Source organism: Calothrix sp. NIES-2100, from assembly GCF_963875285.1.
In the GTDB taxonomy this organism is placed as follows: Bacteria; Cyanobacteriota; Cyanobacteriia; order Cyanobacteriales; family Nostocaceae; genus Aulosira.
In genome coordinates this window covers 823,436-881,106 of the sequence record NZ_CAWNLA010000001.1, presented here as the reverse complement: position 1 = coordinate 881,106, position 57,671 = coordinate 823,436, and the positions used below count along the sequence as shown (strand labels likewise).

General features: G+C 41.1%; 47 protein-coding genes, 1 pseudogene and 2 CRISPR repeat arrays (2 of these 50 running past the window's edge). Of the genes and pseudogenes, 30 read left to right on the top strand and 18 right to left on the bottom strand.

All coding sequences use genetic code 11. From position 1 onward, the window contains the following. From AACU32_RS03530 to rpsT, 4 genes and pseudogenes are all read right to left on the bottom strand, one after another. Positions 1–1,119, bottom strand: a pseudogene (locus AACU32_RS03530) (DNA-directed RNA polymerase subunit beta''); it reaches 4,833 nt to the left of the window's first position. 120 nt (positions 1,120–1,239) lie between these two features. Then, positions 1,240–4,539 (bottom strand): DNA-directed RNA polymerase subunit beta, encoded by a 3,300-nt coding sequence (gene rpoB / locus AACU32_RS03525; RefSeq protein ID WP_096597917.1) that lies wholly within the window; start codon positions 4,537–4,539, stop codon positions 1,240–1,242. 881 nt (positions 4,540–5,420) lie between these two features. Next, positions 5,421–6,206: a TatD family hydrolase gene (locus AACU32_RS03520; protein ID WP_096597915.1), complete on the bottom strand. Its 786-nt coding sequence runs from the start codon at positions 6,204–6,206 to the stop codon at positions 5,421–5,423. 70 nt (positions 6,207–6,276) lie between these two features. Continuing rightward, complete coding sequence (rpsT, locus tag AACU32_RS03515) at positions 6,277–6,573, bottom strand: 30S ribosomal protein S20 (protein ID WP_339377467.1); 297 nt, start codon at positions 6,571–6,573, stop codon at positions 6,277–6,279. Between the two features lie 331 nt (positions 6,574–6,904). On the opposite strand from rpsT, the gene hisD reads away from it, so the two are divergent. Both hisD and AACU32_RS03505 read left to right on the top strand, forming a co-directional pair. Then, positions 6,905–8,206: a histidinol dehydrogenase gene (gene hisD, locus AACU32_RS03510; protein WP_096597911.1), complete on the top strand. Its 1,302-nt coding sequence runs from the start codon at positions 6,905–6,907 to the stop codon at positions 8,204–8,206. A gap of 591 nt (positions 8,207–8,797) precedes the next feature. Then, positions 8,798–9,229 carry a universal stress protein gene (locus AACU32_RS03505; protein WP_096597909.1) on the top strand — a complete coding sequence of 144 codons (432 nt, stop codon included), beginning with the start codon at positions 8,798–8,800 and terminating at the stop codon, positions 9,227–9,229. A gap of 88 nt (positions 9,230–9,317) precedes the next feature. On the opposite strand, the gene AACU32_RS03500 is transcribed toward AACU32_RS03505, so the two are convergent. From AACU32_RS03500 to AACU32_RS03485, 4 genes are all read right to left on the bottom strand, one after another. Continuing rightward, positions 9,318–11,147, bottom strand: coding sequence for an ABC transporter transmembrane domain-containing protein (locus AACU32_RS03500; protein WP_096597907.1), 1,830 nt, complete (start codon positions 11,145–11,147; stop codon positions 9,318–9,320). Next, on the bottom strand, positions 11,101–11,814 hold the full coding sequence (locus AACU32_RS03495) for a T3SS effector HopA1 family protein (protein ID WP_096597905.1): 714 nt from the start codon (positions 11,812–11,814) through the stop codon (positions 11,101–11,103). The genes AACU32_RS03500 and AACU32_RS03495 overlap by 47 nt, the downstream gene beginning before the upstream one ends. Before the next feature lie 40 nt (positions 11,815–11,854). After that, entirely contained in the window at positions 11,855–12,994 is a 1,140-nt protein-coding gene (locus AACU32_RS03490) for a phosphotransferase (protein ID WP_096607838.1), read from the bottom strand. A gap of 292 nt (positions 12,995–13,286) precedes the next feature. Continuing rightward, complete coding sequence (locus AACU32_RS03485) at positions 13,287–13,418, bottom strand: hypothetical protein (protein ID WP_339377466.1); 132 nt, start codon at positions 13,416–13,418, stop codon at positions 13,287–13,289. Between the two features lie 1,021 nt (positions 13,419–14,439). Here AACU32_RS03485 and AACU32_RS03480 point away from each other — a divergent pair. Further along, entirely contained in the window at positions 14,440–15,774 is a 1,335-nt protein-coding gene (locus AACU32_RS03480; protein WP_096597903.1) for an HlyD family secretion protein, read from the top strand. A 71-nt stretch (positions 15,775–15,845) separates the two neighbouring features. Here the strand turns inward: AACU32_RS03480 and AACU32_RS03475 are convergent, their stop codons facing one another. Continuing rightward, positions 15,846–16,226, bottom strand: a complete 381-nt coding sequence (locus AACU32_RS03475; RefSeq protein ID WP_096597901.1) for a hypothetical protein — start codon at positions 16,224–16,226, stop codon at positions 15,846–15,848. A gap of 386 nt (positions 16,227–16,612) precedes the next feature. Between AACU32_RS03475 and hslO the strand changes: the two genes are divergently transcribed. The 3 genes from hslO (at position 16,613) to cysC (ending at position 20,875) form a co-directional block, all read left to right on the top strand. Further along, complete coding sequence (gene hslO / locus AACU32_RS03470; protein ID WP_096597899.1) at positions 16,613–17,518, top strand: Hsp33 family molecular chaperone HslO; 906 nt, start codon at positions 16,613–16,615, stop codon at positions 17,516–17,518. A 153-nt stretch (positions 17,519–17,671) separates the two neighbouring features. Further along, complete coding sequence (locus tag AACU32_RS03465; RefSeq protein WP_096597897.1) at positions 17,672–19,738, top strand: chromosome segregation ATPase; 2,067 nt, start codon at positions 17,672–17,674, stop codon at positions 19,736–19,738. Between the two features lie 600 nt (positions 19,739–20,338). Further along, complete coding sequence (gene cysC / locus AACU32_RS03460; protein ID WP_096597895.1) at positions 20,339–20,875, top strand: adenylyl-sulfate kinase; 537 nt, start codon at positions 20,339–20,341, stop codon at positions 20,873–20,875. A 101-nt stretch (positions 20,876–20,976) separates the two neighbouring features. Here cysC and crtD read toward each other — a convergent pair whose 3' ends face one another. After that, on the bottom strand, positions 20,977–22,488 hold the full coding sequence (crtD, locus tag AACU32_RS03455) for a C-3',4' desaturase CrtD (RefSeq protein WP_096597893.1): 1,512 nt from the start codon (positions 22,486–22,488) through the stop codon (positions 20,977–20,979). Positions 22,489–22,798: 310 nt separating this feature from the next. Between crtD and AACU32_RS03450 the strand changes: the two genes are divergently transcribed. Both AACU32_RS03450 and AACU32_RS03445 read left to right on the top strand, forming a co-directional pair. Then, the gene (locus AACU32_RS03450) at positions 22,799–23,035 is read left to right on the top strand and encodes a hypothetical protein (protein ID WP_339377465.1); all 237 of its coding nucleotides are present in this window, start codon (positions 22,799–22,801) and stop codon (positions 23,033–23,035) included. Between the two features lie 99 nt (positions 23,036–23,134). Next, positions 23,135–26,011 (top strand): pentapeptide repeat-containing protein, encoded by a 2,877-nt coding sequence (locus tag AACU32_RS03445; protein ID WP_096597889.1) that lies wholly within the window; start codon positions 23,135–23,137, stop codon positions 26,009–26,011. Here AACU32_RS03445 and AACU32_RS03440 read toward each other — a convergent pair. Beyond that, positions 26,008–26,430: a hypothetical protein gene (locus tag AACU32_RS03440; protein WP_096597887.1), complete on the bottom strand. Its 423-nt coding sequence runs from the start codon at positions 26,428–26,430 to the stop codon at positions 26,008–26,010. The genes AACU32_RS03445 and AACU32_RS03440 overlap by 4 nt on opposite strands. Before the next feature lie 225 nt (positions 26,431–26,655). On the opposite strand from AACU32_RS03440, the gene AACU32_RS03435 reads away from it, so the two are divergent. The 4 genes from AACU32_RS03435 (at position 26,656) to vapC (ending at position 29,554) form a co-directional block, all read left to right on the top strand. Next, positions 26,656–27,936, top strand: coding sequence for a M16 family metallopeptidase (locus tag AACU32_RS03435; protein ID WP_096597885.1), 1,281 nt, complete (start codon positions 26,656–26,658; stop codon positions 27,934–27,936). An 86-nt stretch (positions 27,937–28,022) separates the two neighbouring features. Continuing rightward, complete coding sequence (locus AACU32_RS03430) at positions 28,023–28,892, top strand: fructosamine kinase family protein (protein ID WP_096607837.1); 870 nt, start codon at positions 28,023–28,025, stop codon at positions 28,890–28,892. A gap of 6 nt (positions 28,893–28,898) precedes the next feature. Beyond that, complete coding sequence (locus tag AACU32_RS03425) at positions 28,899–29,153, top strand: hypothetical protein (protein ID WP_096597883.1); 255 nt, start codon at positions 28,899–28,901, stop codon at positions 29,151–29,153. After that, positions 29,150–29,554, top strand: a complete 405-nt coding sequence (gene vapC / locus AACU32_RS03420; RefSeq protein WP_096597881.1) for a type II toxin-antitoxin system tRNA(fMet)-specific endonuclease VapC — start codon at positions 29,150–29,152, stop codon at positions 29,552–29,554. The genes AACU32_RS03425 and vapC overlap by 4 nt, the downstream gene beginning before the upstream one ends. Positions 29,555–29,770: 216 nt before the next feature. Here vapC and AACU32_RS03415 read toward each other — a convergent pair whose 3' ends face one another. Continuing rightward, positions 29,771–30,637, bottom strand: a complete 867-nt coding sequence (locus tag AACU32_RS03415) for a helix-turn-helix transcriptional regulator (protein ID WP_096597879.1) — start codon at positions 30,635–30,637, stop codon at positions 29,771–29,773. Between the two features lie 96 nt (positions 30,638–30,733). Here AACU32_RS03415 and cas3 point away from each other — a divergent pair, with 96 nt between their 5' ends. The 14 genes from cas3 to AACU32_RS03345 all read left to right on the top strand — a co-directional run bounded on the left by cas3 (position 30,734) and on the right by AACU32_RS03345 (position 48,854). Then, positions 30,734–32,941 (top strand): type I-D CRISPR-associated helicase Cas3', encoded by a 2,208-nt coding sequence (gene cas3 / locus AACU32_RS03410; RefSeq protein ID WP_096597877.1) that lies wholly within the window; start codon positions 30,734–30,736, stop codon positions 32,939–32,941. A 460-nt stretch (positions 32,942–33,401) separates the two neighbouring features. Next, entirely contained in the window at positions 33,402–33,593 is a 192-nt protein-coding gene (locus AACU32_RS03405; protein ID WP_096597875.1) for a hypothetical protein, read from the top strand. A 134-nt stretch (positions 33,594–33,727) separates the two neighbouring features. Further along, positions 33,728–34,174 carry a type VII toxin-antitoxin system MntA family adenylyltransferase antitoxin gene (gene mntA, locus AACU32_RS03400; protein WP_096597873.1) on the top strand — a complete coding sequence of 149 codons (447 nt, stop codon included), beginning with the start codon at positions 33,728–33,730 and terminating at the stop codon, positions 34,172–34,174. Beyond that, a complete protein-coding gene (gene hepT / locus AACU32_RS03395; RefSeq protein WP_096597871.1) occupies positions 34,171–34,614 on the top strand; it encodes a type VII toxin-antitoxin system HepT family RNase toxin in 444 nt (147 codons plus the stop codon). Before mntA ends, hepT begins: the two co-directional genes overlap by 4 nt. Then, complete coding sequence (gene cas10d, locus AACU32_RS03390; protein WP_096597869.1) at positions 34,607–38,080, top strand: type I-D CRISPR-associated protein Cas10d/Csc3; 3,474 nt, start codon at positions 34,607–34,609, stop codon at positions 38,078–38,080. The genes hepT and cas10d overlap by 8 nt, the downstream gene beginning before the upstream one ends. Before the next feature lie 87 nt (positions 38,081–38,167). Continuing rightward, on the top strand, positions 38,168–39,190 hold the full coding sequence (cas7d, locus tag AACU32_RS03385; RefSeq protein WP_096597867.1) for a type I-D CRISPR-associated protein Cas7/Csc2: 1,023 nt from the start codon (positions 38,168–38,170) through the stop codon (positions 39,188–39,190). Positions 39,191–39,195: 5 nt separating this feature from the next. Further along, positions 39,196–39,903 carry a type I-D CRISPR-associated protein Cas5/Csc1 gene (gene cas5d, locus AACU32_RS03380; RefSeq protein WP_096597865.1) on the top strand — a complete coding sequence of 236 codons (708 nt, stop codon included), beginning with the start codon at positions 39,196–39,198 and terminating at the stop codon, positions 39,901–39,903. A gap of 104 nt (positions 39,904–40,007) precedes the next feature. Next, positions 40,008–40,619 carry a 2OG-Fe(II) oxygenase gene (locus AACU32_RS03375; protein WP_096597863.1) on the top strand — a complete coding sequence of 204 codons (612 nt, stop codon included), beginning with the start codon at positions 40,008–40,010 and terminating at the stop codon, positions 40,617–40,619. Between the two features lie 39 nt (positions 40,620–40,658). Beyond that, positions 40,659–41,498 carry a CRISPR-associated endoribonuclease Cas6 gene (gene cas6 / locus AACU32_RS03370; protein WP_096597861.1) on the top strand — a complete coding sequence of 280 codons (840 nt, stop codon included), beginning with the start codon at positions 40,659–40,661 and terminating at the stop codon, positions 41,496–41,498. Positions 41,499–41,583: 85 nt separating this feature from the next. Beyond that, positions 41,584–42,177, top strand: a complete 594-nt coding sequence (gene cas4, locus AACU32_RS03365) for a CRISPR-associated protein Cas4 (RefSeq protein ID WP_096597859.1) — start codon at positions 41,584–41,586, stop codon at positions 42,175–42,177. Positions 42,178–42,629: 452 nt separating this feature from the next. Further along, a complete protein-coding gene (gene cas1d, locus AACU32_RS03360; protein ID WP_096597857.1) occupies positions 42,630–43,634 on the top strand; it encodes a type I-D CRISPR-associated endonuclease Cas1d in 1,005 nt (334 codons plus the stop codon). 42 nt (positions 43,635–43,676) lie between these two features. Next, on the top strand, positions 43,677–43,949 hold the full coding sequence (cas2, locus tag AACU32_RS03355; RefSeq protein WP_096597855.1) for a CRISPR-associated endonuclease Cas2: 273 nt from the start codon (positions 43,677–43,679) through the stop codon (positions 43,947–43,949). 255 nt (positions 43,950–44,204) lie between these two features. After that, a CRISPR array of direct repeats spans positions 44,205–45,266; the repeat unit is 37 nt; unit sequence ATTGCAATTAACAATAATCCCTATCAGGGATTGAAAC. 557 nt (positions 45,267–45,823) lie between these two features. Continuing rightward, positions 45,824–47,335: a reverse transcriptase domain-containing protein gene (locus AACU32_RS03350; RefSeq protein WP_096597853.1), complete on the top strand. Its 1,512-nt coding sequence runs from the start codon at positions 45,824–45,826 to the stop codon at positions 47,333–47,335. A 126-nt stretch (positions 47,336–47,461) separates the two neighbouring features. Further along, positions 47,462–47,784: a CRISPR direct-repeat array (repeat unit 37 nt; unit sequence ATTGCAATTAACAATAATCCCTATCAGGGATTGAAAC). 701 nt (positions 47,785–48,485) lie between these two features. Next, a complete protein-coding gene (locus AACU32_RS03345) occupies positions 48,486–48,854 on the top strand; it encodes a Dethiobiotin synthetase (protein ID WP_096597851.1) in 369 nt (122 codons plus the stop codon). A 154-nt stretch (positions 48,855–49,008) separates the two neighbouring features. Here AACU32_RS03345 and AACU32_RS03340 read toward each other — a convergent pair whose 3' ends face one another. The 4 genes from AACU32_RS03340 to AACU32_RS03325 all read right to left on the bottom strand — a co-directional run bounded on the left by AACU32_RS03340 (position 49,009) and on the right by AACU32_RS03325 (position 52,322). Beyond that, positions 49,009–49,620, bottom strand: coding sequence for a hypothetical protein (locus AACU32_RS03340; protein WP_096597849.1), 612 nt, complete (start codon positions 49,618–49,620; stop codon positions 49,009–49,011). Positions 49,621–49,839: 219 nt separating this feature from the next. Then, a complete protein-coding gene (locus AACU32_RS03335) occupies positions 49,840–50,868 on the bottom strand; it encodes a zinc-dependent alcohol dehydrogenase (protein WP_096597847.1) in 1,029 nt (342 codons plus the stop codon). 143 nt (positions 50,869–51,011) lie between these two features. Then, positions 51,012–51,197, bottom strand: a complete 186-nt coding sequence (locus tag AACU32_RS03330; RefSeq protein WP_096597845.1) for a hypothetical protein — start codon at positions 51,195–51,197, stop codon at positions 51,012–51,014. A gap of 57 nt (positions 51,198–51,254) precedes the next feature. After that, positions 51,255–52,322 (bottom strand): glycosyltransferase family 4 protein, encoded by a 1,068-nt coding sequence (locus AACU32_RS03325; protein ID WP_096597843.1) that lies wholly within the window; start codon positions 52,320–52,322, stop codon positions 51,255–51,257. Positions 52,323–52,771: 449 nt separating this feature from the next. Between AACU32_RS03325 and xth the strand changes: the two genes are divergently transcribed. After that, the gene (gene xth / locus AACU32_RS03320) at positions 52,772–53,554 is read left to right on the top strand and encodes an exodeoxyribonuclease III (protein ID WP_096597841.1); all 783 of its coding nucleotides are present in this window, start codon (positions 52,772–52,774) and stop codon (positions 53,552–53,554) included. Positions 53,555–53,641: 87 nt separating this feature from the next. Here xth and AACU32_RS03315 read toward each other — a convergent pair whose 3' ends face one another. After that, positions 53,642–53,923 carry a hypothetical protein gene (locus tag AACU32_RS03315; RefSeq protein WP_096597839.1) on the bottom strand — a complete coding sequence of 94 codons (282 nt, stop codon included), beginning with the start codon at positions 53,921–53,923 and terminating at the stop codon, positions 53,642–53,644. Positions 53,924–54,312: 389 nt separating this feature from the next. On the opposite strand from AACU32_RS03315, the gene AACU32_RS03310 reads away from it, so the two are divergent. The 3 genes from AACU32_RS03310 to AACU32_RS03300 all read left to right on the top strand — a co-directional run bounded on the left by AACU32_RS03310 (position 54,313) and on the right by AACU32_RS03300 (position 57,323). After that, positions 54,313–55,188, top strand: a complete 876-nt coding sequence (locus AACU32_RS03310) for an SDR family oxidoreductase (protein WP_096597837.1) — start codon at positions 54,313–54,315, stop codon at positions 55,186–55,188. A gap of 99 nt (positions 55,189–55,287) precedes the next feature. Then, entirely contained in the window at positions 55,288–56,784 is a 1,497-nt protein-coding gene (locus tag AACU32_RS03305) for an HlyD family efflux transporter periplasmic adaptor subunit (protein WP_096597835.1), read from the top strand. Positions 56,785–57,002: 218 nt separating this feature from the next. Further along, entirely contained in the window at positions 57,003–57,323 is a 321-nt protein-coding gene (locus tag AACU32_RS03300; RefSeq protein ID WP_096597833.1) for a DUF433 domain-containing protein, read from the top strand. Positions 57,324–57,488: 165 nt separating this feature from the next. Here the strand turns inward: AACU32_RS03300 and AACU32_RS03295 are convergent, their stop codons facing one another. Then, positions 57,489–57,671: the end of a BPSL0067 family protein gene (locus AACU32_RS03295; protein ID WP_096597831.1), read on the bottom strand. Its footprint extends 2,844 nt past the window's final position; 183 of the gene's 3,027 nt are visible here — the last part of the coding sequence; the start codon falls outside the window, past its right edge; it ends in the stop codon at positions 57,489–57,491.

Sequence of the window (57,671 nt, the reverse complement as noted above, 5' to 3'; positions counted from 1 at the left end):
GCACTGGTGGATATTTAATTTTGGCCCCACCACAATTACAGAACGACCAGAGTAGTCAACTCGTTTACCTAACAAGTTTTGCCGGAAGCGTCCTTGCTTACCTTCAATAATGTCGGATAAAGATTTCAAAGGACGGTTATTGGCCCCGACTACGGTGCGTCCCCGCCGTCCGTTGTCAATCAAAGCGTCTACTGCTTCTTGCAACATCCGCTTTTCGTTGCGCACAATAATTTCTGGTGCCAAAATTTCTTGTAGGCGTGCCAGACGATTATTGCGGTTAATTACCCGCCGATACAAATCATTCAAATCGCTGGTGGCAAATCGACCACCATCGAGCTGCACCATTGGGCGTAAGTCTGGGGGAATCACAGGAATAACTGCCATTACCATCCACTCTGGTTTGGAACCGGTGGCGATGAAGTTGTCAATCACCCGTAGGCGTTTAATTAACTTTGCCCGCTTTTGTCCTTTGGCAGTGCCAATTTCTTCGCGCAGGCTTTCGGCTTCTTGTTCTAAATTAATATCAGCGAGCAAGTGCAACAGTGCTTCAGCACCAATACCTACTTCTACGCCCTGTAACTGGGAATCTTCACTATAAATTTGGTCTTCAATTTCCAGCCATTGGTCTTCACTGAGTAGCTGTTTGTAGGTTAAGGTTTCGGCATTGCCTGGGCTAAGAACAACATAAGAGTTGAAATAGACGATTTGTTCTACATCTCGCAAGGGCATATCTAGCAGAATGGAAATATAGCTAGGAATCCCTTTGAGATACCAGACGTGAGCTACGGGGGCGGCCAGCTTGATATATCCCATGCGGTGCCGCCGCACCCTTGACTCAGTGACTTCCACACCACAGCGTTCGCAAACTATACCTCTGTGGCGCACTCTTTTATATTTGCCGCAATGACATTCCCAATCTTTTGCTGGGCCAAAGATGCGTTCGCAGAATAAGCCGTCCATCTCCGGCTTGAGAGTGCGGTAGTTAATTGTCTCTGGCTTGGTGACTTCACCGACAACTTGACCATTAGGCAAGGTGCGTTCGCCCCATTGCCGAATGCGTTCTGGTGATGCCAAGCCGATTTTTACGTAGTCAAACTGATTGGTTTGGGCGTTTCTCATACAAAAAGATGAAGTATGAAGGATAAATTATTCAATTTAAGATTAAACATTGCGGATGGAATCTTGAGGATGAGGGCTGAAGGTTTATTTCATCCTTCAGCCTTTATCTTTCATCCTTTCTTATTCGTCGTCTTCCAGTGATTCACGGGAAAGAGATTCATAAGTGGGTCTAGGTGGTGTGCGACGGGCTGATTGGTCTGCCATTAAATCGACTTCCACATCTAAGGAACTGCCATCTGCTTGAGTTTCAACTTTGTGGACGGCAATATCTAAGCCTAAGGATTGCAGTTCTCGCATCAACACCTTAAAGGATTCTGGCGTTCCTGGTCTAGGAATTGCTTTACCTTTCACAATGGCGTTGAGGGCTTCATTCCGTCCTTGCATATCGTCAGATTTTACTGTCAGTAATTCCTGCAAGGTGTAAGCTGCACCAAAGGCTTCCAATGCCCATACTTCCATTTCCCCGAAGCGCTGACCACCTTGTTGCGCTTTACCACCCAAGGGTTGCTGGGTAACCAAGGAGTAGGGGCCTGTTGACCGGGCGTGAATTTTGTCATCCACCAAATGCACCAGTTTCAACATGTAAGCCACACCCACAGTTACAGGACGGTCAAAGGGTTCACCTGTGCGTCCGTCAAATACCATGATTTTGCCGGGGTCATCGGGGTTGTATAACCAATTCTTGCCGGTTTCATCGCGTGATTCTTGCAATTTGCCATGCACAATCCGGCGAGATGACTCTTCCCCATACATTTCGTCAAACGGAGTAATCTTAAACCGCACGCCCAAGTTATGACCTGCCCATCCCAATAAACACTCAAATACCTGTCCCACATTCATCCGGCTGGGTACACCCAAGGGGTTGAGAACGATATCTACTGGTGAACCATCTGGTAAGTAGGGCATATCTTCCAGGGGCAAGATCCGGGAAATAATTCCTTTGTTACCGTGCCGTCCCGCCATTTTGTCGCCGACTTGGATTTTCCGTTTTTGGGCTACATACACCCGGACTACCATATTGGCTCCTGGTGGTAGCTCATCCCCTTGCTCCCGGGTAAATAAACGCACGTCCACGACGCGCCCTTTTTCACCGTTGGGAACCCGCAGGGAGTTATCCCGCACATCCCGCGCTTTTTCACCGAAAATCGCCCGCAGTAGTTTTTCTTCTGGGGGTTGGTCAGATTCACCTTTGGGTGTAACTTTTCCTACTAAGATATCCCCGGCTTCTACCCAAGCGCCAATGCGGATGATTCCCTGTTCATCTAGTTGACGCAAAGCATCTTCCCCGACGTTGGGAATTTCTCGCGTAATTTCTTCAGGGCCCAGCTTCGTCTGACGTGCCTCAATTTCATATTTCTCAATGTGAATTGAGGTGTAAACATCATCCTGGACTAATCTTTCGGAAATTAAAATCGCGTCTTCGTAGTTGTAGCCTTCCCAAGGCATATAGGCGACAACGATATTTTGTCCCAGCGCCAATTCTCCACCTTCTGTGGAGGAGCCATCAGCTAATACCTGACCAGCAACAACACGCTCACCCATACGCACCAAGGGTTTCTGGTTGAGACAGGTGTCTTGGTTGGAGCGCTGATACTTGGAAACGGTGTACTTAAGTTCTGAATTTGAGTTCTTAACTCGGACACGGATTTCTGTGGCATCAACATAAACCACATCGCCATCGGTACGGGATACAATCACCATCCCGGAGTCCCTTGCACCTTGGGCTTCTAAGCCTGTGCCCACTAAGGGACGCTCTGGTTTGAGTAAGGGTACTGCTTGCCGTTGCATGTTGGAACCCATAAGTGCCCGGTTAGCGTCGTCATGCTCCAAGAAGGGAATCATACTCGTAGCTACCGATACAATTTGTACGGGTGATACTGCTACGTAGTCCACTTGCTCTGGGGTGGTGGTGGAGAATTCCTGACGATAGCGTACTGGTACTTGGGGACCAATGATCATCCCATTTTCATCAACAGGGATATCACCAGGAGCGACGCGCAAATCGTCTTCTTCATCAGCGGTCATGTAAACTGGCTGTAGGTCAAACCTCACCTTGGCATTTTCCACCGGTCTAAAGGGTGTTTCTAAAAAGCCGTATTGGTTTACTCGCGCATGGGTTGCTAAGGAGCCAATCAATCCCGCGTTGGGGCCTTCTGGGGTTTCAATGGGGCAAATCCGTCCGTAGTGGCTGGGGTGGATATCCCGAACAGCAAACCCAGCTCGTTCTCTGGTTAAACCACCAGGGCCTAGGGCAGAGAGGCGGCGTTTGTGGGTCAGTTCTGCTAGGGGATTGGTTTGATCCATGAACTGACTTAGTTGGCTGGAGCCAAAGAATTCTTTTATTGCGGCTACCAGTGGTTTGGGGTTGACAAGAGAAGCTGGGGTGAGAACTTCAGCATCGGACACGGTCATCCGTTCCCGGATGATTCTCTCTAGGCGGTTCAAACCTACTCGCACTTGGTTTTGCAGCAATTCACCGACACTGCGTACGCGACGATTTCCTAAGTGGTCGATGTCGTCAATGTTACCTATGTCATATTCCAGGTTAATCAGGTAATCTACTGCTGCTAAGATATCTCCAGCAGTCAAGACGCGCATGGTGTCAGGGACGGAAAGCCGTAATTTTTTGTTGAGCTTATAGCGTCCGACACGCCCTAAATCATAACGTTTGGGGTCGAAGAATCGCGAATCTAATAGCTGTTGTCCACCTAATACTGTGGGTGGTTCACCTGGACGCAATTTGCGATATAACTCCATCAGGGCTTCTTCTTCGGAAAATTGCCCTTCTTTTTCGATGGTTTTTTGGAAGTACTCTGGGTGGCGTAAAGCATCAAAGATTTCGTTATCTGATAAACCTAGAGCTTTTAAAAGTACTTGGGCTGAGAGTTTGCGGGTTTTATCAATCCGTACCCACACCAAATCGTTACGGTCTGTTTCAAATTTCAGCCACGCTCCTCGGTTGGGGATGAGACTGGCAGAGTAGGTACGCCGACCGTTTTTATCAATTTCCGATTTGTAATAAACTCCGGGCGATCGCACAATTTGGTTGACGATTACCCGCTCGGCTCCGTTAATAATAAAGGTGCCGCGATCAGTCATCAATGGCAAATCGCCAATAAATACTTCTTGTTCTTTGATATCCCCTGTTTCTTTGTTGAGTAGCCGTGTGGGGACATACATTTGGACAGCGTAGGTACTATCCCGCCTTTTGGCTTCTTCGACACTGTACTTTGGTTCTTTGAGTTTGTAGTTTTGACCTAAAAAGTGCAGTTCTAGTTTGCCAGTGTAGTCTGTGATCGGACTAAAGGAGTTCAGTTCTTCTATTAGCCCTTCTTCTAAAAACCAACGGAAGCTTGAACGCTGGATTTCAATCAAGTCGGGCAATAGAAAGGCGGGTTCCATATATGTTTCTTTTGTCATGCCTCTACCTTTGTCAACCTGGTTAAACTTACCATTGGACACTGCTTTTTGACGGTTCCCACCGCTAGCCAGTGTCCGTAGCTGTTTGGGAACTTCTCCTTATCTCCACCTGCTATGTGCAGATGCGGGCAAACGCAGAAATTAAAGCTGTAAAGTGCTATTTTAACAAGGGGGTAAATATTATAAATGAAGTGACAATTATTACTAATAACCAGCTACTAGCTTGATTGATTAACACTAGATGCTTGAGATAGTCTGGAATTATGTTTGCTTTTGTCACTTCCCCTCCCAAAAGCGCGTTTATTAGCCTCCACAGCTTTATACTGTTGTGTCTTCAACACCCCTCTGTATTTATACTCATGGTGATATCTTCAAAGGAAACAAATTAGCGGCTGCTAAGCGACTTTGATTTAGTATGGCTTTATCTTTTTGGGTTATACTCACAAGGCAATTACGTTTAACAGTTTTCTATAGGTTAAATACGGAAATGGCAGCTTTCTGAGTTAGTCTAGCTCAACTTAAGTTTTTCCGGATTGGCGCTCGCTCGCTTGCATCCGCTTGTAGAGATAGGAGGATAGTCAACCCCTGCACAGAAGGAGCGCAGACAATCATCGGGTGGCTGCTTTCCGCGTCAGAATTGTCAAGTTGGTAACAGCCTAAAATCAAGCTGAGAAGTTCTAATGTCCTTCCTTTACCATTATGGCGCAAGCGAAATGTTTTGGAGGAAATGATTTTAGCATATTTTTGTCCTCCTGGGGTTTTATTTTTTTACACAGCACATTCATTTATACCATTTCACTTTCATGGTGATACAAATAGGCAGCAGAAGTCGGAAAATTATTTGTATCTTTCATTGAGTGAAATGGTATTACAGGTAACCTTTACAGTAGGATACCAAATAATTCGCAAGCATTTTGGGTAGTTTGATTGGCGATCGCCTCTAATGTTTCCCCACGCAGTTGGGCTATGCTCTCTGCTACATAGCGGACGTAGGCTGGTTCGTTCCTTCCTTTTCCTCGTTTGGGGACGGGAGCGAGAAAAGGACAGTCTGTTTCAATTAGCAAACGATCACTCGGCACCATTGCGGCGGTAGATTGGATCTGCTTGGCGTTTTTGAAGGTAACTGTCCCGCTAAAGCTAATGTAGAAGCCTAAGTCAATAAACCATTGAGCTTCTTCTGGTGTTCCACCCCAACAATGCATCACACCCCGGACTCTTTCTCCTTTTTGTTCCCGCCATTTTTGCAACACTTCTTTTACCTGCGGTGCGGCATCACGGCAGTGGATAATTACGGGTAAGTTGAGTTCACAAGCTATTGCTAGTTGGGCCTCAAATACCATGCGCTGTTGCTCATAGTTGTCTGCTTTGTGCAAATCCAGCCCCATTTCCCCCATCGCTACTACTTTCGTGTCAGAACTAGCCAATTTTAAGATTTCATCGGCTGTCTGATGGTTCCATTGTTTAGCATCTAAGGGATGTAAACCAACGGCAAAGCTGAGTTCAGGGAACTCATGTGCTATGGCTTGGATACTGGAAAATTCTGATGGTTCGACACAGGAATGGATCAAATGAACTACTCCTGCTTCTTGCCATCGCGATCGCACTGCTGCTAAGTCCGGCTGGAAAACATCAAAGTTTATGTGAACGTGGGTGTCAATTAGCTGCATCTTGGTTTAAGAGTCATTAGTCATTAGTCATTAGTCATTAGTAGCAGACTAATGACTGAATGATTTTGGACTACTGTGCTGTTTGTGTCAGTGGTTTGAGTTTATGAGCCAATCTTGACTTTTTCCTTGCCCCATTATTGGGATGAAGGATTCCTCGCTTTACAGCTTTATCAATTTTGCTGTATGCCTCAGATAGTCGAGCTTGTACCTCTTGATTTAATTCTGGGGTGGGGTTAGCTGCATAGACATTTACAGCATTAAGGTACTTCTTCATCAGCGTTTTGACAGCTGATTTATATGCTTTATTACGCAGTCGGTTGCGTTCTCCGATTTCGGCGCGTTTGAGAGCAGACTTTGTATTCGCCACAGTCAGTTCCAAAAAGACTATTAATATGTACACACACTACTAGATTTACTAATATAGCATCCATATTGCCAATGTTAAGATTTCCGAAAAAAATATTGCTGGGTATTGGTCAGTTGTCAGTTGTCAGTTGTCAGTTGTCAATAGTCTCCTCTGCTCCCCTGCTCTCCCCTGATCAGCAGATAACTAGGAACCTGATGAGAACGCTGGAAGTATCAAAAAAATCCAGGTTAAGCTAGAGAAGGGAATTAGAGTCAGCTCGATAACTTTTTTGGTCAAGAGCAAAACTGATTCTCAGGCGGGAATATTCTAATTTTGGCATTGTCCTTACTCCATGCTGCGAATTATTACTCAGCAGGCAGACGTCAGAGCAGAACTACAACGGATCTGCGATCGCACTCATGATGAACTTGTACTTCACAAAGAAGCAACGGTGCGAGAAGTGTTGCAAGCTGTGAAGCGCCAAGGCAACAAGGCTGTATTGCATTACACAGCTGAATTTGACAACCAAACTCTCAAGACAGAGGAACTGCGTGTTACAGGCTCAGAACTGGATGCGGCTTATCAACAGGTTTCCCAGGAGTTGATCGCGGCCATTCGGTTAGCTGGCAAACAAATTGAAGCCTTTCACCGACAGCGAGTCCCTAAAAGCTGGGTAGAATTTGGTGCTGATGAGGTAGTGCTGGGTAAACGCTACACTCCCGTAGATCGTGCTGGTTTGTATGTACCTGGTGGTCGCGGCGCTTATCCTAGTACAGTACTGATGAATGCGATTCCGGCAAAGGTAGCTGGTGTACCGAGAGTGGTGATTGTCACACCACCTGGGGCGCTTAAAGTAATTCATCCGGCTGTGCTGGTAGCCGCCCAAGAAGCCGGGGTACAGGAAATTTATCGCGTTGGGGGCGCACAGGCGATCGCGGCTTTAGCCTACGGTACAGAAACAATTCCCAAAGTCAATGTCATTGTAGGCCCTGGTAATATTTATGTCACCTTGGCCAAAAAACTGGTCTACGGTAATGTAGGCATTGATTGTTTGGCAGTGGCGAGCGAAGTGCTAATTATTGCTGATGAAACCGCAAATCCCGTACATGTAGCCGCTGATATGCTGGCACGAGCCGAACACGATCCAATGGCGGCGGCGATTTTGTTAACTACGGATGCGGCTTTAGCAAAAAACGTACAAGTGGCGGTGGAAAGACAACTAGTCGATCATCCAAGACGAATAGACACAGAAAAGGCGATCGCTCACTATGGCTTGATTGTGATTGTAGAATCCCTAAAAGCCGCAGCTGAACTTGCCAATGAATTTGCCCCCCAACACCTAGAATTAGAAATCGTCGATCCTTGGGCACTACTACCAGAAATTCGCCATGCTGGGGCAATTTTCTTAGGTGACTCCACACCAGAAGCAGTCGGACACTATTTAGCAGGACCGAACCAAACTTTGCCCACTTCTGGTGCGGCTCGTTATACTTCAGGATTGAGTGTAGAAACTTTTCTCAAACACTCAAATATTATCCAATACTCGCAAACTGCACTGCAAAAAGTGGCTGGTACAATTGACATTCTAGCCTCAGTGGAGGGTCTACCTTCCCATGCTGATTCGGTAAGACGGCGAATTCAGCGTGAAGAGTGATTGGAAATGCTGAATTTTTGCTTATACTTTTGCTAAAAGTTACCTATTAGCTTGAAAATAAAAATATTTGGGTAATTAGGTATTATTTGACACTCCTCGACCTAAAGGTACGAGGATTCTTGGTTCAACGAGTCCACTTAGATTAGATTTCTTGCGTTATCTAACCCAGAGGTGGTTCTCTCCTCAAGCGTTAAGTTTCGGTATGCCCTACCGTACTTGCATTGCTGAGGCAGTGCTTTCGGTCGCCAGACTTAAAGCAACTGCCGTGCAAAATTTGTTTGAAGTTGAATGCTGGTCGTCTAGTACCTGTGAATCTTTTACCTACTTCCAGGTAATACTAGAACTACGAAGTAGAACCCCCTAGATTCAATTGTCAAGGTTCAGCGTCTACTTGTTAGGTAGCAATCGGGTTTTTTATGTGGTTGATTACCCTACCACAAGTAATATTTTACCAAAAGCCGTCCTATCAGGACGGGGTTTTCAACCCAAATTTTTGATAAACTCAGTCTACATCTGGGTAATCATTGGTCTAGTTACCAATAGCTTAACCAGGTACTATTGAAGGGGTCTACTCTTGAGGAGACGAGAGCGGTGCTAAAAAATATCTTGGTGGCTCTGGATGGTTCGGAAATTGCAGAACGAGTAATTCAGGTTTTAAACGAGTTGGTACTGTCACCAGACAGTAAGGTTATTCTCTGCCATGTGTTTCCGACATCAGAGTTAGAAATGGAACTACCCGCAGATCGGCCTCATTCAGATTCACCAACATTTTCTTATTTTCATATTGAAAAACAGCTGCAATCCTACCAAGAAAGTTTATCGGTTCACAGTGAATTAGAATTAGTTACTGGCGATCCAGCAGACGAAATTATTCGCCTAGCTAATATTTACCAGGCTGATTTGATTGTAATTGGCAGTCGCGGGTTAACGGGGATGAAGCGAATTGTTCAGGGTTCTGTTAGTAGTCAAGTCGTGGAAGAGGCCAATTGTTCGGTGTTGGTGGTGAAGCCAAGTGAGAATTGAGTCATCCTACTAAATCATTCGTGAAAAACAAGATCCCCCAGTTCTTAAATAAGTGGGGGGTCTCAGCCTCCTATTGAATTACGTAGAGTTAAGGATTTAAGAAATCTAAATGCTCACCTGGTAGCGATCGCAATTCTTCTAAAGAACCTTGTATTTTTAACCTACCCTGCTCTAATACCACAATCCAATCAGCACGTTCAATGACTCTGGGACGGTGGCTAATCAGAATCGTGGTTTTGCCTTGACGATGGAAAAATAGCCTACGTAAAACTTTAGCTTCGCTCACAGGATCTAGTCCCGCAGTCGATTCATCTAAAATCAAGATTGGTGGATCGTTGACAATCGCTCTAGCTATAGCTAACCGTTGTCTTTGTCCGCCAGAAATGTTTGCCCCAAATTCACCTAAAATGGTTTGATATTTTTCCGGTAGCTTGCTGATAAAATCATCAGCTTCAGCGATTTGGCAAGCTTCGACAATTTTTTTAAAGGAAACGTTGGGAGAACCTAAGCGAAAATTTTCAACAATTGAACGACTCCAAAAGTGAGGTTCTTGGGGAACAAGCACCACCTGTCTTCGCAGACAATCTAAAGATAAATCTTGCTGGTTATAAACGCCAAAGCGGATATTTCCCGATTGCCTTGTATATAAGCCAGCTATAATTTTGGCCAGAGAACTTTTACCACATCCTGATGCGCCAATCAAAGCAATGATTTTACCACCAGGAAGAGCAACAGAAAAGTTTTCTAGTAATTCTACTCTTCCAGGATAATGAAAGTTTAAGTTGCTGCAAACAATATCTGCATTATCAGGAATTTCTGTCCAGGATTTGTTAGTATCACCTTGAGTTTCCGATGTGGAATTGACAACTTCTTGCAATCTTGATGTTGCTGTTCTGACACGAGTAAAATCGTCTGCAAAGTCAACAAAAAAATCAATTAAAGATCCAACATTATAATTGAGGCTAGTGAATGCTAGCAACTGACCGATGCTTAACTCTTTGCTAATCACCAGGCTACTACCAATATATAGTAAGGTAGCACCACCAATATCTGAAACTAGTCTGGAGAATTGCTTATTAATAATGGCAATTTTTATAGTAGTCAATTCCAGGTTAGCTAATTGACTAAATCGGCGCTGAAATTCTTCCCAAAATTCCGGAGCAGCTGTAGTAGTTTTTAGCGTTAATGCTCCCTTAAATGTTTCTACTAGCACACCTTGATTTTCTGCTTCTAAAACCATGAGTTTACGATTTTTCTGCTGGAGTGTGGGCAGAAAAAGTACTGTAGATAAAGTCATCACTCCAGCGATCACTAGACCTGTGATTGTTAGTTTCCAGCTATAAAATAACATCAAGCCAAAAGAAACACCAGCAATAAAAAACTTGCTGGGAAAACTCACGATCGCATCGGCAATTAATTTATTAATTTGTTGAATATCTCTTAATCGGCTAACAATTTCACCACTGCGGCGAGACTCATAATAAGAAAGTGGGAGGCGGAGAATTTGTTGACCAAATTCTAAAGTTAAAGTTAACTCCAAACGTTGCGCAAAATGAGCTATCAGAATATTTTCTACTAATGTCAGCCCACTTCGGACAATATACATCACTGCCACTGCCAGCACTATACCAAAAAGAAGTTGAAAATCTCCTCTAACTAAAACATCATCTGTGAGAATTTGAATTAAGAAAGGTGAAGCTAACGAAAGCAGACCAATAAATTGGGCACAAAGTACAGCTTCAAAAATCACACCTCGGTAAGGTAGGATTAACCGGAGAAATTTCTCTAGGTGGTTAGTTTTGTCATCAGATTGGACAAAAAAACGCTTGGGATCTGGCTGTAAAAGTAGTAAGATCCAATTAGTCCAGCCTTCAATTAACTCCTGTTGGGAGAGATACTTTAAAAGTGAAGGGAATATTGATTTCGTTTAGTTGCTGTGTCAGACTTTTCATCAATGCGATCACACCTTCGGGGGTAAAATTAAAATAAATATTTACTGCATGAGTTTGATTCACCAAACCTGCATTACTTACTGCTATGTAATACGCATTTTCTATCAGGTTATGAGGCATCATAACGGCAACTTCATCACCAATATTAGCCGAGTGTTCAGCTAATTGTAGATAGCGTTCTGGTTCAATATGCAATGTCAGATCATCTTTTTGCACAGCAAGTAGATGATCGCTTTCTTGCTTCACTACACGCCATCTTGGATCAAAGTAGCCTTTACCAAAATTACTTTCCTGCAAGTATTCGTAAAACTCTCGGTTAACTCCACCAGCATGATTATTCTCTAACTTTTTTCTCTGTAATACACTATCGGTATTGACATTGTTTGCTAGGGTAGCTTTTAATTCGCCATTGTAATAAGTGCCATAGAGAAAATTCCGCAGTTGCAGATTCAAATACCTATTCTGGATTTCAATCGGTAAGTTTTGAAGAGATACTACGATTTCATCAGCAAGTTTTAAAGGTTGGTAATCTGCATGAGTAATAGTAAAGTCAGATTGAATCTGAACCTTGCTAACGATGTCTTCTAAGGCAGCATTGGATATATCATGAGGTCGTAATTCTCGCAATTGCATGATCAATTTTGTAAATTTATATGTTTTTATACTAAGTGGGTTAAAAATTTAATTCAGATGTGCTTTGTCCGAAAATAATCGGGATTGATTGATTGGGATGGCACAATAAAGTATTGGCAACCTGAAGCATACAGATACCTGTATTGCCAAAGCCTTCGTGATAATCTATTTTTATTTGAATTTTTTCAACTAATGCCAAACCAGTAAATTGCATTACCAATTGTAAAAAATTAGGACGTAACTTCAAGATTTCCGGAAAGTGAGTCAAATAAGCTTTTATTAAAGAAAACATACTAGGTTGGATCTGATTCAGGGGAGTACCCGCTAATCGCAAAGCTGTTTGCACATCGATATCTGTACTGATAACTAAACTGCTTAACCAAATATTTAAGTAACTGGCGATAATTGTTCCTAAATCAAATGCTGGATCTCCCCAAGCAAATTTTTCCCAATCAATCAGGCGAACCACAACTTGATTTTGGGATTGCTGCCATTTGTTATGCAATAAAATATTGTTGAGTTTTAAGTCATTGTGGACTAAACAACAACTTTGGTAAGCGGTTTGTAGTTGAGCGATCGCCTGTCTTAGACTATCATGACGCTGATAAAGTTTAAAGAATTTTAAATTCTCCAGAGAAACATGAGCAAAAATTTCTGGACTAATCCTTTCTAAATCACGGAGAAAGTTAGGATGTTTGTCTATCTCTTCATAGTTTTTTGCTAAAAATTCTTTATATTTATGACATTCCCAAGTGCTGCGATGAATCGTGGCTATACTCGTTCCCAAAGATGCTGCGATTTCTTGGGGAAAAATATGCTCGTTGTCGTAAAAATCTTCTAAGTCACAATAATCGTTAAGGTAATTAAAAATAATAATTGAGCGCATCGGATCAAAATGCAGAGCCTCAGATATAATTGCGCGAATGTTACTCATATCCGGAAAATGTTGCAACCACTGATGGATGCGCCATTCTTGTAAGAACTCACCATAAGTTTTACCTTCTTTGTTATGGCGTTCTTGTTTAATTAGCAGATGACAATTATTAGAGAAAACCACTAATAAATTAAAGTTTTTACAACTTTTTGATTTAAACCGGCTAACTTTCAGTTCTTTTAATTCACATAAATTATGCGCAATTAAATGTTCTAAAAAATTGCGATCGCTTAATAAAAATGTCATTTTTATGCTTGATTTGAAAATAAATTTAATAACTGTGTTGCTGGCAATATAAAAAAATAACACAAAATTATTCAAGAAACTTGTTGTAAAAATTGAGTAACTACTGTTCCAGATTTTTACAACAAGTTTTATAAAAAAATAGGTTGGAAGTATTAACTAAGGGCTAAGGTCTCAGTTAATAGGCTATCGCTATTAGTACATCTTGTATGTAAATAAACTACCCATTCCAAATAGATGAAACGCTGACACCGTATAGCTGTTTCAATTTTGAGATGGCTTCGCTATTTTGAATTCACAAGGGTACTAGTTCTATTGATTGCCGTTTACAGAGCTTACTATCTACAATACTTCCGGCTCTTGCTCCGGCTCTTGCTTCTCTTGTGCTTCCGGCTCTTGCTCTTACTTCTACCGTGGCTGCAGCCACCACCACCTGTAATTATAGATTCATCTTCATCTGACAAATCTGTTAAGAAGTTTTCAGAAATTGAAAAGAGTTCATACCCAGATACGTTAACCATTACAAGGCCTCCGTTCATGATGTAAATTTTGGTTTTTATAGAAATTGCTCTGATAATTTATTGAGCAATTTATAAGTCAGCATCAATCAACTGACCCGAGCAAAATCTGAGCATTAAACATAGTAAATGCATCTGATTTTTGAATATTTGAATTGATTGATTTCTGCTAACTTATACGAGTTATACTAAATGCTATTTTTTTCAGCGAAAATCATCCTTGAGATAGATATAAGTATAAATATCTAGAAATATAAGCCATTTTGATAAAGGAAGTTTCTCAGCTTTATCAACCTCCTTGTGTGAGATTTATCAAAGGTTATTACACTCCATAAGTAGATTTAAATTTGTTAATTTTTATAGCGATAATAACCTCTGCAATTAAATGTATGGCAAAGAAATTGATTTTTCTGAGTAGTTATACTTTTAAATATTTGTAAATTGAGCGAGTAATTTTTAGAAAAAAGTTAAATATGTTTTTAAAATGACATATTTACTGTAATTTAAAATACATTTATTCCGCAATATTGCTGAAAATAGAAATTGAGTATGGACATCAGCTTCGATTATCAAAAGAATATTAAGCAAAGAGTAAGAAAAGGGTAAAATTTATCTAAATTTTGATAATGAGGTGGTGAATTGATGTGCAGCTTTCAAGCCATTACATCCAGCAAAGATGAAACAATGTGGTTCAGTTAGAGACTAAAAGTAAAATTCGCTTGTATCTTAAGAAAACTTTATTGAGATATATGAAGAGGAAAACTAGTACGTCACGGCGGAAATAAACAGACCATTTGGAATGGGGAAAAACCTGGCTGTATAAGTATTCTTTCTTTTTACTTTTTACTTTTGCTTTGTTGTACTAGTCTCATCTCCACTAGACTCTAGCCAGATTTTATTAACTTTTATTTAATACAAGTTTTATTGCTCATGCTGAGTGAACATAACCCAGAATTACTGCGTCAAATCCAAATTGACGAACTTGTACCGGCGATTAGCCGTTGGACAAAGTTAGGGGGAGTTGTTTTGATCGGAACTTGTGGTTTGGCTGTTTTGTTAGCAGCGATCATTAAATATCCGATTACTGTGCGATCGCCTGCGACTGTCCGTCCCGCAGGAGAACAGAGAATTATTGAAGCATCAGGTCAAGGAATTGTTAAATCTATCTTAGTAAAAGAGAATCAGACGGTTGCAAAGGGTGAAGCGATCGCGATCATCGATGACTCTCAACTCCTGACTAAAAAAAGTCAAATCCTTGACAGTATTCGGCAGAATCAATTACAAATTTCGCAAATTAATGCGCAGTTGCAGGCGCTACAAACTCAAATAGCTGCTGAGGCTAATTCTATCCAAAGAGAGATTGCTTCGACAAAAGCAGATCTCAGTCGCAATCAAAGAGAATATCAGGACAAACAAAATATCACGCAAGCAGAAGTCGAAGAAGCAAAAGCTACCTTAGAGTTTGCCAAGGAAGAACTCAAGCGGTATAAACAGTTAGGTAATACCGGAGCGATCGCCACACTGCAAATTAAAGAGAAAGAACAAACTTTTAAAGCCGCGATCGCCAAATTGCAACGCGCTAAAACTGGACTCAATCCGAGTATCGCGGCTGTAACAATGGTTCAAGAACGTATGTCCCAAGAAAAAGCCAAGGGTGAGTCTACCCTCGCTGCTTTGAATAAAGAACGAGAAACCTTGATCCAAGGTCAAATAGCGATTCAAAATAAAATCAACCTTGACCAGCAAGAAATTACACAAATTAATCGGGATTTGCGAAAAACTATCATTCGGACTTTAGAAGCAGGAACCGTCTTGAAACTGGACATCAGAAATCCTGGTCAGGTTGTACAACCAGGACAAGCGATCGCCCAAATTTCCCCTAATCAAGCCCCTTTAGTTGTCAAAGCCCGTGTAGATGCTGCTGATATTAGTAAAGTTAAGCTATGCAAAACTGTGCAAGTTGCAGAATGTTCAGAAGGTAAAGTAATCATGCGGATTTCTGCCTATCCTTATCCAGATTATGGCACTATCAATGGCGCTGTTAGAGGTATTACTGCCGATGCCATTACACCTCAAACTAACAGTAACATTGGAGTTTCACCTTATTATGAAGTAACAATCCAACCTGATAGATTTCATCTTACCAAAGCTAATCAATCCTATGCCATTCAACCTGGTATGGAAGTGACAGCCGACATTATTTCTCAACAAGAAACGGTTCTAACATTTATTTTGAGAAAAGCAAGGTTGCTAACAAATTTGTAGGCAATCTGAGCAAGATGATAGTTTCGTAGTCAGGACTTCAGTCGGTTAATTTTCAAGTACTAAACTGCTTACTACTGTTTTGTCAAAAACTGACGCAAACTCAACAAACTCAAAGTTTGTCCTAAATTTAGGGGTAGCATTGATACACCTTCGAGGCGGGACTGTACCCAACCTTCTCCCCAATACCATTCGTGAAATCCATCAATTCCACCACTCAGTAACAAGCGCAGACAATTAACTTTTGCCACGTTTACTTGATGATGAATCGCCACTGGCCCAGTCCAGGTAGTGAATTGGAAACCTGAGTGTAGTTCTTCTGGCATTCCGGGAGCAAAACGTTGCCCTAAAAGCCACTTTTGTAATTGTACTGGACGCAGCAGACTGTCGTGGATGGCATTTGCTGACGCTTCTATTTCTATTCGCAGTTGACTTTTTTGAAAAGTACCTAGCATTTTTTTAAGATGAGAATTAGCCGCAATGAGTTGTTATTTTAGTATGGCAAATTTAGTAGAAAAAATCAGCAAATATTCCCCCATAAGCTGTTTGATATCTCACATATCATCATCAATAATTTATTTTTTAATATAGCATTTCTCAATTATCGGGGGATGTAGATACAGGTTTGAGATAGCTTTCCTATTTGATTTCTGAAACCATCTTAGGGTAGGTATTGCTCATATATTTGGTTTTTCCAGGGCAATACCCAACCTGAATAACTGGCGATAACAGGAGATGGTTAAGTTTAGTTTAGATATACTAAGTTATACTAAATAAGACTTTTATTTGCGAGCCTCTCAGCAGGGGCGTTTTAGTAACATACTATTTGGTAAGGTTTTTCATGGCGGATCAATTAATTCGCGCCACGGCAGCTGAAGGTGGAATTAGAGCAGTAGGTGTAATTACCACACGCCTGACAGAGGAAGCAAGGCAGCGCCACAAGCTATCCTATGTGGCAACAGCAGCCCTCGGACGGACGATGGCTGCAGGTTTATTGATGGCTTCTAGTATGAAGCGAACTGGTTCTAGAGTCAATGTCCGGGTGAAGGGTGATGGACCATTGGGTGGCATATTAGTAGATGCCGGGTTAGATGGAACAGTCAGGGGCTATGTGGGCAACCCATCTGTGGAATTACCACCTAATGCTAAAGGTAAGCTAGATGTTGGCGGTGCTGTGGGTCAGGGCTTCCTTTACGTTGTCCGAGATATCGGTTACGGCTACCCGTATTCTAGTACGGTGGAACTGATTTCTGGGGAAATTGGTGATGATGTGGCTCATTACCTGGTCAGTTCGGAACAAACACCTTCAGCTACGGTTTTAGGTGTATTTGTGGGGGCATCTGGGGTGACGGCGGCTGGTGGCTTGTTGGTGCAGGTGTTGCCGAAAGCCGCTAGAGACGAAGCTTTAGTCGCAACTTTGGAATCACGCGTAGCTAGCTTAGCAGGATTTACGCCCTTGCTGCAAGCAGGTAAGACACTGCCCACAATTTTTACAGATCTGTTGGGAGATATGGGGCTGACAATCTTTCCCGAAAACCAAATGTTGCGTTTTCACTGTGGCTGTTCCTTTGACCGCGTGTTAGGGGCATTAAAAATGTTGGGAGAAGCCGAACTACAAGATATGATCGTTAAAGATGATGGTGCTGAAGCAACTTGCGACTTTTGCGGGCAAATTTACCAGGCCAGCAGCGATCACTTGGCTCAGCTGATTGTCGATTTGCAAACGGAATCTTCAGTTTCAGGATAAGGTATAAAAAAGTACCGATTTTTCCAGCGGTTAATGGTATCTGTGGAGAGAAATCAGGGTAAAAGTAGCTTTTTAATCATGAGAAAGTTACTATGGCAACAATGGAATTATCGATCTAGTACAGATCGCTATTCAATTATTTTGGTGTGAGAGATGACAGAGCGGGATATTACAGACAGTTGGTCCCGAGGCAGAGCCAGAGATCCAGAGGAAATTAAGAGCTTATCCGAAACACAGCAATTCGGAGACCCTAATTTATTTGGTGTTACAGCTACTGGTTCTAACTCTAAGTCAGTGAAGCGAAAAATAGACAAAAATTCTGAAGGCTTACCTGGCAATAAACAGTCAGAAGAAACTGTTTTACCCAATTATATTTTTAGTAAATTGCCCCGCTGGATGCAAAACTGGGTATTTTGGTTAGCATTATTAACCTTAATTCCTGGCGGTATAGGATTCCTGGCAATTTCGATGCTATTAAAGTTGCCAGCAGCCCCTAACTGCCCAAAAATATTCTGGCCGTTGGCTAGTGAGTCGGTGCGGTTACATTGTGCGCAGTTGGCAGCTTCTAAACAAACTGTAACCGACTTACTGCAAGCGATTGGGTTAGTGAAGCAACTGCCAAAAAACCACCCTCTACGGGGAGAAGCAGATCGGTTTCTCGAAAGGTGGTCTAAGGAGATTTTGCAACTAGCCGATCAAAGTTTTCAAACAGGAAACTTAGAAGAGGCGATCGCAACTGCGCGGAAGATACCTGATGATTTGCCTGCTTATCAAAAAGTAGAAGAACAAGTTACTAAATGGCAGTCTATTTGGTCAAAAGCTGAAGGAATTTACCAAGAAGCAGAAGATGAACTACGACAAAGGCATTGGCAATCAGCATTTATGCTGTCGGCCAAATTACTGCGTCTTGATAATAAATTCTGGTCAACGACTAAGTACGATCAATTGAATCGGACAATTGCCACAGCCAGGGAAGATGGAGAGAAGTTAGCAAAAGCTGAAAGTTTAGCTAAAAGTGGTGTTGCCGATCGCATACTCGAAGCCATCAAGATTGCTGGGTCAATTGGGCAAAGTAGTTACGTTTATCAAAAAGCGCAGGAATTCATTCCGATATTTGGACGCAAGATGTTAGATTTGGCACAGGCAAATCTAGATAAACGAGATGCAGATACAGCCTTAGATATAGTCAGACAAATTCCTGAAAATACTGGACTGCAAACAGAAGTTGAAGACTTTATTAGCATAGCTGAGGCGCAAAGAAGTGCTTGGCTAGGAAATATTGAGGGTTTACAGACAGCTATTTCTCAGGCACAACAAATCGAGCCATCAAGGGCTGTGTATAACAAAGCACAACAATTGATTGCCCGATGGCAGTTGGAAATTGAAGATGTTGCCCGCCTAGAAAAAGCGCGAACATTAGCTAGCCAAGGAACAGTCAGCAATTTAACAGCAGCGATCGCCCAAGCCCAGCTAATTCCTAATAGTAACCCCCGCGCCAAGGAAGCTAGGCAAGAGGCGGGACGCTGGCAAGCCCAAGTAGAAACAATTCAAGACCAACCTTTCTTGGATCGTGCCGAACAGATAGCATATCTAGAAGATGTCACCTCATTACAAGCTGCGATCGCCGAAGCCGGTCAAATCCGGAGTGGTCGGGCATTGTATCCAGAAGCACGCAAGAAAATTCGGAATTGGACAGCGAAGATCCAGCGAATTCAAGACCAGCCTTACTTGGATCAGGCACGGGAACTAGCTCAAACTGGTAATCTACCTGCGGCTATTAGCGCAGCTCAAACCATAGCCTCATCAGGAAGGGCACTTTCAGGTGAAGCCCAAGAGGCAATAGACGATTGGCGGACGGAAATCCGTGCTAGAGAAACCTGGCAGAAAGCGAAGGATACAGCCCTAGCCGGTACGCCACAATCTTTAGTAGACGCGATCCAATTAGCCCAACAGGTTCCCAAGCGTAATATCTTACGTATGGATGCGAATGTAGCGATTGACCAATGGAGTCAACAATTGTTAAATATCGCACGCCTACAGGGACAGTCTGATATGTACAAGGGTATTGAAACTGCCAAGTTGGTTCCCAGAGGTAGTGCTGCTTATAGCGCCGCACAAGAGCAAATTAGGACTTGGCGGGAATTTCTCAATCCTGAGCCTGAGCCAGTAGTCCCTCAAACCTTGTCACCGTCGCCAACTAGCACTGTAACCCCAAATTGACGTTTGGGAACTACAACTTACAGCAGATTGTAAGTTGGTGAGGTACAGATAATTGTAAGGGCACGGCAGTGCCCATTGGTGTCAACTTAAGCTCAAACGCTTACCCGATATACGTTTTACCCCACCCCCAACCCCTCCCCTTGGCAAGGGGAGGGGCGGTTTTGCGTCAGCAAAGCCGGGGTGGGGTAACGCTCCTCGTGAGGATAAATGAGCGATCCCATCTGGGCAAGGGTTTCACGTTAAGTTGACACGTATGGGCAGTGCCGTGCCCCTACCGGCGTACCTCATTTACCTGAAATACGCTGTAATTTCTAGAGGAATATAACCATCATTTACTATTTGTCTAGTTCTTAAAAAAAATTCATCAACAAAAACTTTCAGCCGTTCTTGCCAATTGGGAACGGCTTTTAAATGGTTTTTTAAGTAAATTCATTGGAATCCCGATGAAGCAAGAATCCCCTGCATTCTAAGTATGGGGAGTGTCAAATTTTATTATTGTGGGCAAGTTTCCGTCCTCCTTGTCAGAGCTACAGCCTTGACGTTTCTGTGAATACGATAAACTACTACTTATTTTAATTTTAATCAAGTCTTAAATTACACATGAAACAACAAGGCGCAATTCTCTGGTTAACAGGATTAAGTGGCGCGGGGAAAACAACGATTGCTGTGGCTGTAGCCGAAGAATTACAAAAGAGAAATTACCCAACAGAATTGCTAGATGGTGATATCGTGCGCACCCATCTTTCACAAGGGTTAGGCTTTAGCAAACAAGACAGAGATATAAATGTGCGTCGGATTGGCTTTGTGGCTAACTTACTCAGTCGTAATGGCATAATTGCGATCGCATCTGCTATCAGTCCCTATCGTCAAGTGCGAGAGGAATTGAAACAGACAACTCATAATTTTATAGAAATTTATATTGATGCTCCCTTAGCTGTTTGTGAAGCCCGTGATGTGAAAGGGCTTTACGCCAAAGCTAAGGCGGGGGAAATTAAAAATTTTACTGGTATTTCTGATCCTTATGAAGCACCAATAAATCCAGATATTATCTGTCAAACTGATAAATTCACCGTTGAGGAATGTGTTAACCAAGTGCTGCAATATTTAGAACGGCAAGGTTTAATTTTTAATTGTTGACGGTTGACGGTTGACGGTTGACTGGTGAACAGAGGAGTAGGGGAAGGGAGAGGCTCTGACGCAAAGAAATAACAACTAACAACTAACAACTGACAACTGACTCAACTATTTAATATTTGCCGCACCACGGTTAGTGCAGAGTAACTCACGCCGGCTGTTCCTTCTCCTGGGTGGGTGGAGTCGCCGACTAACCAGAGATGGTTGATGGGTGTGCGATTGGCAAAACCAAAGGGGCCGAAGGTGGGGATACGTTGTCCGATACCACCAACAATACCGCGATCGCGTGCTGTGAAATGGGCAAAGGTTCGGGGTGTGGCGGCTTCTTGATGGATGATGGTTTCGGGTTTGAGGTAGAAGTATTGCGCTAAACGGGCGATCGCTTCTTCTGTATACTGCTGTTTTAGTTGGGCATAATTTTCAGTCTGCTCCCACTTCAGTGGATCTACAAAGGAAGAAGCAATAATTGTGGCTTTACCATCCGGGGCGCGACCATCGCCGGGATGGCTGACGGAGACAAATAAGGAATTATTTTCCCCAATTGGCCCATCGGCATTGTATAAAAATTGCAGATGAGGTGGACATTCAGGGGGAATAGCGCTAGCGTCTACGCCTAAATAGACGACAAACGCCCCTGATGCTGGGGGTAATTTTTCTACTCGCTGTGTATAACCGGCTGGCGCTTGTTCGCCCAGTAGCTGCACGAGGTTTTGAACGGTGACATTTGCAACTATATGATCGGCTGTTTGCGTCCAGACTTCGCCGCTTTGCTGATTGCGGATGGTTACTGCTGTAGCTTGGCTATTTTCGACGGTAATTTTTTCGACAGTGTGACGCAGCAATAATTTACCGCCATCTCTTTCTAAGGATTCTACCAGGCGATCGCTTAAGACTTGCATACTACCCTGGAGGTGAAATAATCCTTGGGGTAGTTGGGAGACACTTAACGCGGTGGCTGCATAAAGTAAGGCTGTCTCCTCTGCATTCACTTGGGAATACAGCTTGAGTTGTAAGTCTAAAAAAGTCCGCAAACGGCGATCGCTACCTAATCCACATAGCCGTAAAGCATCGCCCACGGTAAACAAAGTAAAGGGGACAGTAATTAATGTACTTGGGCGTACCGCTTGAGTTAGCTGCCACAAATCCCATAAACTGCGCGGTGGTAGAACCGGATCGCGTCCTTGAAATTCCCAGCTAGCTTGAAATAAAGTTGCCAACAACTGCCAAAATGGTTCGCTACCTGGAAATTGTCGTTGACGTTCTTCTCGCCATTTTTCAGGATCGCGCCAGACGTTGATTGGTGTCGATTCCCCAGGAAGATAAACAGCACAAGCCGGATCGCAGGGGGTTGCTTGTGGTAAATCTATTGCCAATTCTGAGAAAATTCGGTGATGAATCCCCCCAGGTTCTAAGCCAGCGACTTGGGTTGCTCCCACATCAAAGGTAAATCCTTTGCGTTTAAAGGTAGAAGCACAACCCCCAGGAACCAAGGCTTGATCTACGATTAAAACGCTGTAACCTTTATGGGCTAATAATGCACCAGCAGTTAGCCCACCAATTCCCGCACCGACGACGATGACACGGGGCTGATTTTTGTTAAGAGATACACTGGGCATTGATACTTATCTTTATATTTCTTAATATTATTCTTAATTTTAACAAAAACGGGACTGACGCGAAGCCTCAACTCCGCCGTCACCCTAGAAGGGTGCGGCTAATCGCACGAAGCCCACCTTCGTGGGCTAAAGAATTCAGCCCACGAAGGTGGGCTTTGTAACGAGAGCCAGTGGCTTCCAGCCTGCGGGCGATATATCGGGTAAGCGAGAGAATTTGTATCAGCATTGAGGGGTCAAACCCACCATTCGCAAAGAAATTTTTGAGGCTTTAAGGCTAAAACTTGAGGCTTTAAGGCTGAAGCTTGAGGCTTTGAGGCTGACGCTTGAGGTTTTGAAGCTGAAGCTTGAGGTTTTGAGACTGAAACTTGAGGCTTTAAGGCTGACGCTTGAGGTTCTGAGGCTGAAGCTTGAGGTTTTGAGGCTGAAACTTGAGGCTTTAAGGCTGACACTTGAGGTTCTGAAGCTGAAACTTGAGGCTTTAAGGCTGACGCTTGAGGCTTTGAGGCTGAAACTTGAGGCTTTGAGGCTGACGCTTGAGGCTTTTTAGTATAAATCAGACAATTTACTAGTGAATTTGCGTAAAATTACTAGCTAACATGGTTTAAATATCTGAGCTAACCATGTTTACCAACACAATACAACAGCTATGAGCAGCAAACCGGGAATTCTTATCAAGCAGCCTGTTTCCGTTTTCAGCAAGCGTCTTAATGTTAACTTCGGGAGTGGCTTCACAGCACTAAGCAAAGCTGTAGTAAATGGGTTGACTGGTAATGTTAGCAACGTCCCCGAAAATTTGGTAGAGATGGGTGCAGCAGTTGGCTTGGCTAAAGAACCGGGAGAAATAGCTTGGCTGCTAATTTTTCGTTCTTTAATGCAAGCAATGGCTAGTTTAGTAGATGATAATCAGGATTTACTGAAAAAAGTTGATCATGATGAGATTGAGACGATAGTTAAAACCCGTTTAGAAAATTGTCTCCAAAATCTGGAAGATACAGAATTAACAATTGACAGCAACTTTTTTGCTCATCCTGAAAAATTAGCCATTGTTCCAGCCATCAAAGAACCTTTTCGTCAGTGGTTAACAGAGTTTGTTACCACGCCAGCACAAGCAGAAGCAATTAGTAATCGTCTTTCCACAGAGTTTGTATATTCACTTATTGAAGAATGGAAAAAAAATAGCGATAAATATGTAGTTTTACAAAATGAACTAAATACCCCCTTTATTAAAGCAGGTGAAAGAGAACAAGCTTGGCAACGTTACTCTACATGGTTGCAAAAACAAATTAATGAAAGGATGTTTTCCGAAGCCTTTAGTTTGGAACAGGTGTACGTTCCCCTCCGCGCTTACTATGAAAGCAAAATTGAAAGTGAAGATGATGATGATTTTGCCAGTGGGGGAAGACAAAATTATCAACAAGATAAAAAAAATAAGCGGATTGTTGTTGATTTACAAGCAGAACTGCAAACTTGGTTAGACCAAGCTGATAAAAATGATGCTATCCGAGTAATTAGTGGCGGACCAGGAAGTGGTAAATCTTCCTTCTCTAAATTTTTTGCAGCGCAACAGGCAAAGTTAGGCAAAATCTCAATTTTATTTATTCCCCTGCATCTTTTTGATCCAGAAGATGATTTAGTTATTGGTATTGGCAAGTTTATTAATGATCTGCGTGATATTCCTCTTCCACCTAATCCTTTGAATAAAGAAAACAAAGTAGAAAAATTACTAATTATTTTTGATGGTTTAGATGAATTAGCCATGCAAGGCAAAATTGCAGAAGAAGTTGCCCAGAAGTTTGTCAGTGAAGTACAAAGACAAGTCAATGCATTTAATCATGTTCAAACTCGCTTGCAGGTTTTAATTAGTGGGCGAGAATTGGTTATACAAAGAAATCAAAGCGATTTTCGTAAACCCAAGCAAATCCTTCATGTTCTCCCTTATTTTGTAGATAAGGAAGAAAGAAGGCAGAATAATTACATTGATGCTCAAAAATTATTAGAGCAAGACCAAAGGCAAATTTGGTGGGATAAATATGGTAAAGCCAGCGGTCATGGATATGACAGCTTACCCGCAGAATTAGACAAGGGATATTTGCGAGAAATTACATCCCAGCCGTTATTAAATTACTTGGTTGCTTTGAGTTTTGTTCGCGGTGCAGTTAAATTTTCCGAGGACAGCAACCTCAATGAAATTTATGCAGATTTACTCACAGCAGTTTATCAAAGAAGTTGGGGTAATGATAATCCAGTAATTAAGGGGGTTGCAGAAAAAGATTTTGTTCGCATCCTGGAAAGTATTGCTGTGGCTGCTTGGCATGGAGGAGATGTCAGGGTAACGACGGTTTCAGAAATTGAAAAAAATTGTGACGGCAATCTTCTGGAACGAATATTAAATATATTTAAGCAAGATAAAAAAGCTAGCTTAACTCGTCTCTTAACTGCTTTTTATTTCCGGCAACGTGGCTTAAAAGGTCGTGAAGAGACTTTTGAATTTACCCACAAAAGCTTTGGTGAATATTTAACAGCCAAACGCATTGTGCGTGAATTAGCACTCATCCATAAAAAGCTCAAAGCTAACCAAGAAGATCCCGATGACGGATGGAATAAACAAGAATCTTTAAAACGCTGGGCAGAGTTATGCGGTTTAACTGCTATGGATGATTATATTTTTAACTTTATTATCGATGAAATTCGGTTACGGCAAGATAAGTATCAGGTTGATGTTGGTGAATGGCAGCAGACAATGTGTGACTTGATAAGTTATATGCTAAAAAATGGAATGCCGATGGAGAAATTGCAGTTACCAAATTTTCAGGAAGCAAATCGACAAGCACGTAATGCTGAAGAGGCGTTGTTAGCTGTTTTGAATGCTTGTGCAAGAGCAACAAAAAATGTTTCTCAGATTAAATGGCCTTCTCCTGAAGCTTTTGGTAATTGGGTTTCTCGCCTACGTGGACAAAGAGTTGATAGTAATAGTAAGATTTTTTGCTTGAATTGCTTCAGCTTTTTGGATTTGCAAAATAGTATTCTCCGGTACCAAGATTTGTACACAGTGAATCTTTTCGAGGCGAATCTTTTCGAGGCGAATCTTGAAGGGGCGAATCTTTTCGAGGCGAATCTTTTCGAGGCGAATCTTTTCGAGGCGAGTCTTGTACGGGCGAATCTTGAAGGGGCGAATCTTGAAGGGGCGATTCTTGAACGGGCGAGTCTTGTACGGGCGAATCTTGAAGGGGCGAATCTTGAAGGGGCGATTCTTGAAGGGGCGATTCTTTTCGAGGCGAATCTTGAAGGGGCGAGTCTTGAACGGGCGAATCTTGAACGGGCGAATCTTGAACGGGCGAATCTTGAACGGGCGAATCTTGAACGGGCGAATCTTGAACGGGCGAGTCTTGAACGGGCGAATCTTGTACGGGCGAATCTTGAAGATGCGAACCTTGAAGGTGCAAAACTTGAAGGGGCGAAACTTGAAGGTGCGAAACTTGAGGGCGCAAATGTTCGCGGCACGATTCTAAAACGCAAAATCTAAATCCACTCAATACCCTGTGCAGCCAAATATTTCCTCGCCGGCTCCAAAGCGTCTTTCCTCAGAATAATCTTCACATCTGGCTCAGTGAGATACAAACGAAATCGCTGCGCAAATAATTGATTAGCCGGCTCAAGTTTCCTAATTGCACTCCAAGGAATCAACAAAGCCGGTAGCCCAAAGTTAAACAAAATAAAAATACTCAAATGCAGCCCTTGGGGAGTAACACCAACATTTAAAGAGCCTTTGTAATACGCTATACCCACAGAACCATATTCAAACCGCGAGACATTTGCTGGTGGTGGTTCATTGGTGCTGTAGTATTTCCCTAGCTTGTTCCAATCAACGCTGAGGACGAAAATCAAAATGATCGTGAACAAGATAGATCCAGCGATCGCGATCGCATAAAATTCAGTTGGCATTGGTTTTTTAGGTTACTGGTGGGATAATTTTGCTCAGGAATTAAGCATAATTAATGACATAAAGTCATTGCGATCGCTCTATTTACAACGAAAAATTTATACTTTATTTTGCATAAATACTTTCTACGTATGACTTTTGTAGAGGGAAGGGACACAGTTCGCTATCAGTCCTAGATAAGATTAAAGAAGTAAAGCAGCTTTTCACCTCACCACTCACAACTACCAATGACATCAACCCTGATAAAATTTCCCCGTCTCAATGCTCCAACGCTGCACCAGTTACCCAACGGGTTGACAATAGTAGTGGAGCAAATGCCAATTGATGCCGTTAACCTAAGTTTGTGGATTAAAGTTGGCTCGGCGGTAGAACCGGATACCATTAACGGCATGGCTCACTTTTTAGAGCATATGATTTTTAAGGGCACAGAACGCCTAGCTAGCGGCGAATTTGAACGTCGCATTGAAGAGCGGGGAGCCGTTACTAATGCCGCTACTAGCCAAGATTATACTCACTACTATATAACCACTGCTCCCAAGGATTTTGCTGAACTTGCCCCGCTACAACTAGATGTAGTATTGAATCCCAGTATTGAGGATGATGCTTTTGAACGGGAACGCTTGGTAGTGCTGGAAGAAATTCGCCGTTCCCAAGATAATCCCCAGCGGCGGACTTTTCGGCGGGCGATGGAAATGGCGTTTGAACGGTTACCCTATCGCCGTCCGGTATTGGGGCCAGAATCGGTGATTTCCCAACTCCAACCCCAGCAAATGCGAGATTTCCACGGGAGTTTGTATCAACCCCAGTCAATTACGGCTGTGGCTGTAGGTAATTTACCCACGGAAGAATTAATTGATATTGTTGCTCAAGGAATTAGTGAAGCTACTAAGACCAAAGACTCCCAACTGTGGATAGAATCAGTACTTCATCCCGAAGCTGCATTTACAGAAATTGTGCGTCAAGAATTTGTTGATGAAAGTCTTCAACAAGCAAGACTGGTGATGGTGTGGCGGGTTCCTGGGTTGAAATTTATCAATCAAACTTATGCGCTGGATGTTTTAGCCGGAATTTTAGGACACGGACGCACATCAAGGCTGGTACATGATTTGCGGGAAGAACGCAGCTTGGTGTCTTCGATTGGTGTAAGTAATATGAGTAACCAGCTGCAAGGGACATTTTATATTACCGCTAAGTGTGCAGTAGAAAATTTAGAGGCGGTAGAAGCTGCGATCGCCCAACATATTCGCATTTTACACACAGAACTGGTCAAAGAATCAGAAATTGCCCGTGTACGGCGACGGGTAGCCAACAGATTTATTTTTGGTAATGAAACACCAAGCGATCGCGCTGGGTTGTATGGTTATTATCAGTCCATGCTGGGAGATTTAGAACCAGCCTTTAACTACCCCGCGAATATTCAAGCCCAAGAAGCAACCGACTTAATGCAAGCCGCCCAACAATATCTGACTCCCGATGCTTATGGTGTAGTTGTTCTCAAGCCGGCATAGGGCATTGGGCATAGGGCATAGGGCATTGGGCATGGGGCATGGGGCATTGACAAATGACAAATGACAAATGACAAATGACAACAATGATGTGGACAGAAATTGATGCCCATATTAGCCGGGTGACGGGGGAAAAATTTCAGAGTCAGCACAAGCGATCGGTGAGTGGTGGGTGTATTAACCAAGGCTATGCTGTCTCTGATGATGAACGTACTTACTTCGTCAAACTGAATCAAGCATCCCAAGTGGCGATGTTTGAAGCTGAGGCGCTGGGGTTGGAGGAAATGCTCAATACAGCTAGTATTCGCGTTCCTCAACCCTTGTGCTGGGGTACATCTGGGCATTCTGGCTACATCGTTTTGGAATGGCTGGAAATAGGAGGTGCTTCGACTTCGCACTCTTGGCAAGAAATGGGGCGGAAGCTAGCAGCAATGCATAAAGCGACTAGCAGTCAAGGTTTTGGTTGGAAAATTAACAATACTATTGGTTCCACGCCCCAAATCAACACTTGGACGACAGATTGGGCAGAATTTTATGCTAAACATCGCTTGGGTTATCAATTTCAGTTAGCTAGGCGAAAGGGGGGTAGTTTTCCCAAGCAAGAGAAATTATTAGCCGCTATCCCGGAATTATTAGCGAATCATCAGGTAGAACCTTCCTTAGTACACGGTGACTTATGGGGCGGGAATGCGGGGTGTACGGTGTCTGGCGAACCAGTGATATTTGATCCGGCGACTTATTTTGGCGATCGCGAAGTTGATATCGCCATGACAGAATTATTTGGTGGATTCCCAGCCGCTTTTTATCAAGGTTATAACGAAGTCTTTCCTTTAGATGCCGGTTATGAGCAGAGAAAAACACTTTATAACCTGTATCACATTATTAATCACTTCAATTTATTTGGCGGCGGTTATGGTTCCCAAGCGAACCGGATGATTGACCAAATTTTGCAAGGATAAATAGAAATGCAAAGTATTAAAATACGTTCCCGTGTAGGACAAGATGGCATTTTACATTTAGAAGTTCCGGTAGGCTTGAAGGATAAAGAAGTAGAAGTAATGGTAATTTATCAGCCGATTGAAGCCACCACTACAACAAAAACACCAGAAGAATTAGGATGGCCTCCCGGTTTTTTTGAACAGACTTATGGTAGTTGTCAAGATGACCCAATTGTTATCGATTCTGAAGGAGATTTTGAAAGTAGAGAAGAAATTGTGTGAAGTATTTGTTAGATACTAATGTTTGCGCTCGTTATCTCAATGGTAAATCACCAGCAGTCAGGCAACGTTTACGGGCAACAAATCGGGAAGATATTGCTGTTTGTTCTGTAGTCAAAGCAGAACTATTTTATGGTGCTATGCGGAGTAATGATTCTCAAACTACACTCACTAGACAGCAACAGTTCCTCAATTTATTTGTTTCTTTCGCCTTTGATGATGTAGCAGCCATAATTTATGGACGAATTCGTGCAGAATTGGCGGCTAAGGGTACTCCTATTGGCCCCAATGATTTGCAGATAGCAGCTATAGCGATCGCTAATAATTTGATATTAGTAACGCACAATACTGGAGAATTTGCGCGTGTAAATGAATTACAAATTGAAGATTGGGAAGAATCTTGAACCAGATATGCACCAATAACAATATGCCTACCCTTTTTATGCCATAATTTGTCTTATTTTTGCAAAATTAGCGTTTTGTACAGCTTTGCTGTTTTGCACTGCTATATAGCTTGATTTACGAGTCGTGAAGTTAATATACGATTCAAAAACTTAATTTGCAAGTCAAAAACTTAATTTACGAGTCGCAAAAGTTAATTTGCAACTCGTAAACTTAATTTACTCCCTGATTTCGATGTCGTACAACTGACATAGGGTGCGGAGTTTTTGTTTGAGGCGATCGCGCAAATTTTCCGGCGACACCACTACACAATCTGGCGCATACTGCATAACTTCGCGGCTAAACCAAAATGTACTCGATACTCGCCTGAGAACTCGCCGGACTCGCGGTTGATCTGGTAGCCATTCGTTGATATCGTCTTCTGGTTTGGCTTGATAGGCAACAGCTAAACCAGCAAATAAATGCATTTCTATCTGTATTTCATCCAAATTACTACGCCATTCACCGGAAATGGAAGTCACAGCAGCATCGGTAATGCGGTCTAATCGTAAACTCCAGTTGTGAACTAGTTCTGGTATATCAAAGTTTCCTTCAGTTTCCTCACACCAGCAATCAAGATATTGTCGCTTTTCATGGGGAGTAATCTTAGCATGGCGAATAGTAAAGTTCCATAAACGCCCCGCAGCATCTTGATAGGAAAGCTGAAAAGGCTGGTGGCGTAGGATATAGCGGTCTATTTCTAAACGCCAAGGCGGGGGAAGATTTTCTAGGAAGCGTTCAATTTCGTTTCGTAACGGGATTGATAATTCGCTGCGTTCTAGAAGTAAGTTGGCGATGATTTGGGCTTGTTCAATTTGACCAATGTCTGTCAAAGCATTGATACAACGATGTAAAGCCCTGATCCGAGTTTCTGACCAGTTATTGTTTTTACCGATGAGTAACTTACGTTGGGCGATCGCTTCTATCAGCTTGGAGATGTTCGGGCGATCGCCCCACTTCATACCGAACTCTAAAGCGATCGCTTCTAGTTCGGCTTTATCGTGTTCTTTGAGTGAGAGAGTTATCGACTGACCTTTGCGGCTCATTTTGTACGGACACTTTAATACTTACACTTCTTGCCAATCTCTATTTTGAGTGCGATTATGGATTTTAACAACCAGTTACGGACACTATTTAAGTGTATGTCCGAAAGTTACAGCATTACTCTCAAACCTGTATATTCCCAAACCGTCCCAACGCCTGAAGGGGTGAAATTACCTAAAAATTGGTCGCTTTCTTGGCATCAAGCCGCCACTTTAGAAGCATTGCGCGATCCAAATATTGATGTAGTGTTCAACACTGCAATGACAGGCGATGGTAAAAGTCTAGCGGCTTACCTGGATATTTTACAAAGATACTCCCCTGTTTTAGGGCTATATCCCACTAACGAACTCGCTAGAGATCAGGAAAAGCAAATTAAGGAATATATTGAGAAATTCCAGCCTGAACATGAACCGCGTGTTAATCGATTAAGTGGGCAAGAATTAGAAATTTATGCTGAAGAAGAAAACTTGAAAAAAGGTGCAGCCTTAGAAACACGCGCAGGACAATCAGAGATTTTAATTACTAATCTTGATATTTTTCATTACCTACATCGTGGCGCATATTTACTCTATAAAGATAGTCCTGATAAACTCTGGAATAGAATCGATAAGCGATTCAATGTGATTCTGGTTGACGAATTTCATGTATTTCAAGCGCCACAGATTGCCAGCATAATTAATACAATGTTGTTAATTCATCACACTAATAGACCGAAAAAGTTTTTATTTCTTTCTGCTACACCAAATCAGCAGTTAATTGAGAGGCTTAAATTAGCAGGATTTCGCTGTCATGAAATTAACCCAAAAGAACAAAAAAAATATCAATTTCCCGATACCATTGCTGAGTGTCAGCAGTTAGAAACTCAAGGTTGGCGAAAAGTCACGAGGGAAGTATCTTTACAATTTGTCTCATTAGAACCTATTTCTAAAGCATCAGAGACTTGGCTGAAAGATAATGCAGCTTTGATTCTCAATCATTTACAAAAGCATCGAGGTAGTAAAGGCGCAATAATTCTTAATTCTATTGCCGCAGTTAAGCGGTTAACTACTTTTTTCACAACTTTTCTCCAACCTCATGATTTCATAGTTAGAGAAAATACTGGTTTATCTGGGAAGAAAACTAAAGAACAATCCCTTGATGCTGATTTAGTTCTGGGAACAAGCACTATTGATGTTGGTGTAGATTTCAAAATCAATTTCTTATTTTTTGAGTCAGCAGATGCAGGAAATTTCATCCAGCGTTTAGGCAGACTAGGACGGCATGATGGTTATGAACGTAATGGACAGCAAATAAATTTTATTGATTTCACAGCCTATGCACTTATTCCTGACTTCCTACTCAAAAAGCTTTTTGATGAGGATGAAAAAAATAAGGAATTACCATGCTTAGAGTCAGGCAAAGTTTACGAACGTCTATTTTTAGAAAATAAAATTCGGGATAGTTACCGCAAAATCAACGACTTTACAGGATATTACTTTAAATGGGGAGTAGTTCAGTCGATGCGATTGGTTCGACAGTTAGGACATCCCAAAATTAAGCAGCAATATGCAGCAGGTAGCCAGGAAGCACTCAAGAACGATTGTGAGTTAGTTTTCAGCACTAATCAGAAAAAGGTAAACCTGAAAGCGGTATTTTTGCTAAGCAAAAAATGGGAAGAAGAATGGCACGCAATTGCAAAAACTGATAAAGGAAATCCCATTGCTGATGAAGCAGCGAGTTTTCGGGGTACGAGTCCTTTACTGTGCGGAATTTATGACACTACAGAACAAAATGAGGCCGATAAATTCAAAACCTATGATTTACCAGGAATTCTCAGCAACTTAGAAATTAAACCGATGACGGCTAAAGAATTTGAACGTCGTCGCCAAGAAATTGCAGAACGGACAGATACACCAATCCCCAAAGGCAGATTCAAGCATTGTCTAGGATTTATGGAGTTACTTGGCTATCGGGAAGAGAGACTAGATTGGAAATTTACCTATCCTGGGAACTTGAAACCCTTTGCTGATACTTGGGATGTGCAAGTGTTGTTGGGTATCCAAGTTTGGCAACCGGAAAATTATTGGATTAGTGAGATTAACAAGCAGTTGAAGAAGCAGGCATTAGTCAGTTATCTATTACCTTTTCCTTTAGAGACAGTGCGCCATAAAGGACAGTTACCAATGCACTTCCAAATTTATCCAATTAGCGATCAGTATAGTGTTTTAGATAATACACCACCATACTCAATAGCATTTGGACAGTCTGCTCTGTTGTTAGATACTCAAGCTCATCGTTTTCAAGGGAAAGAGATATGGATAGTCTAATTTTAATATCCCTAATAGGGATTTTAGAATCTTGCAAACCCTTATTCAACAAATGTAACGGCTTGCAGATTTGGGCGAGAAGGTATAAGCCTTCAAGTTCAGCATCGGAAATTTCAATCCCTGATAGGGATTTTAAACTGCCCAAATTTTTGAAAGCAGTGCTAAAGTTCGCCCACCCTGATTTTATAACTATTTAGTCTAAATTTTCAAATGGTCTTCCGATGTTGAACTTATTGCATATGTTATTATTTAGGCGGTGGTATCAGCCTTCAAGTTCAGAGACGGAAATTCGTTGTCACCGATGTTTGAGCATAGACGACGCTCTTACGGCTGCGGTGTGGATAGTTCCTTACTTCAGCCGCATGAGCGTTGCCACAAATGCTAACACGCTGCCGACGCTGTCACCCCTCTTTGAGGACAAGAGCCACCATGCACAAAAAGTAAATGGAGCTTCAACTGCATGGATGTTTATAAGCAGTTGGAACTCTTCGACTTAAGTCTTTACACATCTGAGCATTTTACTGCTAAGGATGGTAAAGAAAAGCAGTTCGAGGAAGTTCCACAATACATCGAGTACGAACAGCTCGAACTCGATTTATTTCCAGAGCCAACTTGCTCAATACCTATTGAGTTGATGAAATTGGCTGCCTAAAATTTAAAGGGGGCTGAAAATAAATCATCTTAAAAGTCCCCTTATTCTCAAAAGTCAAATTTTAATAGCATTCAAAAAATAATTTTCTGGTGCTGAGAGTGGTAGGTAGCAAGATGCGTTAAAACTTTAATACCATGAAAACACCAACAATTCCCGAACTTAAAGAATTTGCTCAACAACTTCCTGAGAGAATTCCTTATCTCCAAATGTTAGTTCTGTTTGGTTCTAGAGCTACTGCTAAAACCAAGGTAAATAGTGACTGGGATTTTGCTGTTTTTTGTGATGAAGAACAGCGTCAGACTTACACGGAAAATAATATTTCGGGTTTGTTTGAATTACCTATGCTTATTGGGGAAGTATTGAAAATTAATCCTGACAACATTGATATTGTAGAACTAAATCAATGCTCTTGGCTAATTGCTCATTTCGTTGCTCGTGATGGAATTGTCATGTTTGAAAAATATCCTGAACAATTTGAGTCTTTTCGCTTAGCTTCATTAAAAACTGAATCAGAGTTAAAAAAATTTCGTCAAGAGCAACACCGAATTATTGAAATAGAACTAAATAAGTGGGGAGCATGAGTAATATAGATCCCGAAATAGTTTTAGTTAGGCTAAAGTTAATTAGCAAATATTACAATACTTTACAAGAATTTAGTTCTACTAGCCTTGATGAATTTTTAGCTGATTTTCATCAACAACTGATTGTAGAAAGACTACTGCAATTAATGATTCAAGCTGCAATAGATATCAATGAACACATCTTATCAAAATTAAGTCCTGATAATTCTGCTACTAACTTTGAAGCTTTCATTGAACTTAGTAAATATCAAGTAATAGCACCAGAGCTAGGAAGGCAATTAGCACCATCAGCAGGACTAAGAAATCGTCTTGTTCATGAATATGATGATATAGATCCAAAACAAGTTTTTAGAGCGATTAGTTTCGCTTTACAGCAATATCCACTTTACGTCAGACAAATTAACTCTTATTTAATTTCATTGAGTGAAGAAGATGGTTAAGAAAAGCAAAAATTCCGAAAAATATCAACAGCTATCACTCTTGGAAACAGAAAATACTCCAACCACTCAAGCATCCGATGATGATTGGATGTCAGGCGATGACTCGGACTTTCAAGAAATATCTCATTACAAGGTAGAAACACAATCCACAGAACTCCTCACCCTGAAGTTATTGCAAAAGGCCATTAAATCTGAAAACCAAGATGATTTAATTATGGAGGAGTTCAGCAATTATGTTTTACCCAATCTTTTACGGGTAGCTGTTGGAGTCACAGCCAAAGGTGGAAAATTTTTTGATTATATTGACCAAAAGAAAGGTAGAGATAATATTAGGCGGGATAATGCAGGCGACCAATCTTTAAACACTCATCTACTCAATGGGTTACTACCAGCTAATTTAATAGAACGTCGCCTTAAAAAACTTAATACCACTGCAAAAAGGATAATCCAAGCACAAGAACGGAGATTATTAATTGCTGGTTTTATTCTCCATGATTTTGAAAAGTTTGATTATCGGCTATTTCCGAAAATGCCAGCAGATTATCAAGCAGTTCGTCAAGATAAAGAACAAGACATTCGTAAATTATCTATAGCTGCGCACCGTGAGATTATAGATGTGATTGTCTATGAATTAGGCCTTGATAAATTTATCAGTCCTGATGAACCTACAAAATGGCAAGAATATCGAGATGATTTGCTATTTATCGCCTACAATGCCCAACGTCGCCATGACACAAATCTCAATCTTTCTGAACATGGGTTACAACCAAAAATTGATGACTACATCTTGATATGTCTTGCTGATTTAACCTGTTTAGCTGATTTACTAGCCTCAGTTATTAAACATCCCCAAGATGCAAAACATGAAACATTAAATAACATTCTCCACAATGTTAGTGATAAACAATTGAAATTCAGTTATCACAGTGTTGCTGAAAATAGAGGTGTATTAACCAATGTGGTTAATAATGCTGTCATGGAGGCTCACACTACTTTAAATACAGATGATTGTGAATATTACAAACCATTACTATATTTGCCGACTGGTGTAGTTTACCTGACTCATCATCAAGCACCAAATATAGATACTGAAGATTTACCAGATAGGGTGGTAAAAAAAATTAAAGAACTTTGTGGAGAGCAGCTAATTCAACGTCAAACTGGTTTTGGTAGAGATGGTAAAGGCATGAAGTATGCCGAATACTATGAAAACTTTTTTGATGATGTGGGTTTGATGCGAGTTGCACTTCAGGCTACCTTACGTATTCTCAAAGCTGGTAAAAACTCTGTTGCTCAAAGTCGCAGTGATAACTTAGTGAAATTTCAACAGCAAAATGTTCTTTCTGCTAATTATAATTTTAAATTTTCTGATGATATGCGGATTGACCAAATTGCTGAATTTTGCGATGCTATCAGCCGTAAAATTTGGGGTGAGAAAGTTAACAAAATTGAAGAAGTACGGAAAGAATATAAGAAAAAGCATAAAAATGAATTACCGCCAATACCACCCTTAAATTTTATTGAAGAAGTAGCGAAGTTATGGAATTTGACACAGTATTTACCACAAATTCGGGAAATTGAAGAAATTAATGAAAAATTAAAAGAATTAAAACTTAAAGGTAACACTGGCGGTGTACCTTATGAATGGTATTATCTGGCAGCCAAGTATTTAGAATATTATCCTACTGAGCCAGAAAATATTGAAAAAGTTTGCACGGATGTCATTAACTATATTGCACAGTTAATTTCACCAATTGTAAGTAAATATGAGTTACCTGATGGTTGGCAAGATTTACGTTTGTGGGTAAAGCGAGTTGTGATTCTTCCTGAAAGTAATATACAAAATACTGATTCTAAAAAAGTATTTCTAGATGAGTTACAACGCTATCAGTTGGCGAAGAAATCAGGGAGAGGAAGAGAGTTAATTTGCTCAATTTCCCATTCGGCTTATACAGTTACTGAACAAATGGAATCTGCGGTACTATTTACTCCCCAAGTTTATACCAATAAACAAATGTTGGGTGGTTCTAACGCTAAACGCAATATTTCCAGCATTGCAGGTGTGGAAATGATGCTGCGACAAATTTTAATGAATCAGACTCAAGCTGTAGGTAAACGTTTTGAGGATGGTAAATATCGTTATCTCTATTTCTATCCAACTTATTACTGCACACCAGAAACTAATAAATTTCTTCAGTCTGCTTACACGAACATTGCTCAAACTAGGTTTAATGCTAGTATTCGCAATCATTTTATCAGTGATGATTTAGAGGCAGATTTTGGCAGGAATCGTTACCAAAGTGTGGATACGTTTCTCATTGATGAGGAATTACAACGCAAGAAAGATTTACCTGATAATAACCCAGAACATAGACAAGATCGTACATTTAAGCTTTCTTACCCAGAAGACCAGCCTCTAACATTTTATTTCATGGCGTTACCACCAGGACGCGACCCCACAGATACAGAATCTTGGATTATGCCAAGTTGGTTAGCATTTGCTTTTCCAATTATTTTAGATGTGAAAACTGTGGTTTCTGAGTCACCAATTCCACCCTTTAATGATGGTGCTGAATTTGAGGAGAGTGTATTTCTTGATAGTGCGCCGCAAGCTTTTCGCATTTTAGTAGGAAGAGATAGATTTCGACTTGACTACATCCTCGAAGGTTGGGAAGAAAATGGACAAAAATATCCAGCACCATTGAACATTTTAACTGCGGCTTATGCAATTCACCTTGATGTTAATGCTAAACAAAACAAAGGCAAGTATGATTCTAACTGGGGTAAATTTACTGAATTAGCTAGGGATTTAGAAACAAGTCCTTTGAATGTTTTTAGCTATCTCAAGAGTTGGACACGTCGCCAAGGTGTTGAAACACCTAGCATTAATAAAATCAAGCTCTATGCTTACTACTTCTATCCCTGTTTTGACCCTTATACAGAATATAATTTTGAATTGGAGGAATGGGAATTGACACAAAAATCAGCGTTAAATCATCCCAAAGAATTAACTGAGCGATTTCGGAAATTTTACAGACACGCCAAAAAAACTGGTAAACAACCAATTCCAGCTAATGCAATTCTTAAACCTATAGACGTTGCTGCTGATGTACTTCTTAAAGCTGATGTCAGTTTTCAAGATGAAGCATTAGTTGATTTAGTGACAGCAGAATTATTTCAGCTAATGAAAAGAGTACATGCTTCTAGAGCAGAAGGGCGCTGGATTATTAGTAATAGGGAGGAGGAATTACAAGCAATTAGGGATTTTTCTGAATATTTTGTGTGTAAGGTTTTTAGTGAGTCTTTCGCAGGCGATCGCGCTCGGTTACAGGGGCGACAAATGAACTATATTCGTAATACTTGCGAGTATTTATATCGCCTAGCTAATTATCAACAACCCCAAAAAAATGACAATGACACTGATAGTTTAGATACGGAAGATATCGATATCAATGAAGATGAATAATTTTGATTTAAGAGGAATCATATTTATTCAATCAAAAGACAAAGTTCAATAATGCAATTTTGTACATCAAACACTAGGAGCAAAATTATGAGTTTTTTGAAAACAGTTGATGCTAAATACTTTCAAAAAGAGATTCCCTATAAACCAATGGGTAGCTATGTCCACTTTCTTACTTTACGTATTACTGAATCTTATCCTTTATTTCAAACTGATGGAGAATTAAATAAATCACGAGTCCGGGCTGGTATAAAGAAGAATGACCCTGAAAGTCAAAAAACTATTAGTCGCCTCACCATGTTTAAGCGAAAGCAGTCTACACCGGAACGTTTAGTTGGTAGAGAATTACTCCGAAAGTATGAATTGATGAAAATTGATGAATGCGAATATAATGTAAAGTTTGCAATGGATAATCCAGACTGTATTATTTATGGTTTTGCGATTGGTGACTCTGGTTCTGAAAAATCAAAAGTAGTTGTAGATTCAGCCTTTTCTATTACTGATTTTGCTGAATCACATGAAACGTTTACACTCAATGCACTTTTTGAAAATGGAACAATGACATCGAAAGGTGAAAAGGATTCTAAAATTGGTGAAGTTACAAGTCGGATTAATCAACAAGACCACATTAAACCTCAAGTATTTTTCCCTAGTATTGTTACCTTAAAAGACCCTACAGAAGCCAGCTTCTTGTATGTTTTCAACAATATTCTCCGCACTCGTCACTATGGGGCACAAACTACTCGTACAGGAAAGGTAAGAAATGAGTTAGTTGGGGTAATATTTGCTGACGGTGAAATCATTAGTAATTTACGCTGGACTCAAGCAATTTATGACTATATGAAGGATCATAATCAGCTTCACTTACCTGATCCTTTAAATGAAGATGATGTCATCGCAGCTGCAAAAAATACAATTGCTAAGTTAATGCAAGATGAATTTATTGTTCATGATGATTTTCTTGATGGAAAATTTGAAACTTTGCTCAATGAAGTAAAAGCTATTACTGGAAATGAGGAACAATTGAAAAAATTACTTAAAAAAGCAGATGATGAAGCTAAAGCCTATGCCAAAGCACACATAAAAGGCAAAGATAAAGTAGCAGCTAAGTAATTTTCATGACTATTATCTACCGTTGTCAATTAGAACTACACGACAGCCTTTATTATGCAACTCGTGAAATTGGGCGATTGTATGAAACAGAGCCAGTAATTCATAATTATGCTCTCTGTTATGCGTTGGGATTAGTTGATAGTGCAATCTACTCTACTACCGTTGCTGAAGAACATTCCTATCGCTACTTTTGTCCTGAGCAAGTGCCAAAATATGAGGAGCATCTCACACCACTGAATCAACAGGGAATTTATTTGACTCCGGCGCGTGCAATTAGCCATTCAGCCATTCTCAATACTTGGAAGTATGCTAACAACAACTACCATGTTGAAATGGAGAAAACCCAAAAGAATATTCCTAGTTTTGGCAGAGCTAAAGAAATTGCTCCGGAAAGTGAGTTTGAGTTTTTTCTCATATCTCAAAAAACACTCAAATTACCAAAGTGGATTCGCTTAGGTAAATGGATGAGTAAGGCTGAGTTGAAAGTTAAAGAATTACCTCAACCTAAAACTGCTGAAGGTTTATTCACCTGTAAATATCCCTTAAATCCTTTAGATGTGATGTTCACAAATCAAGTGATTAGCTATGATGTGGTCAATATGCCACCTGTTAGCTTAATTCAAAATGTCCAAATTCGGGGACAATATTACCAATTTGATGGACTTCAAGAAATAAAAATTCCTGTGCGGATGGAATATCGTTTTAAAGGTTAATCAATTCTTAGATGCATACATCCTGATATCATTGGCGGTGCGTTACGGTGTTTCGCCTAACGCACCCTAAAACTCAAAACTGGACAAATTTCCTCACACCCACAGTGAAACACTATCAACTACAACCAAACGCCTTCCCCAGCAATTACCTCAATGACTTATGGGGGGAAATCCATGCTTGTCCTTACTTTGCTGTCAACAACCTCAACCGCGATTTTGTCGGGACGAAGGGATTTTCTGTGGTGTTTCAAAAATCACACATAGAGCAAGTAGAACAACAGTTTCCCTACTTCAAGCCTTATCTAGATTTGGCTCTCCAGACTAACTGTAATGCTTTTTACCTCAATCCTTTATTGCTCAAAGAAGGCTCCCGTGTCGATCCGCACATCGATCGCTCTTTGCGTTCTTACTGCAAAACCATTGAACCGCCTCTGTTTGTCAGTGTTCTCTATGTGCGCGTACCTCCCGATATGCAGGGAGGAGAACTAGTACTCCAGTCGCACAAACGCCAACTTGGGCAAATTAAGCCGCAAATGAATACTTTACTTCACTTTCAAGGTGATTTAACCCATTCTGTCAACGCGGTGAGAACACCGGGAAATCGCCTGAGTTTGGTTTGTGAACAGTATAGTTTAAGCGAGGTAGAACTTGCAGAAATCCCAGAATTTACCATAGAGTCAAGAGTTGCTCAGTATGCAACAAAAAAACGCAAGTAAGTTTTTGACTTTTGACTTTTGACTTTTGACTTTTAAAATATGCCTCATAGCCTTGTTCTGAATCTGCTTCCCCAGTCACCGATTCCACCCCAATATCTCACGGGTAGACATCTGCACGCACTATTTTTAACACTTGTGAGTTCTGTAGATCCCGCATTAGGCGATCGCTTGCATGATGCTACCGCAGATAAAGCTTTTACGCTCTCCCCCTTACAAATACTCAAGGAACGGGAACGCAGCAAATATCAATCTAAAATTGCTCACCATACTTTGCAATGGCAACATCAACAACCAATCCCAGCCGGAATGCCTTGTTGGTGGCGCATTTCTCTATTAGATGACACTCTTTTTGGCAGACTTACCCAACTATGGCTAAATCTCAACCCCCAACACCCGTGGCATCTTGGCCCCGCTGATTTATACATTACCAGCATCCAAGGTACACCCCAATCAATTCAACCTTGGGCAAACGCCAGCACCTACGCTCAATTGTACGAACAAGCGATCGCTCAAGAACGCACTCTTAACTTCACCTTCGCCACACCTACCGCTTTCCGCCAAGGAAAGTTTGATACTACTCTTCCTACCAGAGAATGTGTTTTTAATTCCTTACTTTCACGGTGGAATAAATACAGCGGTATAGAATTTTCGGAAATTGCCATCGAGTCAATTTTTCCCTCATTCGTCAATATTAACACAGAAATTTTAGCCGACTCTCGCAGCAAATTTATCGGCATTATTGGCGAAGTTAGCTATCGAATTTTAGGAGAAGTTGAACCAATACAAATTAAGCAAATTAACGCCTTAGCTGACTTTGCATTATATGCAGGAGTTGGGCGAAAAACAACAATGGGGATGGGGATGATAAGGCGGTTTTAATGTTAACTGTTAACTGTTGACTGTTGACTGTTGACTGTTGACAAATGACAAATGACAAATGACAAATGACAAATGACAAATGATAATGAACACTGAATATATTCAGATTGCGGCCTTGAATCAATATGCCTATTGTTCCCATCGCTGTTGGCGGATGTTTTGTGCAGGGGAATTTATCGATAACCAATATACTATTGAAGGGACAAGTTTACACGATCGCGTCCACACTACAGGCGATGGACAGCGGGAAGAAACTTGGCAAGTTCGGGCGATTTGGCTGAAGTCAGAAAAGTATCAATTAATCGGCAAATCTGATTTAATTGAGGTTGAATCTGGTGAGTTTTACCCTGTGGAATATAAGCGGGGACGTAAAGGTGAATGGGATAATGATGAGTTGCAAGTTTGCGCCCAAGCTTTGTGTTTAGAAGAAATGACAGGGCGAACTATCAATATTGGATATATCTATTATGCTCACTCCCATCAACGCCAATTAGTAGAGATTAATCAAGAACTCAGAGAAAGTGCGATCGCCACAATTAACGCTGTGACAAATTTACTGCAAACTGGAATTATGCCACCAGCAGTTTACAGCAAACGCTGCAAAGGATGCAGTCTTTATTCGCAATGTTTACCCAAAGTAATAGATAAGCTCAAAAGCTATCAGGAAGCTGGAGTATAAAGGCAGCACTTCTCTGCGAGACGCTCCGCGAACGACTACGCTCAGTGAGCAGGCAGAAGGCAAGAAAGGTATTACTGTCAAGCTGCACTAGTTAATTTTTGAGATTTCCACTATTTCCGCATTTCTCACAAGCGCTATGGAGGGTTTAGCAGTGCTAAACCCCTACAATTGGTGTGTTTTTTCCATTATTCATATTTGGTATTGATTGTCAATGCATAATTCCTATTTGGTTGTGTAGTTGCGAATTCTATTTGTCTAAGAGGTTGTTTGAAAAGTGATTGGCTGTGATTATAAGTACTTTCAGATCCCCCCTAGCCCCCCTTAAAAAGGGGGGAACTGGACTCAAAGTCCCCCTTTTTAAGGGGGATTTAGGGGGATCTAGAATTTTTTGCTACCGACGACAGGACTTTTAAAACATTCTCTAAAGATGTTATTTATTTGGGAATCAAATCATGGGAACAATTTACGTTACACAAGATGATTCTTTTATCAGCAAAAACGATGAACGTCTCAATGTTAAATTTGACAAAAAAGTAATTTTAGACGTACCGCTGATTAAAGTAGATGGTTTAGTAGTCATGGGACGATCCAGTATCTCTCCGGCTGCGATCGCTGAACTGATTGATAAAAAAATTCCCCTAACTTTACTCACAAATAATGGTAAATATATTGCTCGCTTAGAACCGGAAATGAGTAAAAACATTTTTGTTCGTAATGCTCAATGGAAAGCCGCAGGTGAATCAGCCCAAGCTATTCACGTCACGCAAGGTTTTGTCAGAGGTAAACTGAAGAATTACCGTCAGACTTTATTACAATCTCAACGCCGCTATTCTGAACTAGATTTGAGTGCTGGTATCACGCAATTAACTAATGCGATCGCATCTTTGGAAAAAGTCGATGTAATTAATTCTATCAGAGGCTTAGAAGGTGCCGGTAGTGCAGCATATTTTGGCTGTTTCAATCAATTAATTCGTGTCGATGATTTTAGTTTTACCACCCGTAATCGTCGCCCGCCGGTAGATCCAGTAAATTCTCTGTTGAGTTTAGGTTACTCTTTACTACGTCATGATATCCAAGGAGCTTTAAATATTGTAGGTTTTGACCCTTATTTAGGATACTTGCATACAGAGCGATATGGTAGACCTTCTTTAGCATTAGATTTAATGGAAGAATTTCGACCTTTAATAGTAGATGCTGTTGTTCTCACAGCAATCAATCGCCGGATGTTGACACCAAAAGACTTTATTACGGAACCTGTGAGTAATGCTGTTTCATTAACTAAAGAAGGATTACATACTTTTCTGCGACTATATCAAGAAAAGAAGCAAGATAAATTTAAGCATCCCATCTTGCAAAAGCAACATTCTTATCAAGAAACTTTTGAAATTCAAGCACGGTTGCTTGCTAAATATCTGCTTGGAGAAATTGATAAATATCCCCCTTTAGTAATGAAGTAATAAATTCACAAATCAATCCCTAGCCCCCAGCCCCCAGCCCCTATGTTTGTAGTAGTTTCTTACGACGTACCAGAAGACAAACGCCGCACGAAAATTCACAAGGTTCTCAAATCTTATGGACAGTGGATGCAGTATTCGATTTTTGAGTGCGACTTGACACACACTCAGTATGCTAAACTGCGATCGCGTCTCTCTAAATTAATCAAGCCAGACCAAGACAGCATCCGATTTTACTTCCTCTGCGCTTGCTGTCAAGGTAAAATTGAGCGCATCGGCGGCGAAATGCCAATCGACACCACAGTGTTCTTTGCTTGAGTTTTGCGTCAACCAGTAGGTGTTGGAAACATGAAGGAAAATTTTACGCCCCAAAAGCTTCCCCCTGCTGCTTTTGAACCCTCTTACACCTATGATGAGGTTGACGCAAACTCTCTAACCCTTGCTACACAAGCTTTTGAGCTTTTTGATCCCTGATACCTATTGACAACTCAAGCACCCAAGAGATACTTTGGTTGGAGGTTGACGGAACTGCACCTTGAAAACCAAATATATCAACGCTTTCAACTCCGGGCGATTGCAATTAACAATAATCCCTATCAGGGATTGAAACCCCATGAGAGTAGGCTTAACAAGCAGAGTATTTTATTGCAATTAACAATAATCCCTATCAGGGATTGAAACATTGAACAAATTAAAGATGAGATAGAAGTTGATGCATATTGCAATTAACAATAATCCCTATCAGGGATTGAAACTTTCGCTACCTTTGCCACACCTCAACAAGCCACTGCATTGCAATTAACAATAATCCCTATCAGGGATTGAAACTAGCTGTGGAAAATATATATTAAGAGATTTAAAATAAAATTGCAATTAACAATAATCCCTATCAGGGATTGAAACCCCTTACCAACATATTTGGATAAGTAAGCGGCAGGTGATTGCAATTAACAATAATCCCTATCAGGGATTGAAACGCTCTTGTTGGTGGTGGGACTTCATCTGGTAGTATTGCAATTAACAATAATCCCTATCAGGGATTGAAACGATTTATATTCAAAACATAGCAAGCTTTGGAATGATTCTGAATTGCAATTAACAATAATCCCTATCAGGGATTGAAACTAATCTCGATGAATTTGCATTTAAATATCCCGATATTGCAATTAACAATAATCCCTATCAGGGATTGAAACATCAGCCACGAGAAAGGGCGGGATATGACCACCGACATTGCAATTAACAATAATCCCTATCAGGGATTGAAACAAGGATTTATGGGTGAGCAAACCTAACAAACCCTAATTGCAATTAACAATAATCCCTATCAGGGATTGAAACATACTGGCAGTAGTAGCCAGACTCTTTGAGAGTAATTGCAATTAACAATAATCCCTATCAGGGATTGAAACGAGCAAATCGGCGGTAGCTTGTTGAGGTGTGGTGAATGTAGATTGCAATTAACAATAATCCCTATCAGGGATTGAAACTAAGTTTTAAATTCTTCTCATGCTTGTTGAGTATTATTGCAATTAACAATAATCCCTATCAGGGATTGAAACGTGGCTTGGATAAGTTCCTTGAAAGTATTGATGTTTATTGCAATTAACAATAATCCCTATCAGGGATTGAAACAGTGCGACTCGTTCTAGAGTAAAAAATACTACCAAGTATATAGCTCTAGGTGAGAAAAATCCGGATGAAACCTGGAAAATCTCATAACTAATTCACGGATGTAGGTATAGAATCCTACCCTGGAAAGGAAACAGTGACTCCCAACCTGTCCACACCGACTAGACTCGGAATTCTAGAGAGTGAAGCTGGAAACAGGACACAATCAGAGCTAAAAGCAGATATGGCACACTGGTGTTAATGGGGAGATGACAAGGATAAACAAGACCTAAAAAAGCGTCATAATCCCAAGCGGTAATCTGAAAAAAACATACCGACTTGATGTTTTTATTCTCGCGGCAATATTGTTTCGTTAGCCGTATTCCTATGAGAAGAATATTGGCGAACTGGTCTGTCCTAAATCATCAAAAAATCCAGAATTGGAACGAGGAAAAATAATGATGGAGTCTAGAGAAAGGTCGAAACTCTAGTAGGTAAGACGAGATAAGTAAACCTCCACATTAGGTAGGACGAACCGTAATTGGTTCGAGGCAATCAGAGTATAATTAGCGGCGTAGAGTATGGTTAGACACGTAGAAATAAACTACAGTGAACTGTGGAAATCGTTACCGTGGAAGAAACTCCGCAAAAACCTTTTTCGCCTACAATGTCGATTATATAAAGCGATGCGAGCCAATGACCAAAAACTTGTCAAAAGTCTCCAAAAGCTGATACTCCGTTCCCGGAGTGCAAGATTATTAGCGATTCGTCAAGTCACACAATTAAATGTTGGGAAGAAGACCGCTGGTGTCGATGGAAAAAAGTCCTTAACTTTCTTTGAAAGAATTGAACTCGATGAATACATCAAGGTAAATATTCATAATTGGAAACCCCAAAAACTCAGAGAAATTCCCATACCAAAGAAAGACGGTACTCAAAGAATCTTAAAAGTACCCACGATTCGGGACAGAGTATGGCAATGCTTGCTCAAATACGCGATAGAACCAGCACACGAAGCATTATTTAATGCCAGAAGCTATGGATTTAGACCAGGACGTTCGGCACATGATTGTCAAAAGTTGATTTTCCAAAACTTGAACTCTCATGCGAATGGAAAGGAAAAACGAATCCTAGAACTCGATATTGAAAAATGTTTCGACCGCATCAACCATAACTTCTTGATGTCTGTGGTAATCGCGCCGCAAAGCGTCAAACAAGGGCTGTGGAGAAGTCTGAAAATCGGTACAAATCCCGAATTCCCTGATTCTGGTACACCACAGGGAGGAGTATGCAGCCCACTTCTTGCCAACATCGCATTAGACGGCATCGAAAATATCCATAAATCCGTCAGATATGCGGATGATATGGTATTTATCCTCAAGCCGAATGAAAATGCTTCACAAATACTTGATAAAGTCAGCGCCTTTTTGCACATTCGCGGACTAAATGTAAAAGCCTCAAAGACAAGATTAGTTAGAGCGACAACAGGCTTTGACTTTTTAGGCTGGCATTTTCAAGTCCAGAACAATGGCAAGTTTAGATGTACTCCGGCAATGGAGAACTTCAAAACTTTTCAAGCTAAAGTCAAAACCATTATCAATAACTCGCATGATGGTGCAGCCATCAAAGCCGATAAATTAGCCCCAATTATTCGGGGTTGGCGAAATTATCATCGTTACTGCAAAATGTCTGGTTCTCAGTTTTCGCTCTGGTTCATTAATCACCGAACATTTAAAGTGTTCAACCAACAACCTAAAATGAACCGTTACCAAGCCGAAACCCTAGTCAAAAAGGCATTTCCTCCAGTCCCCTACTCGGAAAATGATTTCGTCAATGTCAAAGGAGATTATTCTCCCTTCAACGGCAACCTGATTTATTGGAGTCAACGTCAATCCAAATTCTATGATGGTGCGACATCCAAAGCTTTGATTTCTCAACACCACAAATGTGGATTTTGTGGCTTAAGTTTTGTAGATGCTGAAAGAATTCACCTCCATCACATTGATGGTAACCATGACAATTGTCATCCTAAAAACCTTTTGGCTATACATGAATCTTGCCACGATTTAGTTCACTATCGCAAAGGCAAATAGCCTCAGATTTGTCGAAAGCTGGATGCACCGAAAGGCGCACGTCCAGATTGAAATGGGAGGTGCGGGGGATAATACCCCCCATCGACCCAACCAAAGAGAGGCAGCAAGAAAACCATTAAGAGCAGCATTGCAATTAACAATAATCCCTATCAGGGATTGAAACGATTTTTGAAAAAAAGTTCTTCTCTTACATAATATTGCAATTAACAATAATCCCTATCAGGGATTGAAACTCGGGGAATCTGTAGCGATAGACTGCTGCTGCATAATTGCAATTAACAATAATCCCTATCAGGGATTGAAACCGCTCAAATACGCCAACATCTTCATATCATTAGCATTGCAATTAACAATAATCCCTATCAGGGATTGAAACGCTTCGCTTTTATATCTGGGGACACCCCAGACCCCGATTGTAATTAACAATAATCCCTGTCAGGCATTTAAAGCTTATTGATAATATTGCAAATTTTGGCGGTAATTTTAAACCTAAAAACGATATTTTTTGAATTTATAAATAGTTTATCAACTATAAATTAAAAAATAAAAAGCGTTTTATAAACATCACTAAGCTTTAAACAAATGATTTTTGATTGGGGAGCATCCCAATTTTGCCCTGAATAAATTTGTAGTGGGAGCATCTTGCTCCCATTGGTCAAACCAGCAGGCTAAAGAACCATCACTACAAAAAATCAATTTACACATTTGGGATGCTGCTCAAATTGATAATCAGTTGTTAATACTCAATTAATTATAAAAAGCGTTTTATAAACATCACAAGGCTTTAAAAAAATGATTTTTGATTGGGGAACATCCCAATTTTGCCCTGAATAAATTTGTAGTGGGAGCATCTTGCTCCCATTGGTCAAACAAGCGGGCTAGAGAGCCATCACTACAAAAAATCAATTTACACATTTGGGATGCTCCTGAAAGTGAGAATCAATTGTTAATATTCAATTAATTAATATCCCTATCAGAAATTAAAAGGTTGATGATGTTCAGCTTCAAGAAAAATTTAAATTGAAATTAGTCTAAATTACTAATATGGATTTCAACTTATTTGAGTTAAAATTCATCACAATCCCTATTCAGGGTAATAATTTATAACTAAGTATTAGTACTTAGACATAATCTGCTGTAAGCTGAATAAATGAACTACGAAACAGCTCGCAAAATCCTTATAGACCAAGTATTCGCCAGCGAAAACCACTCAGATTCCTTGTTAATGCGTCTGAAACAGGGAAAACCGCCAGTTCCCGGTCAAATCACTTCGATTTTGTTGGCATTAAAAGTGGTGTTTGAAGCCCTCAAAGAAGCTTCTACATTAGATAGAGACTTAGCTTATGCGCTTTTTGAGTTAAGCATGAAGACTCAACAGCTATTTGCGGCGGGGCGTAAAGCTGGGGTTGATTGGCCGCCATTACTAAAGGAAGATTTGCTGCGAATTTCTCTCGCGGCGGAAAGTATCTTTTCTGGTAATTGGCAAACTCCGCCTTCACAAGGATTTGGGGGAGTTTGAAATACTGAAGTCTTCAACTTAGGGACTTCCAAATAAAAAATATCTCAATTGTCGGGGCACGGCTTTCAAAGACTTTCGGTAAAACCGAGATTTCATTGATGCCGTGCCCCTACGAGCCTATCACTTTTACAATGTCTTTTAACTTCTACCTAAATCACCGATTTCGCAATTCTGCTTCCAATTTGTCTACATCGCTTTTGAGCAAAACTGTCATTTGACCGGTGAAGGCTTTACCCTCCCTCGGCTGGGCTACCTCTACCCAATAGGCATAGCGATCGCCTACGCGCAATTCTCCCTGTAAAGCTTCTCTAATCGGGGTTTTGGCAAGTCGGGCTGAGTTAATCGCACTTTGATTGGGATACTTATAAATTAGCTGGGCATTTTGAAAGTCTTGATAAATACCCAGTCCATAAATTACTCGTAAAGCCTCTTGGAAGCGTTCAAATGTCATCCCGTTGACAGCATCATACATCGTCATGCGCTCCGAACGAATCATGCTGCGGTCTTTAGTAAATGCCACTTTTCCAGGCGGTAATACTGATGCTAAAAAGGTGAATCGCTGGGCTGCTGTATCACTCTTTTGCACAAATAAGCGTTCGCCACTTTTAGGACGAAGGGTGGGATGTGCTTGAATCCAGGTAGTTACTTCTTCAGTTTGTTGCCCTGGTAAAGCATTGGCTTGGGAATCTACCAGCATTCCCATCGCTAGCCAGGACATAAAAGAAACAGGCAAAATCAAAAAAGTAAGCAGAGATTTTTTTAACATTTTCAAAATCGGAAACTATATCGCGAAGTAATCATAGTTTTCCCGTTTTGCTGCCAAATTATTTCATATAAATTTAAAAAAGATTGCTACGCCTATAAGTGGTTTTACTGATGAATTGGGCATTGGGCATGGGGCATTGGGCATTGGGCAATAGTTATTCCTTCTCTGCTTCCTTGTCCTCCTTGTCCTCCTTGTCCCCCTCTGCCCCCTCTGCCCCCTTCACGCTCTCAGCGCTACCTTAATGACTTTCCGCGCTTTCATGTCGCTAAACACCTGTGCTAAATCCTTCAAGGGGCGATGTTCGCTAATCAGTAGTTCTAAAGGATGTTTACGACTAGCTATCATTGCTAGGGCGGCGCGGACATATTCAGGGGTGTTGTGAAATACACCTTTTAAGGTGAGTTCGCTGTAGTGTAGCTGTTCTGTGTTGACGCTAATAGTAGTATCTCGTGGACAACCACCAAATAAGTTAACGGTTGCACCAGGACGGGCTGTGGCGATCGCAGTTTCCCAAACGCTGGGTACGCCTGTTGCTTCTATGACTACATCTGCGCCCCATCCTTGGGTGAGTTCTTTTACCACTCCGGGAATATCTTCTATTTGATGATAGTTAAATGTTTTGGCTGCACCTAATTTTTTGCCAATTTCTAGCCTGTGGTCATTTCCTCCCCATAGCCATACCTCGGCTTTCTCACTCTCGGCTAAGGCGGCGACAAACATCAGCCCGATCGCCCCATCTCCTAACACCACTACCCTATCTTGGGCTTTGATTTGGGTACGCCCTAGGCCATGCAATACACAAGCTAAGGGTTCGGTCATTGCGGCTAATTCCCAAGGCAATTCATCGGGAATCGGCAACATATTCTGCTGTACTATGGGCGCGGGAATTTTTAAATATTGGGCAAATGTACCATTATTCCAGGTCAAATTTGGGCATAAAGAATACTCTTTTCGTTGACAAAAAAAGCAATTCATGCATGGTGCAGAATTATTAGCGACGATGCGATCGCCTATTTGCCAATTTGTCACACCTTTACCCAAGGCGACAATTTTCCCAGCCGCTTCATGACCAAATAAAGTTGGTGGTTTCAACATTCTGGCATGACCACCACGCCGCCATACTTTTAAATCTGTACCGCAGGTTGTCGCCGCGCCGACTTGAATAACTACCTCACCAGCCTCCGGAGTCGGATCGGCGACTTCCTCTAGGCGTAAATCTTCTTGACCATAAAGCAAGGCTGCCAACACAAATTTTGACCTAAATGAATAACTCCACCTGATTTTACCAGGAGGAGTTATTCACAGTTCAGCCGTAATCTCATGGGTTTCTAGTCAGCACAAAGCACACTTCAAAATTCAGGACTAAAGTCCTAACTACGAAACATATCAAACTAAGAATTGACTGTTGGTTGGGTAGTTAATCCGGTATTTCGGGTCTCTGCATTAGACAAACGACTCAAAGTTAATAGTGGTACTTCTTGTCGGCAAGAGAGACAAAACCAATAAACTTCACTATGCCGAATATGGCGCAGGAGGGAACCACCACAACATGGGCAAGTGTTGGTTCTCATACTCATACCGATGTCCTCCTTGAAAAAAATGTTGTTGTAATATGCACAAAAAAATTGTTTTGATTAAAACTGGATTTTGGCGGCATGAATGCGCCCATTCAAGTCTATGCGATCTTTGATAATTTGTTCATAGATTGCTTCATAACCGTTAACCATTTGAGCAACGCTAAATTTGTTTTCTACGTATTCTCTACAGGTTTGCCGATTAAGTTTTAAAGCTTGAGGAATCATGTCTACCATTTCCTCGTAGTTTTGACAGACAAAACCTGATTCCCCATGAGCAATAACTTCTGGAACTGAACCGAGATTCATGGCAATCACAGGTGTACCAGTTGCCATTGATTCAATCATCACCAATCCAAAAGGTTCTTGCCAGGTAATAGGAAAAAGAGTGATTGCAGCATTGCCTAAGAGTTCAGCTTTTTGTGCCAGGTTAACTTCACCGATAAATTCTATTTGCTGACCATCTATATGGGGGGCAATCTCTTGTTCAAAAAACTTCGAGTCTACTAAATCAATCTTTCCTGCCATCTTCAAGCGCCAACCACTCTGTTTAGCAATGGCGATCGCATGGTGCGGCCCCTTGTCGGGAGAAAAACGCCCTAAGAATGCCAAATATCCTGGTTCTTGGGGTTGTTTTTTCAATGGGTAATCTGCCAGGTTAATACCGTTGTAAACAGTGCCAAAATAGTTTAAATCTATCTGCCGCTGTGCGTTACTGATACTGATGTATGGTTGCTTTTTATGGTGGCTAAAGGCTTTGCGGTTATCCTTTGTAAAGCTGCCGTGGAGAGTATGTACCGTGGGAGTTGATACTAAACTCGCTAGGGATAGTGCCGAAATCCCTACATGGGAGTGAATTATATCGAATTCCGCCGCTCGCTGGTAAACCTGGCTAAGTTCAAGCATTTCATACACTGCATACTCTTTGACATTCGGATCTAAGCGCAATGCTCTGGGATAAATTGCTTCTAATGTAGCCAATGTTTGGGAATCGCCAGAGGCGAATAAAGTGACTTCATGACCGCGACGAACTAGTTCATCGGTCAAATGACTCACTACCAATTCAATCCCTCCGTATGTGGGAGGTGGAACTCTTTCCCATAATGGGGCAACTTGAGCTATTTTCATATGTCTTGGTTCAGCCGATTAAATAGTTCTCCCATTGAGAACTTCTGTCAATGTTTGAGGGCAAAGAATTTATACTTAATCTTCTGAAATTTAAATTAACCAAAACTATGCCCGCAAGTGCAACATCGGTTAACCGTACCGTTGAAACAGCACCACTAAATTTCAGATCATCAGTGATTGCCTCACCCGACTACAATATAAAGATACAATCAACTGCTAACTCCTTTCATCTGTCTTGGGGATCATTAAATAATTGCCTATTCTGTAACTTAACCTACTAATTGCCAAATTTTGTAGCTGAAAATACTAAAATTTGCTTTGGGATCAATTCTTCTCAAGACTGATTTAGGGAAAACCGCTAGAATCATAGAGAATATATAAATATTAAATAAATCTAAAAATACCTCTAATTAATGATTAATTAATTAATTTATGTAAATATTGCCGCAATGAAAATCGCCACTTGGAACGTTAATTCAATTCGCACTCGCCTAGAACAAGTAACTGATTGGTTAAGCCAAAATCCAGTTGATGTACTTTGCTTGCAAGAGACAAAAGTTATAGATCAAGATTTTCCGCGATCGCCTTTTGAAAATTTAGGCTATCAAGTTTACTGTTCAGGACAAAAAGCATACAACGGTGTAGCTTTAATCAGCCGCCAACCGCTGTTGGATGTAAGTACTGGGTTTACAGCCATCGTGCCCAATTTACAACCAGAATGGGACGAACAAAAACGGGTAATTACGGGAATTATTGAGAATGTGAGGATTGTCAACCTTTATGTCCCTAATGGTTCAGCTGTAGGTAGTGAAAAATACGAATATAAGCTGCGGTGGTTAACAGTATTGCGTGAGTATTTACAACTGCTACTAAAATCACAACCTGCTATCTGTGTATGTGGTGACTTTAATATTGCTTTAGAAGCCAAAGATATTCACGATCAAGTCAAAGCCGACAACCACATCATGGCATCAGAAGCAGAACGCCAAGCCCTACGGGATATATTGACACTAGGATTTGCTGATGCTTTTCGTAAATTTACTTCTGAAGGTGGAAATTACAGTTGGTGGGATTATCGCACCGCCGCCTTCCGGCGTAACTTAGGCTGGCGGATTGACCATCATTATCTAACACCAGTGTTGTATGAGCGGGCGACAAGTTGCATTATTGATGTTGCACCGAGGAAATTGACTCAACCAAGCGATCATACGCCGGTGATTGTGGAATTTTAATTGGGGTTGACTGTTGACTGTTGACGCTTGTACGGGCGGGTTCACAGATATCCTCGTGGATCAACAATGATCTAAATAAACCCGCCCCTACAGACGGTTGACTGTTGACGGTTGACTGTTGACGGTTGACTGTTCTACTTGTTTGCGGAAAATACCGAAATGAGTAAGCGTTAAGGCATTTTCAGTAAGCGTTAAGGCATTTTGCTTGCGGAAAACACCAAAATGAGTAAGCGTTAAGGCATTTTCAGTAAGCGTTAAGGCATTTTGAGTAAGCGTTTTGAATAAACGAGTAAGCATTATGGCATTTTGCTTACTAAATTGGCCTTGATATGTTTTTTTGATGAAGCGATCAACAGGGGCGATCGCCACAATTATCCTTAACTGAACCGTATTGCCTTTAAAATGTCATTACTCGTTTGAGCGAAGTAATCGCATCATCCTCTAGTTTTTGCGATTGCTTCCCTTCACCCTTCGCCCTGCCTCTGCATTTATTAAGATAGATAAAGCGTGACTTCTTCCTATAGTTAGTGTGAGGATATCTTGAGCATGATAACTAAGTCTATAAGTATGCTCATAGGCTAAAACACATCCAATTTGCATATCTCCATTTCATCACAATCTTCTAGGATGGGCATTTTGCCCACACAATTGATGCAATTTCCATGTGAAATAGCTGATTTCAGCTTTAAGCATTGATCAAGCACATAGCAAGCTTTCGAGAACAATCGAGACTGAAAATATTAATATAAGGTCATTTTATGATTCTAGTCACTGGAGCAACAGGGGGAATTGGTCGCAGAGTTGTGCGACTGTTACGCCAACAAGAGAAGCCAGTGCGGGCTTTTGTTCGCCTGTCTTCTCATTACAGCGAATTGGAACACCGAGGGGCGGAAATCTTTATCGGTGATTTACGCTGGGAAAAAGAGATTCAGCAAGCTTGTCGGGGTGTGGAATATATTATTAGCACTCACGGATCTGGGGGCGATGCCTTATCCTTAGATTATCGTGCCAATATTGAACTCATTGATCAAGCAAAAGTCAATGGAGTTAAACATTTTGTCTTCATTTCCGTACTGGGTGCAGATCGGGGGTATGAAGATGCGCCTGTATTCAAAGCTAAACGAGCAGTAGAGAAATATCTCGCAGCTAGTGGCGTGAATTACACTATTTTACGTCCGGCTGGATTAGCATCTAACTTGCTAACATTAGCAGAAAGGTTTCGTGAGACAGGGTTGTATCTACTGATTGGCGATCCCAAAAATCGGACTTCGATTGTCAGTACCGATGATTTAGCCAAGATAGTGGTGGATTCTTTGACAGTTGAAGGCGCACAAAACCAAACTTTAGCCGTAGGGGGGCCAGAAATTCTCTGGCGTGGGGATATTCCCCAAATTTTTGGACGCATCTTCAACAAAGAACCTATCGTAATTAATCCGCCCCTATTTGCTATTGATGGGTTACGGAGTGCCTTAGGTTTATTTGATACCCAAACACAACAAGCTTTGGGAACCTACCGGACTTTGCTCGCCAATGAATTTTTCTGCACAAAAGACGAAATCTCCAATTTAGAAAGAATTTTTGACTTTAAATTGGAAACTTTAGAAACCTTTGTGCGCCGTTATTTAGCAGTTTAAAAAAGTCACTATCATTGGTCATTATTCTTTACTACTCAAACTAATGACTAATGACCAATGACTAATGACAAAGGATAAAGGACAAATAACAAAAATTGTATGAAATATTCCCTAGTGGCGAATGCTACGCAAGCGCGTCAGACAAAACAGCGATTTGCTAAACCAGATGAACAACTATCTTATGAATTGGGTAAAGCAGTACAGGAATTACCACCGCTATACACGAGATTATTAGCGGGAACGATCAGCCTGATAGTATTTGGGGCGATCGCTTGGGCAAATTTTTCCGAAATCGATGAAGTAGCGATCGCCTCAGGGGAATTAATTGCATCTACACAAGTCAGGCCAGTCACATCCCTAGGTGGTGGGACAATTATGAAAATCAAAGTCAAAGAAGGCGATCGCGTCACCAAAAATCAAGTCTTAATTGAACGCGATCCCGACTTGAAACAAACTGATGTGAATCGACTGGCGAAAGCTACTAAATTGATTCAAGAAGACTTACAACGTTTAGATGCTGAACGGGTGGGAGTTAAAACTACTGGGACTGGATTACAAGATCAGCTGTTAAACTCCCGCCTAGGAGATTATCAAGCACGTCAAGCAGCAGCACAAGCCGAAGCAAATCGCCAACAAGCAATCATCGATCAAGCTAAAGTGCGACTCTCGCGGTTACAAGAAAACTTAGCCAGCGCCAAAAGTGCTTTTGTTAACGCCAAAACTAACTTAGTCAATGCCAAAAGCATCAGTTCTAAAATGGAAAGTAATTTGGCGATCGCTCAAAAAAGAGAACAAAGCCTGCGTACTCTTCTTTCTCCCGGTGCTGTACCGCGAGTCGATTATCTAGAAGCTCAAGAAAGATTAAATCGGGCTACTACAGATATTACCAGAGCCAAAGATGAAATAACTAATGCCGAGAATAAAATTCTCGAAGTTCAAGACAAAGTTACATCCTTAGAAAAAGATATTGCTGCTCAAACTCAAGAAATTCGCCAAGCCCAAGCAGCTTATCAAGCAGCGAGCAATCAAGCACAGCGTTTAGTATCAGAACGCCAAAGCGAAATTATCACCCAAATTAACAAGCGCAAAGAAGAATTGACTAACGTTGCTGGTCAATTAGAGCAAGCCAGAAAACAGGAAGACGAAGAAACTATTAAAGCGCCCTTTCCTGGCACAATTTACAAAATCAAAGCTACCAAAGGCCCAGTACAAGCTGGTGAAGAGTTACTTTCCATTTTACCAGAAGGGGAAGAAATGCTCCTAGAAGTCAAAGTTCGCAACCGCGATATTGGATTTATTCGCCAGGGGATGAAAGCCAAGGTAAAAATGGCAACTTTCCCCTTTCAGGAATTTGGTGTTATTAATGGCGAGGTTGTGCAAGTCAGTCCGAATGCAATTACCGATAAAGATTTAGGCTTAGTGTTTCCCACAAGAATTAAGTTAAACAAACACTCAATTAATGTCCGTGGTCAAGAAGTTGCCTTAAATCCCGGTATGGCAGCTAATGGGGAAATTGTCACGCGGAAAAAATCAGTTTTGACCTTTATTATGGAGCCTGTGACGCGACGGTTTAGCGAAGCATTTTCTGTGAGGTAGGTTTGGGATGTGCGATCGCTCTTTTGGAGGAATTAGGAAGAGCGATCGCTAATCAGGTATAGCTGTAGCCAGATAGATTAGGACATCAAGCTAAGATAAAACCCTAACAATAAAAGGCTTTCAAGTCTGTCAACAGTCAACAGTCAACAGCTATATTTATAATTGACGTTAAGATATAATTTGTTCTCATAAAAGTGTTTCTTGGATAACAAGCACAGATGTCTAAGATATCAGTAATCTCAGAACACATTGAAATTACTCCAGGTGTGTGTGGTGGTAAACCGCACATTGCTGGACACCGAATTAGAGTACAAGATATTATAATTTGGCACGAACGAATGGGGCTTTCCCCTGACGAAATCGTTTATCACTACCCTAGTATCACTTTAGCTGATGTCTATGCTGCCTTAGCCTATTACCACGATCATCGAGATGAAATCAGACAACAAATTGCACAAGGAGAAGCCTTTGTGAGAGAAATTCAGGCTCAAACTCCTTCAATTCTGCAACAGAAACTAAAGAATCTGGGAAATTATTGAGCCAGAAGAAATGAAAAATCAACTTGAATTTCTCTAATGTAAAAAATGCGATCGCACTCTTAATGAATAGAAAGAGCGATCGCTTGTCAGGTTGGTAATGTCTACCCCACGCTATTATTTTTATGATGGCTACCCTTAGACTTTTACTACCAAATCAAGTTTGACTTAAGTCCGAATAACATAATAGTTGTCTGCATCACTAGTTCCTGAGCTATTATTCCGAATAAAGTGTTTCTGGACATATCGCTTATCAAAATCTAAGGTACTCTGATTCCAACTCTGATCCCACACATAGAAGCCACGTACTTCATTCTCAGTTCCATAGCCTGCAAAAATTGCGGTGTGCTG

Excerpts from the sequence above, each read along its gene's own strand:
- AACU32_RS03440 (WP_096597887.1), bottom strand. The coding sequence starts at position 26,430 with ATGCCAACTGAATTTTATGCGATCGCGATCGCTGGATCTATCTTGTTC.
- cas10d (WP_096597869.1), top strand. The coding sequence starts at position 34,607 with ATGGTTAAGAAAAGCAAAAATTCCGAAAAATATCAACAGCTATCACTC.
- AACU32_RS03445 (WP_096597889.1), top strand. The coding sequence starts at position 23,135 with ATGAGCAGCAAACCGGGAATTCTTATCAAGCAGCCTGTTTCCGTTTTC.
- AACU32_RS03405 (WP_096597875.1), top strand. The coding sequence starts at position 33,402 with ATGGATGTTTATAAGCAGTTGGAACTCTTCGACTTAAGTCTTTACACA.
- mntA (WP_096597873.1), top strand. The coding sequence starts at position 33,728 with ATGAAAACACCAACAATTCCCGAACTTAAAGAATTTGCTCAACAACTT.
- AACU32_RS03325 (WP_096597843.1), bottom strand. The coding sequence starts at position 52,322 with ATGAAAATAGCTCAAGTTGCCCCATTATGGGAAAGAGTTCCACCTCCC.
- AACU32_RS03310 (WP_096597837.1), top strand. The coding sequence starts at position 54,313 with ATGATTCTAGTCACTGGAGCAACAGGGGGAATTGGTCGCAGAGTTGTG.
- crtD (WP_096597893.1), bottom strand. The coding sequence starts at position 22,488 with ATGCCCAGTGTATCTCTTAACAAAAATCAGCCCCGTGTCATCGTCGTC.
- hisD (WP_096597911.1), top strand. The coding sequence starts at position 6,905 with ATGCTGCGAATTATTACTCAGCAGGCAGACGTCAGAGCAGAACTACAA.
- cas4 (WP_096597859.1), top strand. The coding sequence starts at position 41,584 with ATGAACACTGAATATATTCAGATTGCGGCCTTGAATCAATATGCCTAT.
- rpoB (WP_096597917.1), bottom strand. The coding sequence starts at position 4,539 with ATGACAAAAGAAACATATATGGAACCCGCCTTTCTATTGCCCGACTTG.
- AACU32_RS03330 (WP_096597845.1), bottom strand. The coding sequence starts at position 51,197 with ATGAGTATGAGAACCAACACTTGCCCATGTTGTGGTGGTTCCCTCCTG.
- AACU32_RS03465 (WP_096597897.1), top strand. The coding sequence starts at position 17,672 with ATGACAGAGCGGGATATTACAGACAGTTGGTCCCGAGGCAGAGCCAGA.
- AACU32_RS03340 (WP_096597849.1), bottom strand. The coding sequence starts at position 49,620 with ATGTTAAAAAAATCTCTGCTTACTTTTTTGATTTTGCCTGTTTCTTTT.
- AACU32_RS03490 (WP_096607838.1), bottom strand. The coding sequence starts at position 12,994 with ATGACATTTTTATTAAGCGATCGCAATTTTTTAGAACATTTAATTGCG.
- cas3 (WP_096597877.1), top strand. The coding sequence starts at position 30,734 with ATGTCCGAAAGTTACAGCATTACTCTCAAACCTGTATATTCCCAAACC.
- xth (WP_096597841.1), top strand. The coding sequence starts at position 52,772 with ATGAAAATCGCCACTTGGAACGTTAATTCAATTCGCACTCGCCTAGAA.
- AACU32_RS03430 (WP_096607837.1), top strand. The coding sequence starts at position 28,023 with ATGTGGACAGAAATTGATGCCCATATTAGCCGGGTGACGGGGGAAAAA.
- AACU32_RS03425 (WP_096597883.1), top strand. The coding sequence starts at position 28,899 with ATGCAAAGTATTAAAATACGTTCCCGTGTAGGACAAGATGGCATTTTA.
- AACU32_RS03350 (WP_096597853.1), top strand. The coding sequence starts at position 45,824 with ATGGTTAGACACGTAGAAATAAACTACAGTGAACTGTGGAAATCGTTA.
- AACU32_RS03345 (WP_096597851.1), top strand. The coding sequence starts at position 48,486 with ATGAACTACGAAACAGCTCGCAAAATCCTTATAGACCAAGTATTCGCC.
- cas7d (WP_096597867.1), top strand. The coding sequence starts at position 38,168 with ATGAGTTTTTTGAAAACAGTTGATGCTAAATACTTTCAAAAAGAGATT.
- hslO (WP_096597899.1), top strand. The coding sequence starts at position 16,613 with ATGGCGGATCAATTAATTCGCGCCACGGCAGCTGAAGGTGGAATTAGA.
- cas5d (WP_096597865.1), top strand. The coding sequence starts at position 39,196 with ATGACTATTATCTACCGTTGTCAATTAGAACTACACGACAGCCTTTAT.
- AACU32_RS03480 (WP_096597903.1), top strand. The coding sequence starts at position 14,440 with ATGCTGAGTGAACATAACCCAGAATTACTGCGTCAAATCCAAATTGAC.
- cas6 (WP_096597861.1), top strand. The coding sequence starts at position 40,659 with ATGCCTCATAGCCTTGTTCTGAATCTGCTTCCCCAGTCACCGATTCCA.
- AACU32_RS03475 (WP_096597901.1), bottom strand. The coding sequence starts at position 16,226 with ATGCTAGGTACTTTTCAAAAAAGTCAACTGCGAATAGAAATAGAAGCG.
- cysC (WP_096597895.1), top strand. The coding sequence starts at position 20,339 with ATGAAACAACAAGGCGCAATTCTCTGGTTAACAGGATTAAGTGGCGCG.
- cas1d (WP_096597857.1), top strand. The coding sequence starts at position 42,630 with ATGGGAACAATTTACGTTACACAAGATGATTCTTTTATCAGCAAAAAC.
- hepT (WP_096597871.1), top strand. The coding sequence starts at position 34,171 with ATGAGTAATATAGATCCCGAAATAGTTTTAGTTAGGCTAAAGTTAATT.
- AACU32_RS03520 (WP_096597915.1), bottom strand. The coding sequence starts at position 6,206 with ATGCAGCTAATTGACACCCACGTTCACATAAACTTTGATGTTTTCCAG.
- AACU32_RS03495 (WP_096597905.1), bottom strand. The coding sequence starts at position 11,814 with ATGCAATTGCGAGAATTACGACCTCATGATATATCCAATGCTGCCTTA.
- AACU32_RS03305 (WP_096597835.1), top strand. The coding sequence starts at position 55,288 with ATGAAATATTCCCTAGTGGCGAATGCTACGCAAGCGCGTCAGACAAAA.
- cas2 (WP_096597855.1), top strand. The coding sequence starts at position 43,677 with ATGTTTGTAGTAGTTTCTTACGACGTACCAGAAGACAAACGCCGCACG.
- AACU32_RS03300 (WP_096597833.1), top strand. The coding sequence starts at position 57,003 with ATGTCTAAGATATCAGTAATCTCAGAACACATTGAAATTACTCCAGGT.
- AACU32_RS03415 (WP_096597879.1), bottom strand. The coding sequence starts at position 30,637 with ATGAGCCGCAAAGGTCAGTCGATAACTCTCTCACTCAAAGAACACGAT.
- AACU32_RS03435 (WP_096597885.1), top strand. The coding sequence starts at position 26,656 with ATGACATCAACCCTGATAAAATTTCCCCGTCTCAATGCTCCAACGCTG.